Annotated in this window: 55 protein-coding genes (2 of these 55 cut by a window edge); 12 read left to right on the top strand and 43 right to left on the bottom strand. The window is 35.1% G+C overall.

Annotation, left to right across the window (positions count from 1 at the left end; genetic code table 11):
• Window positions 1–279, bottom strand: the start of a protein-coding gene (locus tag NSS71_RS06235) for an ABC transporter ATP-binding protein (protein WP_047943450.1). The gene continues 597 nt to the left of window position 1, outside the view; only the first 279 of its 876 coding nucleotides appear in the window; the start codon lies at window positions 277–279; the stop codon falls past the left edge of the window.
• 5 nt (window positions 280–284) lie between these two features.
• Window positions 285–656 (bottom strand): GntR family transcriptional regulator, encoded by a 372-nt coding sequence (locus NSS71_RS06230; RefSeq protein ID WP_047943449.1) that lies wholly within the window; start codon window positions 654–656, stop codon window positions 285–287.
• Between the two features lie 167 nt (window positions 657–823).
• Between NSS71_RS06230 and NSS71_RS06225 the strand changes: the two genes are divergently transcribed.
• Window positions 824–1,051 (top strand): DUF2533 family protein, encoded by a 228-nt coding sequence (locus NSS71_RS06225; protein ID WP_235844489.1) that lies wholly within the window; start codon window positions 824–826, stop codon window positions 1,049–1,051.
• Window positions 1,052–1,111: 60 nt separating this feature from the next.
• Here the strand turns inward: NSS71_RS06225 and lepB are convergent, their stop codons facing one another.
• The 3 genes from lepB to NSS71_RS06210 form a co-directional block, all read right to left on the bottom strand.
• The gene (lepB, locus tag NSS71_RS06220; RefSeq protein ID WP_328282909.1) at window positions 1,112–1,591 is read right to left on the bottom strand and encodes a signal peptidase I; all 480 of its coding nucleotides are present in this window, start codon (window positions 1,589–1,591) and stop codon (window positions 1,112–1,114) included.
• An 86-nt stretch (window positions 1,592–1,677) separates the two neighbouring features.
• Window positions 1,678–2,202 carry a GNAT family N-acetyltransferase gene (locus NSS71_RS06215; RefSeq protein ID WP_047943447.1) on the bottom strand — a complete coding sequence of 175 codons (525 nt, stop codon included), beginning with the start codon at window positions 2,200–2,202 and terminating at the stop codon, window positions 1,678–1,680.
• A 100-nt stretch (window positions 2,203–2,302) separates the two neighbouring features.
• Window positions 2,303–3,202, bottom strand: coding sequence for a DUF4349 domain-containing protein (locus NSS71_RS06210; RefSeq protein ID WP_047943446.1), 900 nt, complete (start codon window positions 3,200–3,202; stop codon window positions 2,303–2,305).
• A 258-nt stretch (window positions 3,203–3,460) separates the two neighbouring features.
• Between NSS71_RS06210 and NSS71_RS06205 the strand changes: the two genes are divergently transcribed.
• On the top strand, window positions 3,461–3,979 hold the full coding sequence (locus NSS71_RS06205; RefSeq protein ID WP_047943471.1) for a ribonuclease H-like YkuK family protein: 519 nt from the start codon (window positions 3,461–3,463) through the stop codon (window positions 3,977–3,979).
• A gap of 46 nt (window positions 3,980–4,025) precedes the next feature.
• Here the strand turns inward: NSS71_RS06205 and NSS71_RS06200 are convergent, their stop codons facing one another.
• From NSS71_RS06200 to gltB, 8 genes are all read right to left on the bottom strand, one after another.
• Window positions 4,026–4,799, bottom strand: a complete 774-nt coding sequence (locus NSS71_RS06200; RefSeq protein ID WP_047943445.1) for a TerC family protein — start codon at window positions 4,797–4,799, stop codon at window positions 4,026–4,028.
• Window positions 4,800–4,902: 103 nt separating this feature from the next.
• The gene (locus NSS71_RS06195) at window positions 4,903–5,646 is read right to left on the bottom strand and encodes an SDR family NAD(P)-dependent oxidoreductase (protein WP_047943444.1); all 744 of its coding nucleotides are present in this window, start codon (window positions 5,644–5,646) and stop codon (window positions 4,903–4,905) included.
• Window positions 5,647–5,706: 60 nt separating this feature from the next.
• On the bottom strand, window positions 5,707–6,144 hold the full coding sequence (locus tag NSS71_RS06190; RefSeq protein WP_047943443.1) for a peptidylprolyl isomerase: 438 nt from the start codon (window positions 6,142–6,144) through the stop codon (window positions 5,707–5,709).
• A gap of 83 nt (window positions 6,145–6,227) precedes the next feature.
• Window positions 6,228–6,887 carry a peptidylprolyl isomerase gene (locus NSS71_RS06185; protein WP_061798825.1) on the bottom strand — a complete coding sequence of 220 codons (660 nt, stop codon included), beginning with the start codon at window positions 6,885–6,887 and terminating at the stop codon, window positions 6,228–6,230.
• A 125-nt stretch (window positions 6,888–7,012) separates the two neighbouring features.
• Complete coding sequence (locus NSS71_RS06180; protein ID WP_095320087.1) at window positions 7,013–9,199, bottom strand: AAA domain-containing protein; 2,187 nt, start codon at window positions 9,197–9,199, stop codon at window positions 7,013–7,015.
• A gap of 88 nt (window positions 9,200–9,287) precedes the next feature.
• Complete coding sequence (locus NSS71_RS06175) at window positions 9,288–9,833, bottom strand: HD domain-containing protein (RefSeq protein WP_047943440.1); 546 nt, start codon at window positions 9,831–9,833, stop codon at window positions 9,288–9,290.
• Between the two features lie 340 nt (window positions 9,834–10,173).
• On the bottom strand, window positions 10,174–11,667 hold the full coding sequence (gltD, locus tag NSS71_RS06170; RefSeq protein WP_341151366.1) for a glutamate synthase small subunit: 1,494 nt from the start codon (window positions 11,665–11,667) through the stop codon (window positions 10,174–10,176).
• Between the two features lie 15 nt (window positions 11,668–11,682).
• The gene (gene gltB / locus NSS71_RS06165) at window positions 11,683–16,236 is read right to left on the bottom strand and encodes a glutamate synthase large subunit (RefSeq protein WP_144547208.1); all 4,554 of its coding nucleotides are present in this window, start codon (window positions 16,234–16,236) and stop codon (window positions 11,683–11,685) included.
• Window positions 16,237–16,375: 139 nt separating this feature from the next.
• On the opposite strand from gltB, the gene NSS71_RS06160 reads away from it, so the two are divergent.
• Window positions 16,376–17,278, top strand: a complete 903-nt coding sequence (locus tag NSS71_RS06160) for a LysR family transcriptional regulator (protein WP_047943437.1) — start codon at window positions 16,376–16,378, stop codon at window positions 17,276–17,278.
• Window positions 17,279–17,342: 64 nt separating this feature from the next.
• Here the strand turns inward: NSS71_RS06160 and pepF are convergent, their stop codons facing one another.
• Both pepF and NSS71_RS06150 read right to left on the bottom strand, forming a co-directional pair.
• Window positions 17,343–19,133, bottom strand: a complete 1,791-nt coding sequence (gene pepF, locus NSS71_RS06155) for an oligoendopeptidase F (RefSeq protein ID WP_047943436.1) — start codon at window positions 19,131–19,133, stop codon at window positions 17,343–17,345.
• 600 nt (window positions 19,134–19,733) lie between these two features.
• The gene (locus NSS71_RS06150; protein WP_047943435.1) at window positions 19,734–19,937 is read right to left on the bottom strand and encodes an IDEAL domain-containing protein; all 204 of its coding nucleotides are present in this window, start codon (window positions 19,935–19,937) and stop codon (window positions 19,734–19,736) included.
• A gap of 274 nt (window positions 19,938–20,211) precedes the next feature.
• On the opposite strand from NSS71_RS06150, the gene NSS71_RS06145 reads away from it, so the two are divergent.
• Entirely contained in the window at window positions 20,212–21,039 is an 828-nt protein-coding gene (locus NSS71_RS06145; RefSeq protein WP_047943434.1) for a Cof-type HAD-IIB family hydrolase, read from the top strand.
• 104 nt (window positions 21,040–21,143) lie between these two features.
• Here NSS71_RS06145 and NSS71_RS06140 read toward each other — a convergent pair whose 3' ends face one another.
• The 3 genes from NSS71_RS06140 to NSS71_RS06130 all read right to left on the bottom strand — a co-directional run bounded on the left by NSS71_RS06140 (window position 21,144) and on the right by NSS71_RS06130 (window position 22,789).
• Entirely contained in the window at window positions 21,144–21,383 is a 240-nt protein-coding gene (locus tag NSS71_RS06140) for a hypothetical protein (protein WP_047943433.1), read from the bottom strand.
• 33 nt (window positions 21,384–21,416) lie between these two features.
• The gene (locus NSS71_RS06135) at window positions 21,417–22,490 is read right to left on the bottom strand and encodes a branched-chain amino acid aminotransferase (RefSeq protein WP_047943432.1); all 1,074 of its coding nucleotides are present in this window, start codon (window positions 22,488–22,490) and stop codon (window positions 21,417–21,419) included.
• Between the two features lie 167 nt (window positions 22,491–22,657).
• Window positions 22,658–22,789, bottom strand: a complete 132-nt coding sequence (locus NSS71_RS06130; protein WP_268874827.1) for a hypothetical protein — start codon at window positions 22,787–22,789, stop codon at window positions 22,658–22,660.
• 287 nt (window positions 22,790–23,076) lie between these two features.
• Between NSS71_RS06130 and NSS71_RS06125 the strand changes: the two genes are divergently transcribed.
• On the top strand, window positions 23,077–24,219 hold the full coding sequence (locus tag NSS71_RS06125; RefSeq protein WP_047943431.1) for a CAP domain-containing protein: 1,143 nt from the start codon (window positions 23,077–23,079) through the stop codon (window positions 24,217–24,219).
• 57 nt (window positions 24,220–24,276) lie between these two features.
• On the opposite strand, the gene NSS71_RS06120 is transcribed toward NSS71_RS06125, so the two are convergent.
• The 11 genes from NSS71_RS06120 to NSS71_RS06070 form a co-directional block, all read right to left on the bottom strand.
• Window positions 24,277–25,188: an AEC family transporter gene (locus NSS71_RS06120; protein ID WP_047943430.1), complete on the bottom strand. Its 912-nt coding sequence runs from the start codon at window positions 25,186–25,188 to the stop codon at window positions 24,277–24,279.
• A 153-nt stretch (window positions 25,189–25,341) separates the two neighbouring features.
• On the bottom strand, window positions 25,342–26,604 hold the full coding sequence (locus NSS71_RS06115; protein ID WP_047943429.1) for an L-lactate MFS transporter: 1,263 nt from the start codon (window positions 26,602–26,604) through the stop codon (window positions 25,342–25,344).
• 53 nt (window positions 26,605–26,657) lie between these two features.
• Window positions 26,658–27,839: a formate-dependent phosphoribosylglycinamide formyltransferase gene (purT, locus tag NSS71_RS06110; RefSeq protein ID WP_047943428.1), complete on the bottom strand. Its 1,182-nt coding sequence runs from the start codon at window positions 27,837–27,839 to the stop codon at window positions 26,658–26,660.
• 568 nt (window positions 27,840–28,407) lie between these two features.
• Complete coding sequence (locus NSS71_RS06105) at window positions 28,408–29,724, bottom strand: allantoinase (protein ID WP_047943427.1); 1,317 nt, start codon at window positions 29,722–29,724, stop codon at window positions 28,408–28,410.
• Between the two features lie 4 nt (window positions 29,725–29,728).
• Window positions 29,729–30,070 carry a hydroxyisourate hydrolase gene (uraH, locus tag NSS71_RS06100; RefSeq protein WP_047943426.1) on the bottom strand — a complete coding sequence of 114 codons (342 nt, stop codon included), beginning with the start codon at window positions 30,068–30,070 and terminating at the stop codon, window positions 29,729–29,731.
• Window positions 30,071–30,073: 3 nt separating this feature from the next.
• The gene (uraD, locus tag NSS71_RS06095; protein ID WP_047943425.1) at window positions 30,074–30,592 is read right to left on the bottom strand and encodes a 2-oxo-4-hydroxy-4-carboxy-5-ureidoimidazoline decarboxylase; all 519 of its coding nucleotides are present in this window, start codon (window positions 30,590–30,592) and stop codon (window positions 30,074–30,076) included.
• The gene (locus NSS71_RS06090; protein WP_047943424.1) at window positions 30,570–31,085 is read right to left on the bottom strand and encodes a (2Fe-2S)-binding protein; all 516 of its coding nucleotides are present in this window, start codon (window positions 31,083–31,085) and stop codon (window positions 30,570–30,572) included. Before NSS71_RS06090 ends, uraD begins: the two co-directional genes overlap by 23 nt.
• A gap of 10 nt (window positions 31,086–31,095) precedes the next feature.
• A complete protein-coding gene (gene pucD, locus NSS71_RS06085) occupies window positions 31,096–33,381 on the bottom strand; it encodes a xanthine dehydrogenase subunit D (protein ID WP_047943423.1) in 2,286 nt (761 codons plus the stop codon).
• A gap of 24 nt (window positions 33,382–33,405) precedes the next feature.
• Window positions 33,406–34,263 (bottom strand): FAD binding domain-containing protein, encoded by an 858-nt coding sequence (locus NSS71_RS06080; RefSeq protein WP_047943422.1) that lies wholly within the window; start codon window positions 34,261–34,263, stop codon window positions 33,406–33,408.
• A gap of 1 nt (window position 34,264) precedes the next feature.
• Window positions 34,265–34,876, bottom strand: coding sequence for a nucleotidyltransferase family protein (locus tag NSS71_RS06075; RefSeq protein WP_047943421.1), 612 nt, complete (start codon window positions 34,874–34,876; stop codon window positions 34,265–34,267).
• Window positions 34,873–35,853: an XdhC family protein gene (locus tag NSS71_RS06070; protein ID WP_047943420.1), complete on the bottom strand. Its 981-nt coding sequence runs from the start codon at window positions 35,851–35,853 to the stop codon at window positions 34,873–34,875. The genes NSS71_RS06075 and NSS71_RS06070 overlap by 4 nt, the downstream gene beginning before the upstream one ends.
• A 377-nt stretch (window positions 35,854–36,230) precedes the next feature.
• On the opposite strand from NSS71_RS06070, the gene NSS71_RS06065 reads away from it, so the two are divergent.
• The gene (locus NSS71_RS06065; RefSeq protein ID WP_235973392.1) at window positions 36,231–36,425 is read left to right on the top strand and encodes a helix-turn-helix domain-containing protein; all 195 of its coding nucleotides are present in this window, start codon (window positions 36,231–36,233) and stop codon (window positions 36,423–36,425) included.
• A gap of 144 nt (window positions 36,426–36,569) precedes the next feature.
• Entirely contained in the window at window positions 36,570–37,313 is a 744-nt protein-coding gene (locus NSS71_RS06060; protein WP_047943418.1) for a hypothetical protein, read from the top strand.
• A 120-nt stretch (window positions 37,314–37,433) separates the two neighbouring features.
• On the opposite strand, the gene NSS71_RS06055 is transcribed toward NSS71_RS06060, so the two are convergent.
• The 3 genes from NSS71_RS06055 to NSS71_RS06045 form a co-directional block, all read right to left on the bottom strand.
• The gene (locus NSS71_RS06055; RefSeq protein ID WP_047943417.1) at window positions 37,434–38,165 is read right to left on the bottom strand and encodes a 3D domain-containing protein; all 732 of its coding nucleotides are present in this window, start codon (window positions 38,163–38,165) and stop codon (window positions 37,434–37,436) included.
• Window positions 38,166–38,347: 182 nt separating this feature from the next.
• On the bottom strand, window positions 38,348–40,480 hold the full coding sequence (locus NSS71_RS06050; RefSeq protein ID WP_235844490.1) for a PAS domain S-box protein: 2,133 nt from the start codon (window positions 40,478–40,480) through the stop codon (window positions 38,348–38,350).
• 267 nt (window positions 40,481–40,747) lie between these two features.
• Complete coding sequence (locus NSS71_RS06045) at window positions 40,748–40,933, bottom strand: cold-inducible protein YdjO-related protein (protein ID WP_047943415.1); 186 nt, start codon at window positions 40,931–40,933, stop codon at window positions 40,748–40,750.
• Window positions 40,934–41,171: 238 nt separating this feature from the next.
• On the opposite strand from NSS71_RS06045, the gene NSS71_RS06040 reads away from it, so the two are divergent.
• Window positions 41,172–42,350, top strand: coding sequence for an alanyl-tRNA editing protein (locus NSS71_RS06040; RefSeq protein ID WP_047943414.1), 1,179 nt, complete (start codon window positions 41,172–41,174; stop codon window positions 42,348–42,350).
• Window positions 42,351–42,407: 57 nt separating this feature from the next.
• Here the strand turns inward: NSS71_RS06040 and recQ are convergent, their stop codons facing one another.
• From recQ to NSS71_RS06020, 4 genes are all read right to left on the bottom strand, one after another.
• Window positions 42,408–44,564: a DNA helicase RecQ gene (recQ, locus tag NSS71_RS06035; RefSeq protein WP_047943413.1), complete on the bottom strand. Its 2,157-nt coding sequence runs from the start codon at window positions 44,562–44,564 to the stop codon at window positions 42,408–42,410.
• 246 nt (window positions 44,565–44,810) lie between these two features.
• Window positions 44,811–44,972, bottom strand: a complete 162-nt coding sequence (locus NSS71_RS25680) for a YjcZ family sporulation protein (protein WP_082138379.1) — start codon at window positions 44,970–44,972, stop codon at window positions 44,811–44,813.
• Between the two features lie 37 nt (window positions 44,973–45,009).
• A complete protein-coding gene (locus tag NSS71_RS06025) occupies window positions 45,010–45,111 on the bottom strand; it encodes a YjcZ family sporulation protein (protein ID WP_082138378.1) in 102 nt (33 codons plus the stop codon).
• A 139-nt stretch (window positions 45,112–45,250) separates the two neighbouring features.
• Entirely contained in the window at window positions 45,251–45,541 is a 291-nt protein-coding gene (locus tag NSS71_RS06020) for a hypothetical protein (RefSeq protein ID WP_047943412.1), read from the bottom strand.
• 271 nt (window positions 45,542–45,812) lie between these two features.
• Here NSS71_RS06020 and NSS71_RS06015 point away from each other — a divergent pair, with 271 nt between their 5' ends.
• Window positions 45,813–46,541 carry a ZIP family metal transporter gene (locus NSS71_RS06015; RefSeq protein WP_047943411.1) on the top strand — a complete coding sequence of 243 codons (729 nt, stop codon included), beginning with the start codon at window positions 45,813–45,815 and terminating at the stop codon, window positions 46,539–46,541.
• Between the two features lie 56 nt (window positions 46,542–46,597).
• Here NSS71_RS06015 and NSS71_RS06010 read toward each other — a convergent pair whose 3' ends face one another.
• The gene (locus NSS71_RS06010) at window positions 46,598–47,425 is read right to left on the bottom strand and encodes a formate/nitrite transporter family protein (RefSeq protein WP_047943410.1); all 828 of its coding nucleotides are present in this window, start codon (window positions 47,423–47,425) and stop codon (window positions 46,598–46,600) included.
• A 168-nt stretch (window positions 47,426–47,593) separates the two neighbouring features.
• The gene (locus NSS71_RS06005) at window positions 47,594–47,728 is read right to left on the bottom strand and encodes a hypothetical protein (protein WP_268874828.1); all 135 of its coding nucleotides are present in this window, start codon (window positions 47,726–47,728) and stop codon (window positions 47,594–47,596) included.
• 435 nt (window positions 47,729–48,163) lie between these two features.
• Between NSS71_RS06005 and NSS71_RS06000 the strand changes: the two genes are divergently transcribed.
• Entirely contained in the window at window positions 48,164–49,783 is a 1,620-nt protein-coding gene (locus tag NSS71_RS06000) for an ABC-F family ATP-binding cassette domain-containing protein (protein ID WP_047943409.1), read from the top strand.
• A gap of 24 nt (window positions 49,784–49,807) precedes the next feature.
• Here the strand turns inward: NSS71_RS06000 and NSS71_RS05995 are convergent, their stop codons facing one another.
• Together NSS71_RS05995 and NSS71_RS05990 are read right to left on the bottom strand one after the other, a co-directional pair.
• The gene (locus tag NSS71_RS05995) at window positions 49,808–50,959 is read right to left on the bottom strand and encodes a D-alanyl-D-alanine carboxypeptidase family protein (protein ID WP_341151365.1); all 1,152 of its coding nucleotides are present in this window, start codon (window positions 50,957–50,959) and stop codon (window positions 49,808–49,810) included.
• 158 nt (window positions 50,960–51,117) lie between these two features.
• Window positions 51,118–52,071, bottom strand: a complete 954-nt coding sequence (locus NSS71_RS05990; protein ID WP_053215737.1) for a lysylphosphatidylglycerol synthase domain-containing protein — start codon at window positions 52,069–52,071, stop codon at window positions 51,118–51,120.
• A gap of 482 nt (window positions 52,072–52,553) precedes the next feature.
• Here NSS71_RS05990 and pflB point away from each other — a divergent pair, with 482 nt between their 5' ends.
• Both pflB and pflA read left to right on the top strand, forming a co-directional pair.
• The gene (gene pflB / locus NSS71_RS05985; RefSeq protein WP_047943407.1) at window positions 52,554–54,797 is read left to right on the top strand and encodes a formate C-acetyltransferase; all 2,244 of its coding nucleotides are present in this window, start codon (window positions 52,554–52,556) and stop codon (window positions 54,795–54,797) included.
• 100 nt (window positions 54,798–54,897) lie between these two features.
• Window positions 54,898–55,629 (top strand): pyruvate formate-lyase-activating protein, encoded by a 732-nt coding sequence (gene pflA, locus NSS71_RS05980; protein ID WP_341151364.1) that lies wholly within the window; start codon window positions 54,898–54,900, stop codon window positions 55,627–55,629.
• Window positions 55,630–55,703: 74 nt separating this feature from the next.
• Here the strand turns inward: pflA and NSS71_RS05975 are convergent, their stop codons facing one another.
• From NSS71_RS05975 to NSS71_RS05965, 3 genes are all read right to left on the bottom strand, one after another.
• Window positions 55,704–55,886 carry a hypothetical protein gene (locus NSS71_RS05975; RefSeq protein ID WP_047943405.1) on the bottom strand — a complete coding sequence of 61 codons (183 nt, stop codon included), beginning with the start codon at window positions 55,884–55,886 and terminating at the stop codon, window positions 55,704–55,706.
• A 184-nt stretch (window positions 55,887–56,070) separates the two neighbouring features.
• Entirely contained in the window at window positions 56,071–56,895 is an 825-nt protein-coding gene (nadE, locus tag NSS71_RS05970; protein WP_047943404.1) for an ammonia-dependent NAD(+) synthetase, read from the bottom strand.
• A gap of 12 nt (window positions 56,896–56,907) precedes the next feature.
• A protein-coding gene (locus NSS71_RS05965; RefSeq protein ID WP_144547203.1) for a nicotinate phosphoribosyltransferase crosses the window boundary here: on the bottom strand, window positions 56,908–57,671 show its 3' portion. It continues 697 nt past the right edge of the window; 764 of the gene's 1,461 nt are visible here — the last part of the coding sequence; the start codon falls outside the window, past its right edge; it ends in the stop codon at window positions 56,908–56,910.

Raw genomic sequence — 57,671 nt, 5'->3', positions numbered from 1 at the left:
TATTGTTAACTCTTCATAAAAGTGATTGTCATCATAAACAAAGCCAATTCTCTCTTTAATTTTCATACTATGTTTTTCATTGTCTAAACCAAAGACTTTTATCATGCCGCTATCTTTTTTGATTAAATTCATGATTAGTTTGATTGTTGTGCTTTTTCCAGCCCCATTTGGACCAATAAACCCCATTATAAATCCTTTTTTTAAGGTAATATTAATCGTATCTAAAGAAAAACCTTGTCGGTTCTTGGATACATTGATAAGTTCTAATGTGTTTTCCACTGTGCTCATCCTTTATAAATAATTTTTAATATTTCTTGTAATTCTTCTAATGTTAACCCAATTAGTTTAGCTGTGCTGCTGGCTTCTGTTAAATGTTCTTCGATTGTTTTCAACTTGTTTTCACGAAGTATTTCTTTGTTTATTGCTGCAACATATGACCCTTTTCCAGCGACTGTAACAATAAAACCGTCTTTTTCAAGTTCATCATAGGCTCTTTTGGTTGTAATAACGCTAATTTTCAGTTCTTTTGCAAGACTTCTAATAGAAGGAAGAGATTGTGTTTCTTTTAGTTCACCTGCTACTATTTGCTCTTTTATTTGCTTTACTATTTGCAAATAAATAGGTTCCTCAGAGGAATTGGAGATAAAAATATTCATTAGAAACACCTTTCAACTGTTATATCTGTATATAGTCAGTATATACAGATATAACAGTAGTGTCAACCCTCATAATTAGACAAGTTTTTAGTCTATCATAATAATATTATGTAAACAAATTATTTCTTCTATTTTTAGCATTTAGTATCTAAGATAATATACAAAACATGCAGGAACTACATGGGGAAAAAGTAAATTCACGCGTGAATCAATTTAAACAATTAGACCAACGTCGCGAGTCTTTTATTGAAGAGGCAATTATACTTTGCAAAACTGGAGAGTCTTTTTCAGTTAAACAAATAAATGAAGTTACAGAGCGAATAAACGAATTAGCAAGACATGGTGTCATTCAATTAGCGAAAATGTTACATAAGCAATGGTATGTGAATTTGTAAATCGTAATAAAAAAACAGTTCTGGACGTGAGCTCATATCCAAGACTGTTTTTTTTATTAATTAATAATTTTCCATAACAGGATAAAATCGAAAAACAGCTTTCCCGACAACAGCATCCTCTGATATACAACCAAGCTGTCTACTATCCATACTATTTTGCCTATTATCCCCTAATACAAATAGATGCCCTTTAGGTACTGTAACTTTAAGATTTTCCGTCAATCTCTGATTAGGAAGTAAATGCTTCTTTTTCTCTTGAAGATATGGTTCGTCATATTTTTCGCCATTAATATAAAGTGTATCATCATAAATTTCAATCGTATCATCAGGTAAGCCGATTACTCTTTTTATATAATCTTCTTTTTCTATTGGTGAATGAAAGACGATGGTATCAAAATGCTTGATTTGGCCAACTTTAGAGACAATCACTCTATCTTGATTTTCATATGTTGGCTGCATGGATTGTCCTATTACCTTAACAGGGGCAAAAATAAAGTTACGGCAAATAAACACAAATATTAATGCGCTAATAAGTGCAATAATCCACGACTTTAGCTCTCTTTGAAAAGCTGATTTCTTATTAATATTGCTTCCCTCTTTTCTCTTTAAAAAATAGTTGGTTCTATTTAGGTCACCATTTTATACATTAAAATATCATCTATATATTCATTTTCTGACAGTTTGATTTCTTTTATTTTGCGACCTTCTTCTATAAATCCCATACAAGTATATAAAGAAATAGCCCTAGTATTTGTTGAGAAAACACCTAAGCTAACTTTTTCAATCAGCGGATTTTCTTTTGCCCAAGCTAGTAGTGCTTTCATAAGTAATTTTCCTATTCCTTTACTTCTATACTTTTTACTTATCATCATCCCAAATGACCCTGTGTGATTAAGTCTTTGTCTATTTTTTGTTTGAAAGACAATAAAGCCAATTACTTTATTGGTTTCTTCCGCAATTAGGATAGTTTCTCTCTCATTATGCAATATTTTAGCGACCCATGCCTGCTGCTCTTCCAGTGTTTGATTATACTCTTCGATAGTAGTTATCAGATAATCTTCTTCGGCAATCACAGATTGCTGAATAGCAAAAATTGCTTCTGCATCTTCCAGTTTCGCATGGCGGATAAGATATTGATCTGCTGATTTCAATTTCTTTAGCCACTCCTTAATAAATATGAATGTGATGATATTAATAGATTAAACTCCCACTGAAGGAATTTAATTCCATTATAGCATAGCCACGATAAAATTACTCTGACCTGTTTTTCTTTTTTCTATATATAATCCAAGCTATTACAATAACTACAACTGGAATTAAAATTGGTGATAATCCAACAATCATCACGATGACACTTGAAAGGAAGGAAATTAACCCGTTAATCGTGCTCACGAATTGACTTTTTGCTTTTTCCCATGTATTTAAAGACTCTTTATCTTGAATAGAACCCACTTTTACTAACTCTTCTTCCAGTTGAATCGTGACAGTCGAATAGTCTACGTTATTTTTTAAGTATTTCATTCTCCCTAATATTTGTTCTTTTTCTGCCTGCACAGTTGCAAGATCATTTGATATTTTAAGAAGGTCTTCCGTTTTTTCTGCTTGTTCCATTAAAGCTAATAGCCTTTTTTCCACTGCTTCCTTAGCTTTTAGCCGGGATTCCAAATCAACATATTCTTCAGTCACATCGTTACCAGTGATACTCTTCTCTGTAACTTTAATGCTTTTCTTTTCGATATCGTTTAAGTAGGTTTGGAAATGTTTTTGAGGAATTTTTACGATAATAGTCCCATTTATATAATCTGTGCCACTATCATAAATGGACGATTCCACTACATACCCGCCTAGCTCGGCTGCTTTTGACTGGATATGCTTCTCTACGTTGTGATAGTCTTTCACCTTTAAGGATAGATTCCCATTATAAATAACTAATCGGTCATTATTACTAATTGCTTGACCGCTATTTTCTTTTACCGTTTTACTATCTGTTGCGGGTATTTCTCCTATTTCATTCTGGGCATCGATGACATTGGAATCAGCCTTTTCATAATCTCTGCTATCCGCTGCTTTATCTTCGGAATTTTGTGAGCAGCCAGTTAATAATAATAGAAATAATAACGACCAATTTAATATAATTAGAAATTTTTTCATTTTTTTCCTCCTGCGTTTTGTTAATGATTAGACGGATAAGAAGAAATTAAGTTTCAGTTTAGTTCCATTTTTTTATTATAAAACTCATTATTAAGTTCATCTAAAAAAAGACCATTTTTTACACCAATTCAGTATTTTTTGTATACGATAATACAAATTTAGTTACAGGGATAAATCCATTTGATTATCATACAATGTTATAAAAGTGGTGGAAATAACGTTTATACGGAGGGATTCTTTGTGGAGTTAGACAGGCATATGGAAATGACTTTTCAAAACTTACAAGAGAAAAATATGACCTTTGATATCGTTTTTCAGCGTATCCTTGCTTTTATGTCTAGAAGTCCTTCGGGAAATTATCAATTAATGATTGGTACAGATTCACAAGTGCATACCAAACATACGAAGTTTATTACTGGAATAGTCATTATGAATAAAGGAAAAGGTGCTTGGGCCTGTATTAGAAAAGTGATCATACCAAGGAAGATTTTAAGACTTCATGAGAAAATCTCCTATGAGACAACACTAACAGAAGAGGTAGTTAGTCTGTTCACAGAGGATAGGAAAAACCAATTAATTGATGTTGTCCTCCCTTTTGTTTATCAAGGAGCAACTTTCTCGATAGAGGGACATATAGATATTGGAGCAGGCAGAAGAAATAAAACAAGTGAATTTGTCAATGAAATGGTAGCAAGAATGGAGTCAATAGGTATCGAACCAAAAATTAAGCCTGATTCATTTGTTGCTTCATCCTATGCTAATAAGTATACGAAATAATTAAATAAAAAAAAACCTGTCCACAAACGGAACAGGTAAAATACATTTATTTTTCTTTTGAAGAAGCAACTTCTTCAGAAACCTTTTTATTTTTGTTAATAAAATGAATGATAAATGTGATAATAAACGCAGCAATTAGAATCCCAAAAAATACATAGTGATCTAATTCATATCCAAAAATGCTAGCAAACATCTTTACCGCGATTATCCCAATTAATACAAAGGCGGTATTCTCTAATTCTGGAACTTTTTCAATGAGAACTAAGAATAATTTGGCAACAGTTCTCATCATTAAAATACCGAGCATTCCACCAATCAGTAGAATCCAGATTTCATTTGAAACAGCCAAAGATGCTAATATGCTGTCAACCGAAAAGGCTAAATCCATTAATTCTACGGAGATAACAGTTGCCCAGAATACTCCGAACAATCTTATTGTCCAACTGTCTTTCTTCATCGCTGAGGAATCTTCATCTTCCTCACCAAGCCAGAAATGCTTAATTACAATCCATGCTAAGTATGCTGCTCCAACTACTTTTATCCAGGTAAAATGGATTAAGTAAACACCAATTCCAATAAAGAAGAAACGGAAAAAATAGGCTCCGAATAAACCATATGTCAATGCTTTTTTTTGTTTATCTGGCGGTAAATGTTTTACCATTACTGCTAATACGAGCGCATTATCTGCTGATAATAAGCCTTCTAAAATGACTAACGATCCGATTAATCCCCATGATACTGGATCTGTTAATACTTCTGCCCACATCTTCCAATCAAAAAATGAAGCATAGGTTGATAATATCTGATGTAAAACGTCCACTTAATGAGCCTCCATTATTATATGTAATCATATGGAAGCTATTATACTCCTATCATTTTCAGATAGCAACTGTAATAAAGCAAAGAAGAAAAAATACCTTCTATTATTCTTCATAAATCATTTTTACTGTCATACCACCGTCTACCATAAGATTCGTTCCTGTAATAAAATCATTTTGCGGATTTGTGAGGAAAAGGCATGCTCTCGCAATATCCTCAGGTTTACCTACTCTTTTTGATAGATGCTGTTCATGATCGCTTTCTCGCAGATTTTCATAATCTTTCGTTTCGATCCAGCCTGGTGATATGCTGTTAACTGTTATATGTGCATCAGCTAAACTATTTGCCAAAGCATGAGTAATAGCCATAATTCCACCTTTGCTAGCACTATAGCTTTCTGTATTAGGTTCCGACATATAGGCTCTGCTAGATGACATGTTAATAATCGACCCTTTTGCGCCTTGAGTTCGCATGATTTTTGCGACTTCTCTTGAACAAAGAAACACGCTGCGGAGATTCGTATTTATCACATCATCCCATTCTTCTATCGTTAAATCGTAAAATGATTTAAAAATGCCTTTACCGGCGTTATTAATTAAGATATCAATCTTTCCAAATTTCGCTTGTGTTGTCTCAACCATTTGAATGATATCTGCTTCGTTTCGAACATCGGTTTTTATAAAAATTGCTCTCTCTTTTTGCTCTATAGAATCAAGTACATGTTTTCCTTGCTCTTCATCTATATCAGCTAGGATAACATAGGCATCTTCTTGCAAATAAGCTTTTGCAATTGCTTTGCCAATACCATTACTAGCGCCAGTTACAATGACAACTTTATCTTTGTACATTCTAATCACCAACCATTCATATAAAAAAGCAAGCCAATTTCTCAGCCTGCCTTGTTGTATTTATTCTTCAGTGATTTCCACTTTTTCCATAACATCGCCATTTTTCATTGCTTTTACAGCAGCAATACCGGACGTAACTTGTCCAAATACTGTATGAACACCATCTAAATGCGGTTGTGGCTCATGTACGATAAAGAATTGGCTTCCGCCTGTATCACGGCCAGCGTGTGCCATAGAAAGAGCTCCTTCCACATGTTTGTGAGGGTTTCCTTCTGTTTCACATTTGATTGTGTATCCAGGTCCTCCTGTTCCATTTCCATTTGGATCGCCGCCTTGGCTGACGAAACCAGGAATTACACGGTGGAATGTTAAACCGTTATAGAAACCTTTTTTAATTAGTTCCACAAAGTTAGCTACTGTTCCAGGAGCTTCGTTTGGATATAATTCGAATTCAATTTTTTCACCATTTTGCATTAATATGTATCCTTTAGTTGCCATGATCAACATCTCCTTATTTCAAAATCAGCTTTTATCATATCATCTTTTCGGAAAGAAAGAAAATATTACGTTCCTTTTATCCATTATTCTTTTAATTTCTTTGGTTCTTCATAATCGATACCTTTTGTATCTACAGTAATTTGTTTCATTTTTATCTCTTCTACTGGTTTATCATTCTTATCTCTTTTTGAAGAGACTATTTTATCGACGACATCCATGCCTTCTATCACTTTCCCGAACGGGGCGTATTCTCCATCCAAATGAGGGGCGTCTGCAACCATAATGAAGAATTGTGACCCAGCAGAATCAGGCAGTTGAGATCTTGCCATGCTAATTACGCCTCTTTCGTGCTTTAAGTCATTTTCAAACCCATTCTCTGAAAATTCCCCTTTGATCGAATAGCCAGGACCGCCTGTTCCATTTCCATTGGGGTCACCGCCTTGGATCATAAAATCAGGAATAATTCGATGGAAAATTAATCCATCGTAAAAGCCTTTATTTACTAATGATACGAAATTATTGACTGTATTAGGGGCTTTATCGGGATAAAGTTCTAATGTAATAGTCGAATTATCTTCCATCGTAATCGTTACAATAGGATAGTCGTCTGGTGAAATCACTTTTGCTTGTGTTGTATTTTCTTCTTTTGATGGCTCACTTTTCGTTGTGCCACAGCCTGACAGTAGTAAAAGAAGGACTAAACTCAAGAAAAATACTATACCACCTGTTTGTTTTCTACTCAAATAACATCATCTCCTCTGTATGGATTCTTTCCTATTTTAACGAAAACGTTTTTGTTTGTACAATGAATAACTGATAATAGCTAAAGAAAGAGCATTATCCCAAATCTCCGGATAATGCTTTTTATTCATGATATATATTTTAATAGATAACTAGCTAAAGAAGGAGAATGTATACGCACTGCTAGTGAAGGAGGAGTACTCCCATTCACTAATTCGGACGGTAAGCCAAACCAAATAACTTTTTCATCAATAATAATGAAAGGAAACGGTATATCAGGAGCTGAACCAATACTCCTTCTATTGAGAAGTTGTTTCCATTGTTGTTTTAATATCTCCTTCTGTTTTGGAAAAGAGGCTATTATTGTATGGTTGGAACGCTTGATATCTTTTTCTAGTAATTCTACTCTTTGTGCGTGCGTCCAGTATAGTTTTGGATTCTTCTTTTGAATCCACTCGCCAATTTGTTGGTTGGTTACCACTTTATTGAATGCTTCTTGATGGTTGACAAGCTGTCGAATCGTTTTCTTCCTATCTATTTTTGTTTTTATATAATTTCTGTTTGCTATATGAATAAATTTCCCTTTTGCCCTGCTGATCGCCACATTTATTAACCGTTCGCTTTCTTTGCCGGTTAAAAGGATTCCAGGCTTCAAAAATGCCTCTCCTTCTACACTATCAAAGATGATTATATCTCTTTCGCTTCCTTGAAAACGATGGACTGTAGCGATAATAAGCCGTTTTTCTATGATGGCTTCTGGGAAAAATTCTGATGCCATTGCTTCCATTATTTCCGCCTGTGCTCGATATGGAGTAACGTAGCCGATACTCGTTGTTCCTTTTTCATTTAAAGCTTCATTTATAACTTGCAGAGCTAATAATAGATGGATATAATTCATACGTGATTTCGAAGCTCTCTCAAATGTGGCATATGCGCCAAATTGACTCGAATCTAATAAAATATTCGCCTCTCCTTGGAAAGGTAGTTTTTCTGCGATTGCTTTTCTGTTTCTTTCCACCTTCTTATGATCGCCTACCAGAGAATGATATATATATTTATTGGTAAATTGAGAGATGCTTGGATGCATCCTTCTTTGTTCGTTTAATAACAAAAGCTGAGGATGAAGCGATGAACTATGAACCGTTTCGGCAACGCCTGTCGCGTGGAATACGTCTTCTTTTAACCATTTATCTACTAAAGCATGACGGCTAGTTGCGATAGGAGGTAACTGTTTAAAATCTCCACAAATAATGATTCTTTTTGCTAGTGATGCAGAAAAAGCGACTTGTGGAATATATGCCATGCTCGCCTCATCTACTATTACTAAATCGTATTCATCTTCATAAATGGCTGGATCTGTGGCAGCTTTTACTATTGTCGTGCCAACAATTTTTGCTTTTTGTACAAATTGCAGTTCCCTTTTTCTGATTTTTTCCATCACATTTGCTAATTTCTCTTCCATCTCTAATAACTGAGCAGAATCTCTTGTTGTAAACGAATAAGAAAGGTCTTGTTTAAGTTTTAGTTTTTCTTCAAAAAAATACTGTTTTTGCTTGGCAAGATCCATATCCTTTTTATCTAATAAGGAACTTGTTGTAATTTTTTCTTGTTCAAGTGATGCATTATTGCTATTTCCCCCATAGCGAAGGATATCCCCTATTTTAAATCGGTCCTTTTCTTTAATCGTTGTCGTTATTTCCGTGAGTAGAACATCTACAGCCTGGTTACTTTGTGCTAAGAGTAAAATCCTCTTACCTTTCCAATAACGTTGTAGAGCAACTCTAGCTAATGTGTATGTTTTTCCTGTTCCAGGCGGCCCCCACACAAAGGAGACGGGGTTATATTTGCATCTTAAAGAGAGCTCATGAACATGATTTTTCAGTTGCTCACTTGGGTGCTTTGTTTCTTCACTAGGTTGCATTAATTTAACGATTCTACTAAGCTTACGTTTATTTTTTTTAATAGTATCAAAACGGATTTGCAGCTGTTCTAATAGCTCCCAAGGATCATGGGATAAATATGCTTCTGAGACATCCTCACCAATCGCCTTTTCCAAAATAATAAGAAGGCTCTTGCCATCTGCCGATAATACTCTCCCCCTTACAGCCTGACTCCCCCAGTGAATCATTACATTTGATCCAATTGGAACCTTTAGATTGCTGATGCTTTCAAAATAATACGTAAAGTCATTTTCTGTGTTTAGGCGAATTCCATTATATAAAGCAACTTTCGATTGCCCGTATTTTTTTAAATGATTGATCTCGATTTGTAGTGCTTGCTGCCATTGTTTAATGGTAGTGATAATGTTTGTCATTTTCTCCTTTAATTCCTTTTCTAAAAAAGTCGATTTTTCTATTATAGCATTTAAAAGAAAAGAAGAATAGAAACAGGGAAATCCAGTTCTATCCTTCTAGTTCTTTGCTATTCTTCGTTTGCTGTTCTATATATTCATCAATTTTTGCATCTAATCGTTCTAAACTCTTTATTGCCCTTTCCTTCGTTATCGTACGATAGTGATGATGTCCCCCAGGCTCCTCGTCCTTTTCATCAGCTAGTTTAACAATTTTTTGTAAGGGGGTTAAAATCACGGAACCACCAGGAATGAAACTATCTGTATGGAAAAGAACGGCTAAAGCTATTTCTTTTGCTTTAATTGGATTTTCTCCTAAGCGGATTAATAATTTATGTGCTCTTTCCGCCCCTTTTATTGGATGAATGTCATTTTGTCTATATAATTTATAATCCCATTTTCCATCTTTATACCACGTATAGTGTCCCATGTCATGTAAAAATCCGGCTTTAGCTGCATTATCGACATCGACACTTGATTCTTTTGCCATTTCAAAAGCATGATAAGCAACTGCCAGAGCATGAGCTAAACCTGAGCGTGTAATATATTTTTGTGCAATATGATGATTATATATATCGAGAAGTTTAACGTCTCTCATCTCCGACACTCCCTTTCTTTATAAACAATCACACTCTATATTGAGAGAGCATTTGATAAACTTTATTTGCTTTATCCTACCCTTATTAAGCCTTTTAAAAAAGTATTTTTCCTATTATATTATATTTTTTGTAAAATGATAATAAAAAACACTTGTAATAGCTAAATGGCTTAGATTATAAGTCGGTTATGAATTATTTTATTGAAATTTTTGTTTTGAATTTTTATAATATTTTGAATGCGTAAAATTTTCTTCTTTTGTAAAAGAGATTTTATAGGTTAGATATTAGCGTATATAGAAAAAAAGATGTGATACTCGCTAATCACATCTTTTTTCTCGTTTATGCATTTACAGTAGGTAAAATGGAGGCGCCCATTAAGTATTCGTCAACTTTTCTAGCAACTTCTCTGCCTTCGTTAATTGCCCATACGATCAAGCTTTGCCCTCTGCGTGCATCACCAGCCGCAAATACACCTTCCAAATTCGTTGTAAAATCGCCATATACCGCCGCAACTTTACGACTTGTAGTTTCCAGTCCGAAATGTTTCAGTACTGGTTGTTCAGGACCTTCAAAGCCGATCGCAATAAATACTAACTGTGCTGGCCAAACTTTTTCCGTACCAGGAATTTCTTTGAAAATAAACGTTCCATCTGCTTGCTTTATTTTTTCCATGGAAACAGTATGAAGCTCTTTTAGCTTTCCGTCGCTATCTTTTACCATTCTTTTTGTTTGAATTCCATATTGTCTTGGATCTTCACCAAACTTTTGTTCAGCTTCTTCGTAAGCATATTCTAATGTGAATACATTAGGCGCTGCCGGCCACATATTTTCACTTGAGCGCATTATCCCAAGCTTTGGATGCTTCCCAAATTGAACTACACTTTTACAGTTCTGACGTAATGCAGTTGCTACACAATCTGCTCCTGTATCGCCGCCGCCGATAACGATGACATCTTTTCCTGCTGCATCGATGAAGTTTTTATCTTGAAAATTGGAATCTAGTAGACTTTTGGTAACACCTGTTAGATAGTCCATTGCAAAATGAACACCCTCTGCATCTCTGCCTTCCATAACTAAATCTCTTTGTTTCTGGGCACCAGTACATAGAATAACAGCATCATACTGTTCTCTTAATTCTGAAGCTGTTATATCTTTCCCTACTTCGGTATTGGTAATAAAATCAATCCCTTCTTGTGTAAGTAGTTTCACTCTTCTTTCCACATCTTTTTTGTCAATTTTCATATTGGGTATCCCATACATTAATAATCCGCCTGGTCTATCTGCACGTTCAAACACAGTTACAGAATGGCCTGCTTGATTTAACTGATCTGCACTAGCTAGCCCTGCTGGTCCTGAACCAATAATGGCTACTTTTTTTCCTGTTCTCTTCGCAGGTATCCGCGGTTGGATCCAACCCTGTTCAAATCCCTTATCAATAATAGTGCGTTCAATATTTTTAATCGCAACAGCTGGATCTGAAATCGCTACAGTACAGGAACCTTCGCAAGGAGCTGGACAAGCACTTCCAGTGAATTCTGGGAAATTATTTGTTTTCAATAAACGATCTAATGCCTCTTTCCATCTTCCTCTATAAACTAAATCGTTCCATTCAGGGATTAAGTTATGGATTGGACAGCCGGATGTACTTCCCGCAATTTCCATCCCGATATGACAGAATGGTGTTGCACAGTCCATACATCTCGCCCCTTGTCTTTGTAGTACTTCATCAGAGAAAGGAGCAGAATACTTTTTGAAATCTTTTAGACGGGAAAGCGGATTTCTTTCTTCCGCTTCCTCCCGATTATATTCGATAAATCCAGTTGCTTTTCCCATTCTGTTCTCTCCTTTCTACTGCACTAATACGGTAATTTTATTTGCTTGTTTTTTTTTGTCTTGATTGGAATTATTCGCAAAAGCTTCCATTGCGGCATCTTCTTCTGATAAGCCATTTTCAAGTCCCTTTTGAATATTGGCAATCATTCGCTTATAATCTTTCGGTATAACTTTGACAAACCGTTGAACGAATTTATCCCAATTAACAAGTACCTGTTGACCTGCTAAACTACCTGTTAATTCAATATGCTTTTCAATAAGTCCTTTTATTCTCTCTATTTCTGCTCGTTCTTCTAATTGTTCAAAGATTATCATTTCCTTATTACACATTGCTTTAAATTGCTCTGCATCTTTCGGTAAAACATAGGCAACTCCACCTGACATACCTGCAGCAAAGTTCTTCCCTACTTCCCCTAAAATAACAACTTCTCCTCCAGTCATGTATTCTAAGCCATGATCACCAATACCTTCAACTACAACACTTGCACCACTGTTACGAACTGCAAATCTTTCTCCCGCTTTTCCGTTAATAAACGCTTCGCCGCTTGTCGCACCGTAAAATGCTACGTTTCCGATGATAACATTCTCATTCGCAACAATTGAATTGTCTGCGGGTACCTTTGCCACAATTCTACCTCCAGAGAGTCCCTTGCCAATATAATCATTTGCATCACCTGTTAAATACAGGCTCATGCCTTTGGGAATAAAAGCACCGAAGCTTTGACCTGCTGAACCTGTGAAATGTAAATTGATTGTATTGTCAGGAAGTCCTTCTTCGCCATATAGTTTCGATATTTCGCTACCAACAATTGTACCAGTTACACGATTAGTATTTTGGATACTAAAATGCAAATGCAGCGCTTCTTTATTAATAATAGCTTTTTGAACTGCTGGAAGTATTTTTTGAATATCTAAACTTTCATCAATTTTATGATTTTGTGGTGTTTCAAACGTTCTTGGTCCATCGACTTGATATAATAGTTTCGATAAGTTTAAATCTTTTGCTTTCCAATGCGATTGCGCCTGTTTACTTACTTTTAGCACATCTGTTCTTCCAACCATTTCTTCTACTGTGCGGAATCCTAATTGTGCCATTAGTTCACGTACTTCCTCTGCAACAAAACGCATGAAATTGACAATATGATCTGGATCTCCAGCAAATTTATAGCGCAATTCTGGATTTTGGGTGGCGATACCCACTGGACATGTATCCAAATGACAAGCTCGCATCATCACACATCCCATTACAATAAGAGGAGCTGTAGCAAAGCCAAATTCCTCGGCTCCCATAAGAGCTGCAAGTACAACATCTTTTCCTGTCATCAGCTTACCATCTGTTTCTAAAACGACACGATTTCGTAAACCATTTAGCATCAGGGTCTGATGTGCCTCTGCTAAGCCTAATTCCCATGGCAGACCTGTGTGTTTAATACTTGTTTTTGGAGAAGCACCTGTACCTCCATCATATCCACTTACAACTATTACATCAGCAGCCCCCTTTGCAACACCAGCAGCGATGGTACCAATTCCGCCTTTTGAAACTAATTTTACTGAAATTCGCGCATCTCTATTGGCGTTTTTCAGGTCGTGAATGAGTTGTGCTAAATCCTCAATAGAATAAATATCATGATGCGGCGGTGGGGAAATTAATCCAACGCCTGGTGTAGAACCGCGAACTTCGGCAACCCATGGATATACTTTATTCCCTGGCAATTGACCTCCTTCACCCGGCTTTGCTCCTTGAGCCATTTTAATTTGTAATTCTTTCGCGTTTATTAAATAATGGCTCTTAACTCCAAAACGTCCAGAAGCTATCTGCTTAATATTACTTCTTCTGTTATCGCCATTTTCATCTATCATATATCGAGAAGGATCTTCTCCGCCTTCACCACTATTACTGCTGGCACCTAATCTGTTCATGGCAATCGCTAATGTTTCATGTGCTTCTTTACTTAAAGAACCGAAGGACATTGCACCTGTCTTAAATCGTTTTACGATAGATTCTACTGATTCCACTTCCTTAATATCGATAGGCTGTCGTGCTGAATCAAATGCAAATAAATTTCGTAAAAAACTCATGCTTTCTTCATTTGCAGCCTCAGAAAACTGTTTAAATAAGGAATAATCGCCTTTACGGCATGCCCATTGTAAGGTGTGGATTGTTTTCGGATTAAAAGCATGATGTTCTCCGCCTTTTCTCCATTGAAACTCACTTCCAGAATCTAATGTGTCGTCCATCCCATCTTGATAACCTAATTCATGTCTTTTCGTTGCTTCTTCAGCAATAATCTCTAAACCAATACCGCCAAGCTGTGAAACAGTTCCAGTAAAATAACGGTCGATAACTTCTTCGCCGATACCGACAGCTTCAAAAATTTGTGCGCCTCGGTAGCTTTGGACAGTAGAAATACCCATTTTAGACATTACTTTTACAACACCTTCTGTAATGACTGTATTATATCTTGCTACTGCTTCTTCATAGGAAAGGGTCAGCACCCCATCTTTGATTGCTTGATTGTAGGTTGCGTATACTAAATAGGGATTAATTGCATCAGCTCCAAAACCTATTAAACTTGCAAAATGATGAACTTCCCTTACTTCACCAGACTCTACGATAATACTTGCTTTCGTCCGCAGACCTTTCTTAATTAAATCCTGATGTAAAGCACTGACAGCTAATAAAACGGGAATCGCTTTATCTTCTCGTTTCATTGCACGGTCAGAAAGAATAAGTAAGGACACACCTTGTGCAATTGCTTCTTCTGCCTTTTGCACGAGCTGATTTAAACTGCTTTCTAAATCATCTGTAAACAAACTATCTAGTGTTCGTGCTGTAAATTCAGTAAATGTATGAGATCGTAATTGTTCTACATCACTATTTGATAATATTGGTGTTTTCAATTGGATTCTATGACAATTACTTGCATCAGGATGTAACAAATCACCTTCAGCACCTAACCAAGTTAAAGTTGATGTAACCAAATGTTCCCGAATAGCATCAATTGGAGGGTTAGTTACTTGTGCAAATAGTTGTTTAAAATAATTAAATAAAGATTGCGGCTTATTAGACAAGACAGCAAGCGGCGTATCATTTCCCATCGATCCAATCGGGTCTTTGCCCTCCAACACAACTGGAAGCAGATTTTTTTGGACATCTTCATACGTATAGCCAAATGCTTTCTGCCTTGCAAGTAAATCGGGAAAGTCTTCTGCTTTTTCTTCTGCATTCTCCTCTAGTCGAATAACTTCATCTAACCACTCATCATAAGGATGTGCCGAAGCAATAGTATTTTTTAATTCTTCGTCTGAAACAATACGGCCTTCTTCAAGATCAATTAATAGCATTTTCCCAGGACTTAAACGCTCTTTATAGAGAATATTCTCTTCTTCGACTGGAACAACTCCCACTTCTGAAGAAAAAACAATATAATTATCTTTCGTTACATAATATCTTGCTGGACGCAAACCATTACGATCCAATATAGCACCAATTTGTTTACCGTCCGTAAAGGTGATTGCCATTGGGCCATCCCATGGCTCCATTAAGCTACTATGATATTCATAAAAATCTCTTTTCGCCTTTGAAATATGGGGATTCTCAGTCCAAGGCTCTGGGATCATCATCATAGCTGCATGAGCAGGTGTGCGTCCAGATAAGATAAAGAATTCAAGTGCATTATCGAATACAGAAGAATCACTACCATTTGCATCTAATATCGGCAGTACCTTTTGCAAATCCTCTCCAAAAACTTCTGATACAAATTGCTGCTCTCTTGCTTTCATCCAGTTGAAATTTCCTCGTAATGTATTAATTTCTCCGTTATGAATTAAGTAACGGTTTGGATGTGCTCTTTCCCAGCTAGGAAAAGTATTTGTGCTAAAGCGGGAATGAACAATAGCAAATGCGGATACAAAAGCCGGATCCTGCACATCTAAATAAAAGCTTTCGACTTGGTCTGATGTGAGAAGTCCTTTATAAACAATGGTGCTAGATGACAAACTTGCGAAATAAAATTCTTTTTCTTCTGCTCTTCCCCAATTTTCAGCAAGTTTACGGATAATATATAATTTTCGCTCAAAAACTAATTTATCTTTGTTTTCTATGCTTGATTGAATGAATACTTGACGGACAATCGGACAACTTTCTTGTGCGACTTTTCCGATTTTTCTGAAATCTGTCGGTACAGTTCTCCAGCCAATAAGTTCTTGACCCATTTCTTTAATATATTCGTTAATTTTTGCTTCGATTATTTCTCTGTGAGGATCATCTTTGGAAAAAAAGATCATTCCTACCGCGTATTTACCGCTTTCGGGAAGATTGAATTCCTTAAGTTCTTTTCGAAAAAAGGTATCAGGTATTTGAACCATTAATCCAGCTCCGTCTCCTGTTAAAGGATCGCTTCCTTGTCCGCCGCGATGATCCAATTTACAAAGCATACTTAAACCTTTTTTCACAATGTCATGCGTCGCTTCCCCTTTTATATGAGCGTACAGTCCGATTCCACATGCATCATGTTCAAATTCCGGTCTATATAAGCCCTGTGCCTTTTCCATTTGGTTGTACGTCATTTCAACCACCCCTGTCAGATTTTCTAACAAATTTTTTTATTCAGATAATTTAATTATACTATACAAATTCATATGTACAATATATCATTTAGATAGAACTAATCTAAAAAAGAGATTATTATAAAGAAGGTCGGTAAAAATGGAACTTAGACAACTAAAATACTTTATTGAAGTAGCAGAAAGAGAGCATGTCTCAGAGGCTGCTGAACATCTTCATGTTGCCCAATCTGCTGTTAGTCGTCAAATTGCAAATTTAGAGGATGAATTAGGTGTTCAATTATTTGAACGAGAAGGAAGGAATGTCAAACTAACTCCGATTGGAAAGATTTTTTTAACTCACTCCCAATCAATCTTGAAATCAGTCGATCGAGCTGTAGAGCAAGTTAATGCCTATTTGGATCCTGAAAGAGGGTCGATTAAAATCGGCTTTCCAACTAGTCTTGCAAGCCACTTATTGCCGACTGTTATATCAGCATTTAAAGAAAAGCATCCAAATGTGAGGTTTCAATTACGGCAAGGATCTTATTACTTTTTAACCGAAGGCGTAAAAAATAGAGATATAGATTTAGCATTCTTAGGACCTGTACCAACAGATGACTTCTTATTAACAGGCAATATTTTATTTACAGAGAGAATCTTCGCATTATTACCAAGTAATCATATTTTGAGTGAAAGAAAATCACTTCGATTACGAGATCTGCGAAATGACGAATTTGTTTTATTTCCAGAAGGATATATATTGCAAAAAATTGCGATTGATGCATGTAAACAAGAAGGTTTTTTACCTAATATAAATGCTGAGGGTGAAGACTTAGATGCAATCAAAGGGTTAGTTTCCGCAGGAATGGGTGTAACTCTTCTTCCAGAGAGTACATTTTATGATACTGTTCCTAAATTTACAGTGAAGGTTCCTATTGAGGATCCAATTATTAGCCGGACAGTTGGTATCATCGTACCAAGTAATCGGGAATTGCCACCCTCTGTACAAACATTTCGCCGATTTATCATCGACTTTTTCACGATTCTAGAAAAATATCAGTAACTAAGAAGCAATAAGGGCCACACCTTTGCAAAAGGTAATGGCTTCTTATTGTTTTGTGAAAACTTTATTTTTTTAATACTTCCTTCACTAAGGAATGAAAAATCGTTAATGCATGATTAATTGGTTCAGGACTGGTCAAATCGACACCGGTTTTCTTCAGAAGTTCAAGAGGATAATCAGAACTTCCACTTTTTAAAAAGTCTAAGTAGTTCTCTGCATCTTCTTTCTTTCCTTCTAAAAGTTTATCGGCAATATTAATTGCAGAAGCAAAGCCAGTCGCATATTTATATACATAAAATGGACGGTAGAAATGCGGAATTCTTGCCCATCCATATTTCACTTGTTCGTCTATTACTAAAGAACTGCCATTGTATGCTTTAAATAGTTCTTCATAGGTTTGATTGAAAAAGTCCAAAGACAGTGGCAATCCTTTTTCCGCTTGTTCATGAACCGCTTTTTCAAACTCACTAAACATAACTTGTGTAAAGAAGGTTCCTTTAAAACTATCAATAAAATGATGTAATAAATGCTCGCGTTTTGTTTCATCATCTTCTATTTTTAACAAATGGCGAATTAATAAGACCTCATTAACAGTAGATGCTACTTCTGCAACAAAAATACTATATCCTGCACTTATTTGCGGCTGATGCTTACTACTAAAATAAGAGTGCATGCCATGTCCGCATTCATGAGCTAAGGTGAATAAACTATCTAAATCATCTCTATGGTTCAGTAAAATATACGGATGAACGCTATATAAGCCTAAATTATAAGCACCTGAACGTTTACCAGGCGTTTCACGTACATCAATGTATCGTTTTTCTTTAAAGGTTTTTAGCACACTTAAATATTCTTCACCAAGAGGCTTCAGCGCCTCCAGCATAATCTGAAAAGCATCATCATAGCTGATCTCTTCTTTAGCTGCCTCTCCAACTAATGGAACGCTTAAATCATAAGCATGAAGCTCATTAAGCCGCAGTCGTTTCTTACGAAAATTCATATAATCATCCATATAAGGTAAATTTTTTCTCGTCGTACTAATTAAATTATGGTAAACCTCAACAGGTACTTGGTCACCAAATAAGCTTTTTTCTAAGGCAGAAGGATAATTTCGAAGTTTTGCTGTTTTTACATTGTTTTTAACGGCGGCGCTAAAGGTCGCTGCTATTGTGTTTTTAAGACCGATATATGGCTTATAATACGCCAAATAAGCTTCTTTTCTAACATCTCGGTCCTCATCTTCTATTCTTTTTGCGTACATTCCTCTTGTTAATTCAATCTTTTCTCCATTATCTGTTGTTACTTCCCCGAAGGTTATATCTGCATTATTTATCATACCGAACACATTACTAGGAACAGATAGCGATTCTCCCAGTTCAGATAGTACCTCTTCTTTCTCCTTGCTTAATACATGTTTTTTATAGCGGAAAGATTCCAAGAGATCTTTTTCAAAATATGCTAAGCCATCTTCTTCTTGTATGTAAGTTTTCAATTCCTTTTCATCTAAGGATAATAAATATGGCATAAAAAAGGCAGTGGCACTACTATATTTTTGGCCGACTATACGAGCTTTTTCAATAAGACTTTGAGCATGTGTATTCCGCGTGTCTAAGTCTAAAAGAAGCATGGCGTATGCGTAGACTTTTCTATATATATAACTAACTTCCTCGGATAATGTTAGATACGCTAATAATGTTGTTCCATTCGTAATTTTTCCATTGAATTCTGAAAGAGCCGCTATTTTTTCTTTTACCGCATCTAAATCCTTTTCCCACTCAGCCTCTGTTTTGTATATATCAAGTAAATTCCATTTTTCACAATCAGCAACTTCTTCTCTTGTTTTATATGTTTGCATAAACTTCCTCCCATTCTTTCTGTTTCTATTTTACCCTTATTTATAAAAGTCTTATCATTTCTTTTAAAATAGAAGAGATTTTATGTATATGCAATAATGATACATAGCAGAAGGCTTTTATGTAAAGCAGAAAAGACTAATACGACCCTTTGATCAATCTCTAATTTAGCTTTGCGCTAATTAATAAGCACCATTGGCTTTTTTTTACAGTTTCAACAGCAATGCTAATTTCAGCACACAAAGATTCCGTATGCTAAAATTAGACAATAAAACTACTATTCTTTAAAAAAGCTTGTCAGTATCATCTATATGTGTTATATTTATCAAGCGATGAGCTATATTGAATAAGTCAATAAACGTTATTGCGCTATGTGGAGCGTAGTTTATTGCCTCAATACGTAGGACACATTTTATGTGTCCCTTACACTGCTGATAAACCTATGTTTATCAGCAGTTTTTATATGGTTAAACGATAAGTTGATAGAACGAAAATAGCTATCCTTTTTCAGGAAAAGACCTCGCTGCATCTCTTCTCAGAAATATAGCGAGGTTTTCTCCTCTAGGATAGCGGTTATGATTATATTGTTTATTTTATAGTAGTTATTTTGCAGTTAATTGATTTAATTCTTCTGTTAAACGATAAAATAATTCTTTGTCACCAGCAATTAATGTTTCATCGATTTGTCTTTTTAGTGTAGCTTTTCGAAAGTCATAAAGGGCCTTTTCCAATACCATTTCTGCAAATAAAGAATCCACAACATTTCCTACAGACTGTTTTGGTGCATTTAATAAATATTTTTCCATTTGAATCAACCCCTTGTTCTTTTTTATAGTATAGCAGTAATATTCTGATAATTCAAATACTTTTTCAAGGTAATTTAACCCATTTAAGATGTTTTTGTTTAACCCCTAACTATTAACTTTATTAACTTTATTTATTTACTTCCCACTAAAGAAATTTATAAACATAAAAAGGAACAATTCAAGGTTTTGTTTCGCTATCTTATCATCAATTTGATATTGGCTATTTCTCTATTTTCATGTATTCTGTAAAGAGGTTATGAAAGGGGAAATACAGATGAGCTATAAAATGATCGTATTAGATATGGATGATACTTTATTAACAGATGACCATATTATTTCAGAAGCAACCAAAACTGCTTTAATGCTTGCACAAGAAAAAGGTGTAAAAGTAGTTCTCGCTTCTGGAAGACCAACATATGCAATGCTGGACGCGGCAAAAGAATTAAGACTTGCGGAATATGGCAGTTTTATTCTTTCATTCAACGGAGCAAAAATAACTAACTGTCAAACAAACGAAGAAGTATTCAGCAGTACACTTTCTCCCGAAACAGTTCATCAGCTATTTGATTTGAGCCAGAGAGAAAACATTTGGATTCATACTTATATGAATGACGAAATTATTACGCAAGAAAATAATCCTTTTACTGAAATCGAAGGAAAACTTACAGGCTTGCCGATAAAAACAGTTGCGGATTTCAAGCAGACCGTTTCGACTCCTGTTGTAAAAGTATTAATGGTGAAAGAAGAAAATTATCTTAAAGAGGTAGAAGCAAGGCTGCAAAAAGAATTAGCTAATGATTTAAGTGTCATGCGCTCTAAGCCATACTTCCTTGAATTTACTGAATTAGGTGTTACTAAAGGGACAAGCTTAGCGATACTTATTGAAAAACTTGGTATCTCTAGAGAAGAAGTGATTGCAATAGGTGATAGTTATAACGATGTTGCCATGATTGAATTTGCTGGCCTTGGAGTTGCTATGGGAAATGCGCCAGATGATGTGAAGCAGCTTGCAGATTACGTAACTGATACAAATAACAACGATGGTATAGCAAAGGTGATTGATACGTTTATTTTAGAGCCCTTGATTACGAAATCTGTTTAATAATTTATTTTATTCGCATTATAATAAAGATAAAGCTTCGATTATAAATCGAAGCTTTATCTCTTTTAAGTTTTCCGTTATTATTCCTTTAAAAATTTACTGGTTCATTCTTCTTCATCCGGCTCATTAAACACCTTGATTGTTTTAAAAGCTAAATTCACTTTAAAATGAAGATTCCAATTACTACGAAGGATTTCAATCTCATGGTCTTGAACAGAAACACATAAGACAACGTCCCCATCCCAATCCATTAAAACATATTCATTTTGATTAGAGAAAAGTTTATAATCTTTATGTGCTATTAAATTCCATCCAAAATTTAGCGTGTGGCTTTTATTCACCATTAAGATACTCCTTTATTTTCCTCGCAAAAGGAATTATTTCACTTCAACAGCCCATCCAAATGGATCTTCTTGTCTTCCATTTTGAATATCTGTAATTGTATTATATAATTTGGATGCTAACTCCCCTGTTTCTCCATTATTTAAAATGATTTTTTCCTCGTTCCAGAAGAACTCACCAATCGGAGAGATAACAGCAGCTGTTCCTGTACCAAATGCTTCTTCTAATTGCCCATTTTTATGTGCTTCAAAGATTTCAGCAATAGTTATTTTTCTTTCTGTTACAGGAATATTCCAATATTGCAGCAACTCCATAACACTGCTTCTGGTTACCCCTTCTAGTATGCTTCCATTTAATTCAGGGGTATATACTTCCCCATTAATTTTAAAGAAAACATTCATAGCTCCAACTTCTTCAATATATTTCTTTTCTACGCCATCTAACCAAAGAACTTGGGAATATCCTCTTTCATTTGCAATTTGTTGTGCTTTTAAGCTTGCTGCATAGTTTCCAGCTGTTTTAGCAGATCCTGTACCACCTGCAACTGCACGAACATATTCATTTTCCACAAAGATTTTAACCGGTTTAACTCCCTCTTTATAATACGAACCAACAGGAGATAAAATGATCATAAATTTATAGCTAATTGATGCAGCAACTCCTAAGAAGGGCTGTGTGGAAATGATAAATGGTCTTATGTATAAAGAAGTACCTTCCCCTTTTGGAATCCACTCTCTATCAATATTAATTAATTGTGTTAAAGCATTTAGGGCAAACTCTTCATCTATTTCTGGAATACAAAGTCTGTCATTTGATTTATTTAAACGCTCCATATTTTTCTTCGGTCTGAATAAAAGCACTTTACCTTCTTCTGTTAAGTATGCCTTCATGCCTTCGAAAACTGCTTGGCCATAGTGGAAAACAACAGAAGCAGGATCTAAAGTAATTGGTTGATAGGGCAAAATTTGAGCATCATGCCATCCTTTGTCTACTGTATAATCCATCATAAACATATGATCTGTAAATACTTTACCAAATACTAATGTAGAAGGATCTGGTTTCGGCTTTTTTTCTTTTGCTAAAGTCACAGTGATTGTTTGATCTGTCACGTTTCCATTCTCCTCATCTTAAATATTATTTCTATTTATTATAACGCAAACTTACTATAGTGAAAGTAATTTTGATAAAAAGATGTGAAATTTTTTCCTAATAATTATTTACAGCACAAAAAAACAACCAATATCTACAAAATTATTTGTAAATTTGATTGCAATGTTTAATTCCAATGTTTTGTGTCTTCTAAAAGTTCATCAATTTCTATGTCGATTAAATTCCATGTAGATATTTCCTGCTCTAAATCGGCTGTGTTTGTTAAAATCTCATCAATGTCGGTTCTAATTAAATGCATAGTGCCTCCTTTAAAACCGTCTTAAATCTGTCTAGAGTGCTTATAAGTAAAATTTTCCAAATAGAAACGGCTATATTCATTATAACAGTTTATAGCGTTAACATATAATAAAGATGCTTTACAAATTGATTACACAGTCTAGACAAACCAATTAGGACGTAATGGCATGGTATAATAATTAAATAGGATAAAAAGTGAAAAACAATCTATCTCAATATACCCAGATAAAATAGTTTTAAACCTAATTTTTTTGGTTATAATTAGAAGACTATTGGAGGTTACTATCAATGATTAGACTATTAAAATGGGTTATTACCATTCTCCTTATATATGGAGCATATAATTTTTATTTTAAAGACAATGGACATAATGCTGAAGAAAGCAAACCTTCTAGTTCCATGGAAAATCGCATAAATCAAGATTCGATCACTTCCTTTTTCCAATCCTTTACTGATGAGTTTGAAAACATAAAATCCTTTTTTAAAAATGCAGAGGATATATTACCTGACTGGAATATTGAAGGAAATACTGAAGATACTGAAGAAATTGATAAACCAGAATTAGTTACACCGCAAGACCATCCTTTTTCGATTCATAATATATCTCTCGGCGATGATAAAAAGTCGGTTGAAAAGTCACTGGGACCACCAAAACGGGAAACAATCAATGAATACGGCATCTCTTGGTATGCCTATCATCAAAATTATCACAATTTTGTTATGGTAGGCTATGATGAACATAATCAAGTAGAAGCCTTATATACCAATCAAGATTTAATTGCTTCAACAAATGGGATTAAAAAAGGAACAAAGAAAGAAGTTGTCTTAAAAACATTAGGAAAACCGTTAACAGAGATAAGAAAAGGACTTGTTTTTTATAAAATGGCAGAGGACAGAGATTACGAAGTATTCAGACTTGATGACTCATATGTAACAGTATTCTTTGATAAACATGAAAATAACAGCGTTACTGCTCTACAAATTGTCAGCTCTTCTTTGGAAGAAAATCGCAAGGATTTTTATGTGGAAGGAAACGAGAACTTAAAAGAAGGCTTTGAATATCAATTATTTGATTTAACCAATGCCAGTCGTGTCAATAACCATTTAAAACCGCTGACTTGGGATGAGGCAGTTCGTGATACAGCTCGAAAACATAGTTTGGATATGGCAGAAAATAATTATTTCAGCCACACTAATCTGGAGGGTGAATCTCCATTTGATCGCATGCTGAACGAAGGCATCCGTTACACTATAGCCGGGGAGAATTTGGCTTATGGCCAAAACAGCAGTATATTTGCTCACGAAGGCTTAATGAATTCAATGGGCCATCGGGAAAATATCCTGCAAAAAGATTTCGCCTCACTCGGCGTTGGGGTTGCCTTTAACAATAAATCCCAACCATATTATACCGAAAACTTCGTGACAGAATAAAAAATGAGGCTGGAAAATTGATTCCAGCCTCGTTTTTATGATTAGTAAACTTTATAATTACACAATTAAATTACCAATCATCCAAATTAAGAAAAAACTAATAACTATCGATAAATTAGCAGCAGTTCCAACAAAACGTTGGTTATATTTAAACTCCACACTATACGGTAAAACGCTTGATGCCATTGGCAAGATTAAGCAGATTAAAATGGTATAACGAAACATATCTTCTGCTGGCCATAAAAAATATGCTAGCACGCCTAAAAAAAGACCTGTCCCGTACCGTATTCCGAGTACCCTTCCAATCCCTTTCCAGTGATTCTTTTCAAAAGAAAAGTTCAAATAAATACCGAGAAGCAATAAAGAGAGTGGCATATTCGCCTTCGATATTGTAGATGTCACATCAATTATCTGATGGGGTATCTCGAAACCTACAATACTAATGAAGAAAATAAATACATAGGTCATCAGCGGGATAGACCGTCCCAGCTTCCCTACCACTTGCTTCGCTGAAAGTACGGACCCTTCTTGTGAATAATAGCTACCAATTAAATAACTAATTCCGAAAGTAACAATGGCATTTCCGATATCGAACATACCAAAATATTTTATCCCTTCAGCCCCCCATATACCTTGCACCAAAGGATATGCAAAGATACCAATGTTAAATCCAGGAATCAGCATGCCTAACATGCCTTTTTGCTTATTCGCTTCATTTCGGAAAAGAAATAGTCCAATTATGGAAATAAGAACACCATAGAATAAACCAAGAAATACCAATATTAACAAAGATTTTTCAATTATAACATTATGTAAGGTGGTGATGATTAAACAAGGTAAAGTAATATTGAAAATGATCCTTGCAAGACCTTCGCCATCTTTTTCTTTAATAATATTTCTTTGTTTAAAGAAATATCCAATGCCAATAATAATCACGGAATACAAAAACTGCGTATTAAAATTTTCCATTCTCTAAATTCCCCTACCTAAGCTACAAATTTCCAATGAACCTACTATACTACTTATCCGTATACTTGGAAAGACTAAGATATAGAAAAAAGACTTATTACGTTTGAGAAGATTTAAGATGTAACAAACGTGATAAGTCCTATTTAAATACTATTAGAAGCTATTACTTTCTGTCGCCGATCTATTCATTTCTTCTAATCTACGAATATCTATACGAATAAGCAAGGAAACTGCCAGAGATATAATAAACATACAAGAGAAAACAAGCAATGTTCCTTGATAGCTTCCTGTTGTATCGCGAATCCATGATACAATGCTAGGTCCAGCAACACCTGCAGCAGACCAAGCTGTAAGAATATAACCATGAATTGCCCCTAACTGTTTTGTACCGAATATATCTCCAATATAAGCTGGGATTGACGCGAATCCACCGCCATAGCAAGACATAATAATAAATACAATAATGGAAAAGGCAATATAATGATGTAAATGTGGTAATGCAAAGAATGCTACTACTTGGATAGCAAAAAATAAAGTATATACATTGGGTCTGCCAATATAGTCAGAAATTGCAGCCCAGGCAATTCTTCCAATTCCATTAAATACACCCATAATCCCAACTAGTGTTGCTGCACCTGCAACTGACATGCCGGCCAATTCCTGCCCCATGGGCGAAGCAACAGCAAGAATAGCAATCCCACAAGTAATGTTAATAAATAACATAATCCACAACGCCCAAAATCGTTTCGTTTTTACGGCTTCATTTGCTGTTAATTGTGATAAATCTTTCTTCCCTTTTCCATTTCCAGCTTCAACTGATTGCTGAAAACCTTTTGGCATAAATCCTTTTGGCGGTGCTTCTAAATATTGTGCTGAAACAAATATGATAACAAAATAAACAGCTGCAAGAATATAAAATGTATTAGCTATACCAGCTGTATTAATTAAATAATTCATAACTGGACTGCTGATCATCGCAGCAAAACCGAATCCCATAATCGCTAATCCAGTTGCCAAGCCTCTGCGATCCGGGAACCACTTAACCAATGTTGAAACAGGAGTAATATAACCGACTCCTAATCCAATCCCCCCAAATATTCCATAGGTAATGTAAAGAAGCGGTAAAGATTCGATGCTTATTGCAAAACCAGCACCAGCCATCCCCAAACCGAACATACAAGCGGACAACATACCAGAAGTTCGCGGTCCGTATTTTTCAACAAAATGCCCTAAAAAGGCAGCAGATAATCCTAAAAATAAAATAGCAATACTAAAAGTCCAGGAAATGCTCGTTAATGTCCAATTAAACTGTGACTCAAGCGGCTTTGTAAACACACTCCATGCGTATACAGATCCGATTGAAATATGAATACCGACTGCAGATAAAGCAATAAGCCAACGATTTTTTGTTTTCATTGTAAGACCCCTATTGTGTTTATTTATAAATTATCACTAATTGCATTTTCTAATTAGCTAGAATAGGTGATGGAAAGTGGCGCAACAGCTTTTCTTACCCCTTCTAACGCTAATTCAACCGTTTCATTTGTATGCAATATTACTGCCATTCTTCGCCCCTCTGTCGTCTTTGGTTTTCCAAAAATGCGTATTTGAGTATTTTCAAATGATAACGTTTCTTCTATCCCCTGAATTAAGTAGTCGTTACTTTCTTCAGTTGCTTTTAATGTTTTACTAGCACCTGGGCTATGCAGCTTCACTCCTGTAACTGGATATCCTAGAATGGCTCTAACATGTAAAGCAAATTCAGATAAGTCTTGAGTAATCATTGTTACCATTCCAGTATCATGAGGGCGAGGTGAGACTTCACTAAAATAAACTCCATTTTCTGTTAAAAATAACTCCACACCAAAAATTCCATAACCACCCAGACTATCTGTAATTTTCTTAGCAATCATTTCTGCCTCATTTAATTGCTCAGCAGACATGAAATGCGGCTGCCATGATTCTATATAATCTCCGTCTTTTTGGGTATGTCCAATTGGGGGACAAAAGATTGTGCCATTAACTGAACGAACGGTTAAAAGTGTAATCTCTGATTCAAATGCAATAAACTCTTCTACTATGACTCTTGTTTTCTTCCCTCTTCCTCCATCAACAGCTTCTTTCCAGCAAGATTCTATTCCATCTATGCTTCGGCAAATACTTTGACCTTTCCCAGAAGAGCTCATGACTGGCTTTATTACACACGGAAAGCCTATATTCTGTACAGCATCTTTCAATTCCGAAATGTTATTGGCAAAGGCATATTTTGCTGTCGGTATGTTCAACGTTTCACTTGCTAATCTTCTAATACCTTCGCGATCCATCGTTAAATAGGTGGCCTTAGCAGTTGGAACTACCGAATACCCCTCTTCTTCCAGCTCCACTAGCGCACTAGTAGCAATCGCCTCAATTTCAGGAACAATAAGATCCGGTTTTTCTTTTTCAATTATTGCTTTTAATTGATTACCGTCAATCATATCTATTGTATATGAGCGGTGGGCAGCATGACTAGCTGGTGCATGATCATAACGATCGACTGCGATTGTTTCTAGTCCCAGCCGCTGCGCTTCGATAATCACCTCTTTACCCAATTCTCCTGAACCTAATAACATAATCTTTCTTGCTTGTGAAGTATTTGGTGCTCCTAACACGATTGCCAATCCCCCTAAACAATTAATTATTCCTTTATTCTGCATAATATCGTAAAAAGCTCTTCTATTCAAGTCTTTTTTTCTCTATTTCCGAACGTTTATTAAGTTAGATTATTAATAATTCGTATTTTGTTGTGGTTACGGAAAAATTAATTGTCGATAAGGGAAGGTGCATTTAAGGAAGATGAACGCTGCTTTTTGTGAAAGAGATGATATAAGTGGTTTTCATTCTCCAGATGAACGTCACTTTTTATGGAAAAGATGGCATAAGTGGTTTTCATTCAACAAATGAACGCCACTTTTTATGGAAAAGATGGCATAAGTGGTTTTCATTCAACAAATGAACGTCACTTTTTATGGAAAAGATGGCATAAGTGGTTTTCATTCAACAAATGAACGCCACTTTTTGCGGAAAAGATGATATAAGTGGTTTTCATCGGCCAAATAAATACTTTCTATACAAAAGGAAACAAAACAATCCATGATTAGAGGTTTTTCCTCCTCAATCATGGTTAATTACAGACACTGAATTCTCCTGTATTCTCATAAATAAATTGTGAAAGTCTTGCTATCTATTAAGAGTTGAATAAACTATTTCTCCTTTGCAAATAGTTGCTTTCACTTTCCCCCTAAACGTTTTGCCTATATAAGGGCTTATTTTATGCTTATAATACAGATCTTCCTTTTGGAGTGTATAGGTTTCATTTAAATCAACAATAGCTATATCTGCATCACTTCCATTTGTGATACTTCCTTTTTGTGGATAGAGCCCGAAACGTTTAGCTGGGTTTGTACTTGTTATTTTTGCGATAATCGGAAGAGAAATTCCTCGTTTCCAATAGCCTTCTTCTAATAAAACAGACAGTGTCGTTTGACAGCCGGCAATCCCACCCCATGCTTCTAATAAATTGCCATTTTTCATGGATGGAAGCGATGGTGAATGATCTGATCCAATCATATCAATTTCCTCTCGTTTGATTGCTTCCCACAAGTCATCTACTTCGTTATCAGAGCGTAGCGGTGGAGCGCATTTTGCGACGGCTCCTAATTCTTCTAAGTCATCGATTGTTAATGATAAATAATGAGGACATGTTTCAACGCTTATGTCCAGCCCCCGCCGCTTTGCGACAATTATTGGTTCCAATACTTTAGAACTTGTGATGTGAACGATGTGCACCTTACATCTAGTGGCTTCGGCATATGCAATGATCCGCTGAACAGCCTCCACTTCCGAAAAGATAGGTCTTGCATTGGAAAAAGCAAGGCCTATATTAGTCTGTTGATGGATGATTTCCTTGCTTAAAAACTCTGTAATCGTATCACTTTCTGCATGAACGGCTAAGATACTATGTAAAGCTGCGATTTTTTTCATCGCTTGATATAAAGTGCGGTCATCAGCGCTTTGAAAATCTTCTATCCCGCTATTCGACATAAATGCTTTAAAACCAATGACACCACATTTTACTAATTTTTCAATCTCATTATAATTACCAGGAACAATTCCTCCCCATAAACGGTAATCAATAACTGATTTTTTCTTAGCTAGCCTTTCTTTTTGCTGGAAACCATATTCTGTTATTGTAGGTGGATGACTATTAAGAGGCATATCAAAAAATAACGTTCCTCCACCAGCAGCTAAGCTTTTGCTGCCTGATTCAAGCCCTTCCCAGTCACTTCTTCCCGGCTCGTTAAAATGGACATGTGAATCGATAACCCCTGGAAATAGATATAGACCATCCGCATTGTAAGTTTTTGTAGCATTATTTCCATTAATGCCTGAACCAACTATCGCTATTTTTCCATTCTTCACTCCAACATCTGCTTTATAGACTGTTTCCTCATTTACAAGGAATCCATTTTGAATGATTAAATCTAAATCCTCCAAGTCATCAGCTCCCCCGATAGGTTTGATATCCCCAGCCAGATAATAATAAAGGGATATGATAATGCAGTTGGGTTTCATCTGTATAAAAACGAATAGGAATCGTCGTAAAAAATGGGTGTTGTTCTTTTGAATGACCAAAATACTCTTGTATATAAAATACTAATTCAAATTCTCCTGTCTCTATTTTTTCTAATAGGATAGTGTCGACTCTGCCGTCTTGATTGGTTATTCCGCTTTCTAAAAAAATTCTTTCTGAATCTTGCAATCTCCAAAGCTCAACTTTGATCCCTTTTCCTGGTTTCCCATTGGATAAATCTAATACATGAGTTGTTATGCCCGTTTTCATAGTCTATGCACCTTGTCCTTCTGTTTCTAATTCGACTATTTCCTCTAATCGGTATTTCGATATGGCAAATATCTCGATTAATGCAGTTTGAAATTCCTCTTCCTTTGTGTGGTTGATGCGTTCTTTCATGGACTGATAAATGGAATCCTTTGTATGACCTTTGACAGCTAAGATAAACGGAAAGCCGAATTTTTCAGAATAGGCTTTATTTAAGGCTGCAAATTGCATGAATTCTTGCTGCGATAATTGATTCAAGCCAGCACCCTTTTGTTCCTTACTCGAAGAGGAAGTCATTTGTAACTTCGCGCCTAAATCTGGATGTGCTCGGATTAAATCAAGCTGATCTTCAATTGGTGCTTCTGTTACTGCCTGTACCATTAGTTGATAGAGGGTATTTAAGCTTGGAAAAGGGTGATATTTCCATGTTTTATTGGCAATCCACGGACTATGCTCAAACACCCAGCCGATCTTTTCAATGAATTCCTGTCGATTCATTTGATTAATTTCTGCTATCGTATACATTTATTGATCCCTGCCCTTCCCTTTTATTAGTTAACAACGCAACAGCTCTTAAAATTCCTTCATATCCTGTACAGCGACAAAGGTTTCCAGATAATGCAGCCAGTACTTCCTCTCTAGAGGGCTGTTCGTTTTCATCTAGTAAACTTTTTAATGCCATTACCATTCCAGGAGTACAGTAACCACACTGTAATGCGCCTGCCTCTAAAAATGCTTCTTGAATAGGATGAAGGTTTTTCTCTGCTAAGCTTTCGATCGTTAAGATTTCAGCATTTTCCAATTGATATGCCATTACTAAACAGGAATTCACCAGCTTTCCGTTCATAATGACTGAGCAGGCACCACACCTGCCAGCCTCACAAGCTATTTTCGTCCCAGTAAGAGATAAAACATCCCGAAGGATATCAACAAGGCGAAATGTTGGAGGAAGACTTAGCGTTAAAGATTCTCCATTTACCTTAAAAGTGGTTTTTTCCATAATTTTTTTTGTATCCATATGCCCCCTCCTATTCTCGTAAACCTTGTCGTTCCAGTGCTTGCAATAGTATATCCGCTTTCACTGGGAGTTGATTAAGCCATATTCCTGCAGCGTCATGAATGGCGGAAATGATAGCTGGAGCAACAGCAACTGTGCCAATTTCGCCAACCCCTCTTGGCCCATAGTCATCTCCAGGGACTAATTCTTCTATTGCAGTAACAGTTGTCTCTATCGGGATGTCTAATATCGTTGGGATAAGATACGTATCAAAATTTTCATTCATATAGCGGCCATTTTCCATAACTGCATCCTCCATAATCGTAAATCCTAACCCCATATTAGCTCCCCCTTCAATTTGCCCTAAATATCCCATTGGGTTCACTACAGGTCCAGCTGAAATAACATGATCCATCCTAGTTACTGCTACGCTTCCAGATAACAAATCTATTTCGACCTCGGCTGCTACACCGGCAAAAGTATATAAAAAATGACCACCATCAATAGAGTTTGGGGTAGTAGGAAAGTGGTAGCTTACTGAAACAGTTGGCAGCTCTTCACATGATTCTGCTAACTGTTTATATGGAAGAATAAGCGCTGGTTCCTCGTTCTCTTCTGCGTTTTTCCAAATGCCATTTTTACCAAGAAATAAGCTTTCTTTCGGACATTTAGTTTGTTTTTCTGCCAATGTAAGTAGTTTTTCGCTAAATGGACCTTTTAATTTATTGATACCAAGCCACACCATATTTGTTGCTCGTGAGGCAGTAGAAGAGCCAGAGTGGGGAACTTTAGCCGTATCGCCAATAGTAATTTCGATATCACTAGGTTCGCAAAGAAAGGTATCTGCCATAATCATATCAATGGTTGGAATTAATCCTTGCCCACATTCTTCAAATCCAAAAGATACCTCTATTTTCCCAGCACTGTTTAAAGCCAGTCGGGCACCAGAAGCATCTGCTCTTCCATATCCCAATCCCCCTCCATGCATGGTAATACTATATCCCCTTCCTTTTATTTTCTTATCTCCATTCATAGGATTTGTGACCAAGTCCTTTTGAAGAATTGCTGACTTGGTAATTTCAGTAAGGACAGCATAAGCGCCATTTGTTGGAACAATAGGCTGGTCCACCGGACCAAAATCTTCTGTCTTACGTAAATTAGTGAAGCGTAATTTGGTTGAATCTATTCTGGCTTTTTCTGCTAATCTTTCAATTTGCGTTTCTAATGCAAAGGTGATTTGATTGCCGCCAAATCCTCTGAATTCACCGGCAACACCGTTATTTGTATAAACAGAGTAGCCTTTAACATCTATATTTTCGATTATATATGGTCCAGCACTATGCTCTACAGCAAAGTCAAGTACTGCAGGTCCTAAAGTAGCATATGCACCAGTATCTGCAGTAATCTTTACTTGGTGGGCGATTATTTTTCCAGATACGTCAGCACCTGTCTTCATATAGATTTTCATTGGATGTCTTTTTAAACCGGCCTTAATCGATATTCTTCTTGATTGATGTATTTTCACTGGCCGCTGTGTTTTTAATGCCAGCAAGCTGATATATGGTTGAACATTTAATTCGTCCTTCCCTCCAAAGGAGCCTCCAATCGGGCTAGAAATAATCCGGATTTTTTCCAGTGGGAGTGCTAAAATTCGAGAAAGCTGCAGCTGATCTTTAAAACCATGCTGGGTTGGTGCATAAATGGTAATGCCTCCTGCTTCATCTGGTACAGCTACACCCCCTTCCGTTTCCATATAAGCATGCATTTGTCTTGGTGTCTGATACGTTCCTTCTATGATCCATTCGCACTTATTAAAGGCTTCTTCTATATTACTTTCTCCCTTCTTAAAAGCAGCCTGATGAAGGAGATTTCCTTCTTTATGCAGCCTGATTGCAGTGTCTTTTAAGGCTTCATCTGGATCTGTGATTATCTGCAATGGCTGATATTTTACTTTAATTAAAGAAATGGCTTGTTGTGCAATTTCCTTTGTTCTAGCCGCAACAGCGGCAATTGCGTCGCCTACATATCTGACTTTCTCTTCACAAAAGACCGGCTGATCCTGTATAACAATCCCAAAGCCATTTAAGCCTGGTACATCCTTATAAGTGATAACAGCAAAAACCCCAGCAAGCTCTTCTGCTTCTTTAGTATCGATTGATTCAATTTCTGCATGAGGATATTCACTTCTAAGAACGGTTCCATAAAGCATATTAGGAAACGTTAAGTCAGTTAAATACTTAAGTTTTCCAGTCACCTTAGGCACACCGTCTCTTCTTATTTTCCAACGACTACCAGCGCTTTCGTTATCAAGGATCATCTAAACAACTCCCTTCTTTTTCTATTAAAGTAATTCTTTCATATTAGCAATTATTACGTTTGCTGCGACTTTTTTGCGATACGCTTCTGTTATAAAGGGATCTGTATAAGATAGGAAGTCTTCCTGAATGACTTTAGAGATTCGGGACCAATCAATAGGACTCTGCGAGCGGGTAATCTCCCTTTCTGTGCTTGTAAGACGAGTCGGAATGTGACTGCCTCCGCCAATCGCAATTTTTATGGTCTTTATATTTTTTTCTTCAAATTCTAGATACCCTGCAATCGATATAATTGCAGCTGTAAAACTGGCCCGTCTACCAATCTTTCTAAAAAAAGAATATGTTTCTAGCTTTCGTGCTGCTATTGGTATGAGTACTTTTGTTAACAATTCGGATGATGGCCGCTTTTTTGATGCCAGCCAATCCTTTAATGTGATTAAGTAGGTCTCCTTGCCATTAAAAAAAGTTAATAGTGCCTCCAAAACTAATAAAGCAGGAATGCTATCACCAATTTTGCTGCATATATTTCCGCCAATTGTTCCTCTGTTACGAATTGCAGGAGCCGCTATTTTCTCACAGGCCTCTACTATAAGCGGAGCCTTTTCTTGCATTAATACGCTGGTTAAACATTCAGAAATAGACATGCCTGCACCAATCTGCAAAAAGAATTGGCCATCTAGTTCTACTTCTGAGATTCCTTTTAACTCCATTAATTTTTCTGTACTAATAAGGTGGTTTGGTTTGTCCTGACCTGCTTCCCAATTTACTTGAAGGATTGTTCCACCGGAGATAAAGGCATAATTTGATTCATTCCATTTATTAATAGCAGATAAGGTGGTAGGTATTTCCACAGTAGTCGGATAATTGAGAGTTGAAACATGCATGTTATTCCCTCCTTTTCAGCACTTTTTCATAATCATTTTTTGTATCAATATCAATAAAATATTCTTCTTCAGAAAATTCAATCTTTTCCCCATGCATAATGCCATCTTGCAATAATTTTCTAGCTCCTATATCTCCTTCTAAGTAGTTTATATCTGATATCGCGCTCGGATGGAATAAAATCGGCGGATTGTAAACCCCCTTATGCATGCTTGCTACATATTTATATGGAGGAAGTAATGGAGTAGTCACGATTTTATCTATCATTTCATGGGTAATAAAAGGCTGATCTGCTAAACATACAAGAATCTTTTCTGCCTGTTGCTCGATAGCTGCTTTAAAACCTTTTTTTAAAGAATATGATTGCCCTAGAGACGCTTCGTCACAAGTAATTACTTTCCCTTTTTTTCCATTCAAAAAGAGTTTATTAGCAGGTGTTATCCAGTTTAAGTGATCGCCTGGTTGAACGATAACAAAAACATAATCAACAAATGGCGAGGTAAGCAACACAGATAATCCATGATTACCAACTGTTTCATTCCGAAGAGGAAGGGACAGTTTATGTTCTCCCATCCTCTTGCTATTCCCCGCAGCTAAATATAAGGCTGTAATCATCCTATTTTACCTACAAGAGAATTCTTTTCATTTTTAATTTTAATTAATTGTGCTGTTATACTAATGGCGATTTCTTCTGGGCTTTCTGAATGAATAGATATTCCGACTGGATAGTGGATCCAATCTGGCTTTATTTTTTCTGCCAATAATTTTTCCGACCTCTTTTTGGAGCCTAATAACCCAAAGAATTTTACCCTTCGTTCCAAAAGTAAATGTACAAATTCTTGATCTTTACTAAAGCTGTGTGTCATCAATAGTACATAATCATCTTCTGAGGGTTTTATTGCGGCCAGCACCTGAGTCGGAGAACCTATTTGATATTCTTTTGCGTCTGGGAAATTATCTGCTGAACAAATAGCTTCTCGCCAATCAGATAAGATGACATAAAACCCGGCTTTGCTAGCAAAAGAGACAACTGGTTTGACATCTGGTCCTGCTCCATAGATAATTAATCTTGGTTGAGGAGAGAGAGCTTGGGTAAATATATACTTATTGTCAGTATCCAAAAAAGAAGTAGATGCAACATTTGTTTCTGTTTTTGTTTGTGGGCTGACCGTATTAACAAGGAAATTATCTAATTTATGAAAACTCTTAATAAGTTTGACACTTTCTCCTTTTTGCATATGTGATTTTAATTGCTGAAAAACTTTGCTTGTTGCCGGCGTGACCGGTTCAACCATAATATAAATTTTCCCATCACATCCAATGCCTTGCCCCCATGTCAAATCATCTTCTGAACGCAGATCGTATTCCATTAAAAAAGCTTTAGCTTTTTGCTGCATTTCGATTCTTGCGAGTAAATCCTGCTCTACACATCCGCCTGTTAATAATCCCTTTTCTTTTCCGGCATCCGTGATGAACATCATAGTTCCTTCTTTCCGGTAGGCTGTTCCTTCCACCTTCACAATTGTCGCTAAATAACTGTTTTTTTCTGTTGCAATAACCGCATCAATAACAGCATAATGATCGGAAGACACGCTAACTCCCCCATTCCAATCAAATTTTTAGTCGAATCGAAAATCATTGTTACTTTTTATAACATTAGATGTTATTACATCATATTAATTCCTTCCTTTTTATATGTCATTGGACTAATTAAATAATAATCTAAGTGGTAATTAGATAGATTGAACAAATTATCTAAAAATTAAAAAAATGAATATTATAATTCAAAATATTTGTATTCGTTTTTTACTAGCATAATATATTTACATTTTCTTGATTATCAACTATAATGCTCATATCTTGGATTAAAAAATTCTTCTTTTCGTCTTTCTTATTTATTCTTTTATTTAATTAAATGAGGTGGACTATGAATAAAGAAATTATTAAATTTATTAGGAAAAATTATGAAATGACACAGAGAGATTTTGCCCGTGTTTTAAATTGCAGCTTTGCATTAATTGCTTTAGTGGAAGTCGGAAAGCGAAGAGTTAGTAAAGATTTAGAAAATAAGATTAGACAAACGTTTAACATTGACGATCAAGATATCGCCTCCATTACATCCATAATATCAGAAATAAGTAAAGGAATTCCTCCGTTTATGTAGTTTCTAGAAGAAAATAGCAAGAACATACAGATCCCTTGTGTTATGCTTTATGTAGATACTTTCTATTTTCTTCTATTTAAAATTATCCTCTGCACCCTTTTTTCTCTTTCCCAATAGAATAAAGAAGGAGAAAGGAGGGGGAAAATGCCTACAAAGGAACACCACAGCAACTCTTCAAAAGTTTATCTTCCCAAACTTTCTGCTGAAAGTTTAAATAATCAATCCCATTTCCAACACAATTATTTACAGGAATATCTATTTAAACAGCACAAACAAAATGAGCAATTAATGACATTATGGTATAAATTTCAGGAAGATTTGATTGAGAAACAGAAGAAGCATCTTCAGCATTTTAACGAAATCGATTCAAAATTAGAACTTAATGATTCAGCTACAAAGGAGCTTTTAACTAAAATTACTGATTTAGATAATGAAACATCCACAATAGAAGCACAACTTGACACTCTTATCTTGCTAGCAGAAGAGCAAAAAGAATTAACAAGGGAAGAATCTCTGCGGCAAACAGCTCTATTTGACCAGTTAACCTTTCAAGAGAAAGATATTTCGATGATTTCTAATAAAATGGAAGAATTTAATCAGCTTGCTGCAGACGTGAAAACAAAAATCACGGAAACTGAAACCAACTATCAACATATTGCAGAAAAGTTGGATTTACACGAAATATTTCAGCAAACCTTATTAGAAAGCATGAAAGAAACAACTGGGAGTGTCAATAAAATCAGTCGGCAGCTCGACCATCTTAAAGAAGTTATCTTTGAAAGAGTACATTATTTAGCGGAAAAAATAGAAAACAATATTAAAAGCATCTCGCAGCCAATTCAGCGATTCTTCGTTTCTTCTGAAAAAGATGAGACGATAAAAAAATAAAATATCAATTTTTTTATACACAAATAAAAAACCTAAACAATTATACGAAGTTGCTAGTAAAAACATTCGTATAATCGTCTAGGTATATTTTTTTTGCTGGAATACTTTCAAGCGTTTAACTTAATCAAGGATTTTTACAGAAACTTGTTTTCTTCCCCACTCTAATGCTTTCGCTTGAGATGGAACAAATACATCAATTTTCTTCCCTTTAATCGCTCCGCCTGTGTCTCCGGCAATTGCAGTACCATATCCTTCCACATAGACCTTAGAGCCTAGAGGAATTACGTTAGGATCAACTGAAATAACCTTTTTATCTGGATTATCCTTTAAATTAATTCCGGTTGCTGTAACACCAGAGCATCCTTCACAATTTGCTGTATATGCTGTCGCGGTTACTGTGATTTCTTTTGCTGCTGAATTTGTACTTTCAACCTTTACTGTATTATCTGCTTTAACTGCTTTGTTTAGTGGCTTTGATTCTGGTGCGTTTTGTTCAGAACCTTCTTTGGAAACAATCAATACGTCATCCTTATGTATTGTATCACTATTCAGCTTATTCCATTCCTTTAGCTGATCTACAGTTGTATTATATTTTTGAGATATCTTCCATAGATTATCTCCCGCTTTTACTGTGTATTTCTTTACATCTTCAATAGTAAGTGTATCACCCGCCTTAATGATATCACTATCTAAATCATTCCATCTTTTTATATCATCAACACTTACCTTTTTTTCTTGTGAAATAGACCAAAGAGTATCTCCTTTTTCTACTTTCATTTCTTCTGCACCTACAAACGGAGCAGCTGTAGTTAGTATTGATGCACAAGTTAGAATAGAAAAGATTTTTTTCATTTTTATACCTCCTAGAATAGCTCCAGTTGAGCTAACAGGTATAATCTTAACATGAAAAACGCCAAAAAAAAGAACAGGCAGTTGTTAATTCGATTACGTATATGACAATCCAATAACAAACACAATACGAATCGTCAGAATAATCTATAAACTAATACCTGTTTTCTTTTCAAACATAGTTTTTAATGAACGGAAGGCAAGGTTATGTGGAAGCTTGTACCTTTATTTATTTCACTGTCTACATATACTTTCCCATTTAAATTCTCAATTATTTTGAAACTGACCATTAATCCAAGTCCATTGCCTTCTTTTTTTGTTGTAAAGAATGGTTCACCTATTTTTTTTAATTGCTCTTTTGACATACCGATTCCGCTGTCTTTGATTATAATCGAAATATCTTCCTTTCCTTTTTTTACGCTTATATCAATAGAGCCCCCGTCAGGCATAGCTTCGACCGCGTTTTTTATAAAATTCAAGAAAACCTGTTTTAATTTATTCTCGTCACATTCTACAAAAGGATTCGGCTCTTCGTAAAATCGATTCAATTGAATTTTATTTTTTCGCAACTGATAATCTAAAATAGAAAGAACATTATCGATAATAGGTAGTAGCGGTTTTTTCTCTAACACAGAAACAGTCGGCTTAGAAAGAAGCATGAATTCCTCTACAATAGAGTTTACTCTTTCAATCTCATCTAAAATAATCTCAAAGTATTCCTGTCGATCTTTCTCGGTTTCATCCATACTCAAAAATTCCGCATATCCTTTTATAGAAGTTAATGGGTTGCGGATCTCATGAGCAACACCAGCTGCTAATTGACCAATCGCTGCTAATTTATCTTGTCGATGAAGAACTTCTTCTGTGCGTTTCTTTTCCGTAATATCATTTCTTATAGCTAAATACTGATAAGGCTTATTATTTTTATCTAAAAAAGGGACAATAGTTGTATCGACCCAATAATAAGAGCCATCTTTCCTTTTATTTCGGATTTCCCCCTTCCAGATTTCCCCTTTTTCAATTGTTTGCCAAACATTTCGGAAAAAATCTTTTGAGTGATAGCCAGAATTTACAATACGATGCGTTTTTCCGATTAATTCCTGCCTACTATATCCGGATATCTCACAAAATTTAGAATTAACATTTGTAATAATCCCTCTTTTATCTGTAAAAGCAATAATACTTGATTGTTCTAATGCATAGGTAATGTCACTTACTTCACGTACAGACTCTTCCAGTTGATGCTGAACCATTTTTTGCTCTGTAATGTCCCGTCTGATTGCAACATACTGATAAGGTGCCCCCTCCTTATTTAAAAAAGGGACTATTACGGTATCAACCCAATATAGCGTACCATCCTTTGCTTTATTGAGTATCTCCCCTTTCCATATCTCCCCTCTTTTAATCGTGTTCCATAATTTTCGAAAAAACTCAGGCGAATGATGACCCGAATTCAAAATACGATGATTTTGTCCTAACAGTTCCTCACGACTATACTTCGAGACTTCCACGAATTTATCGTTTACATATGTAATCATTCCATTATCATCAGTAAAAGCCACGATTGCAGACTCATCAAGTGCAAGCTGCATATCTCTTACATTGATTGCTCCTACATCCATTCGTTCTCGAATTAAGGTACTAGTTCCAATTAATCCGCCTAACACTAATACAGAGACAAATAACGCAATGTAAATAATGAAGCTGCTTTGATAGGAATCTCTCACAACGGACACTTCTGGTGCGCTTACATCACTTAAGAGAATAAAATGACTAATCATACATACTCCCGTCATTAATAAACTACATACAGGCCGTACCCATTTTTTTAAAGTGGCAGAAATTGTAACAGGATAAAATGATAACCATATTGAAATAAAAAATACTATAAATAACAATAAAAAACTGATAAATAATTGCGGAATTTGATAATATACTGTACTGCCGATTGAATAAAAACCAATGATGGATATTGATAATAAAGAAAGACTAAAAAAGAAAGCAGATACATAGATTCTTCTTTTCTTTTTTTCCTTATCTAATAGCGCATAAAATGCCATACCACTAAAACATATGCCAACTACCATTGATAAGATAGTGATAGGGATATTATAATTAGCAGTTGCATACACATTTTTAATCATCATATCAATAAAACTTAAAATCCAAAAACCAAAGCCTATCGTAAATGTGCTTGCTAAAAACAAAAATCTACTATTTTTCTCTCCATTTTTCACTAATTGAAATAAATCAAACGAAGAATAGCATGCCATATATACGATTAGGATACTAATAAAAATTAATATGGAGTTATACAAACAAAAAATCCTCCTAATCTATTTTTTGCATTCTATTTGATTGTAAATCAAATAAAACAGATAAGAAAGCATTTTTGTATAAATCATACACTAAACGGCCACATAATCATTCGTTCTTTGGAGAGATTGAATAGCGGGATATGGAGGGACATGAATATTCTCTGAAGAAAGTCGAAGAGTTTTCCAAATAAGGAGATGGGATAGGAAATCTCCACGACTAAGCCCAACAATATTAAGTAAATTTATAAAGCTGTCGTGTTTTACGAGTTAATTACTGATTTGAGGAAGCTCTCTCATTTCTGCAGTTGTCTGATCTCCACATAGAGGACAAAGTAGATCATCTGTAGCATAATCCTTTCTCATCCACCCGTTACACGAATTACATGCATATACTTCCATACTCATTAACACTTCTTCTGGTTTTTCTTCCGCGCCTTTTCGATTAAAAAACATATGAACAAGCCCCCTTTTTAAATTATTATGGCCAGCACCGCCAGTAATTATGTGTGTAAACCAAAACATTTAAAGAAATTAAACACCTATTACTTTTTCCAAGCCATAATGGGAATTAGCGCATTGACCATTAATAATCTATAATGCTAAAGAAACTGAGCAAATATTTTTTTCAAATCTGTAACTAAGTGTAATTGTTATGGTATTATGATGAAAAATGAACGCGAAGGAGCAAAAAATGTCTACAAAATTGTTTTATTCAACTCCATATGAAACAAAATGGACAACCGCAATAAAGAAAGTTATCGAAACGAATGATCAAATTTATGTACTTTTAAAAGAAACAGCTTTTTATCCAGAAGGCGGAGGGCAGCCAGCAGATACTGGATTCATTGATGGGATTCGTGTCCTAGATGTACAGATGAAAGATAATCAAATTTATCATCTTATGGAAAGAAAACCAGAAAATAAACTGGTATCATGTGAATTAGATTGGGATAGACGGTATGATCATATGCAGCAGCACACTGCTCAGCACATGTTATCAGCTGTTTTGGAAGAATTATTTCAAATTACTACAGTTAGCTTTCATTTAGGAAAAGAGTACACAACAATTGATATAGATACAGCTGATCTAACAAAAGAACAAATAACTCAACTAGAAAACTCCTGTAATTCCTATATCATGAAAAACTTAGAAATCAAAACACATATTATCACTCATGAACAAGTGAGCAAATTTCCTTTAAGAAAGCGGCCGAAAGTAACTGGCGATATAAGAATCGTAGAAATCGATGATTGGGATTTTTCTGCATGTGCTGGAACACATGTAGGCAGAACCGGAGAACTAGGCGTCTTTAAAATATTTAAAACTGAAAAACATCGTGGTCAAACTAGGGTTTTCTTTTTAAGTGGGTGGAGAGCCATTCGTGACTATCAAACAGCACAATCTATATTAGATAACTTAGGAACGTTTTTTAAAACAAACAAACTGCAGCTTGAAGATCGTGTAAATAAACTGGAATTAGAGAAAAAGGGATTAACTAAAGAATTAGAAACACTAAAGAGAGAAAATATAGCGTTTTTAGCAGAACAAATGCTTTCGACACAAATGGAAAAAGTAATCTTCCTTTCATTTGCAGACAAAACAATCAAAGATTTATCTATTCTTGCCAAATACCTCTTGCAAAAATCTAGCTGCATTATTCTCCTTAGTTCGGAAATAGATAAAAAAATACTATTACAGCATAATGGTGATTATCCTTTTCATTGCGGCAAGTTTCTTAAGGAAACAATCCAAGGATATGAAGGGAAAGGCGGGGGAAATGAACTTCAGGCACAAGGGACGTTCCCTACCGTTCCACAATTAAATGCCTGCCTAAAGGAAATAAGAGAAAGATTAGTAGAGAGTATGTAAAAAACAAAAACCGTCCCTAAGATAATGGCTCTGCCAATAAATCGAGGACGGTTTTTGTTAATTTCGTATTTGTTGGTTTCTTTTTTCTAGCATGATCGCCACTTTAATCATAAAATAACTAATCTCGTCTGGAAGTTCTTCTTTAATGGGCTTTAATTTATCCTTGCCCACTTTTTGAATTGCTTCCCCTATTTTCGTTTTGTCTTCTGGCTTTAGAAATTTTGTCCAATCAATCTCTATTTCTTCTTCTCCACAGCGAAGCAGATGGTTTTCTACCGTTTGAACATTTAATTGTCTTTCTTTTGCGATTTCCTTAATGGATAATCCGCTTTCCCATAACTCCAATGTATGGAGATGAGAGTTCTCCACATATTTTTTCGCTTTTTTGTCTATTTCCGTATTTATTTCGGAAGAATGAATCTCTTTCCTGTCAGCTGAATATGCCTCTTCTATTTGAAATGCTAAAATATGTTCAATGATTACATCTCCATATTTTTGCAGCTTATGGTCTCCTATTCCTTTTATCTCTCGGAAATCTTCATGCGATGTAGGCATAACCATCGAGATATTTCGCAGTGTTTGGTCGGAAAATACCACAAATGGAGGCACATTTTCTTCCTCTGCCAATTGTTTGCGAATCCCCCTTAAATAATCAAATAGTGCGTTATTTTCACTAACTTTTATTGTCTCTATTTGTTCTTTCCGGACCACTCTAATTTTTCCTAAAAGAACTTCTTTTCCTTTGTTGGAAACCTTTAATATTGGCATCGTTCCTGTACTAACATCTATATATTGTTCAGAAATAAGAAACTCAATAAAATCACTGATTTCTTTAGCTGATTGCTCTTTCATAAGGCCATATGTTTTGATTTTATTTAATTGAAACTCCATTAATTTTTTGTTTTTTGAACCTGTTAATACTTGGGCAACCATTGTTTTCCCGAATCTTTCCCCCATTCTTATCATGCACGACAGTACTTTTTGTGCTTCCACGGTAACATCGATTACCGTCCTTTCATCTGTACAGTTCGAACATTGTCCACATTTCTCCGTATGTTCTTCACCAAAATAATGCAAAATATATTCTTGAAGACAATCTTCAGTATGACAAAAATTTATCATGGATTGTAATTTATCGAGATCTTGCTTCTGTTTATCTGGATCGTTTATTGTCTGATCAATGAGAAAACGCTGAATCCGAATATCTTGTGCTGAATATAACAATATGCACTTACTCTGTAGACCATCACGTCCTGCTCTTCCCGCTTCTTGGTAATAACCCTCCATGTTTTTCGGAAGCTGATAATGAATGACATACCTAATATTACTTTTATCAATCCCCATACCAAATGCATTTGTGGCAATCATAATGGAAACATCATCTTTTATAAATGCTTGCTGTTCAGTCTCTCTTTGCCCATCGTTCATACCGCCATGATATTTCGCAACTGAATAGCCTTTTTTTGCTAATCTTTCATGCAGTTTTTCCACCTCTTGTCTAGTCGCTGCATAAATAATCCCAGATTCCTCTTTATTTTTCTTTAAAAAGGATTCAAGAAACTTCCCTTTATCTTGCCCTTTAATAATGGAAAAAGATAAATTATCACGAGCAAATCCTGTCTTAATTGTATTTTCCCTTGGAATATTTAATAAAAGACAAATATCTTCATGCACTTTAGGTGTAGCCGTTGCTGTTAACGCAGCGACAAGAGGTCTTTCCGCTAATTTATTAATGAGAAAGCCAATCTTTGCATAGCTTGGACGAAAATCGTGACCCCATTGTGAAATACAATGAGCTTCATCTACTGCAATAAAAGAAATAGAAACTTCTTTTAATAATTCCGTAAAATAATCTGCTTCAAGACGTTCTGGTGCAATATAAAGTAATTTATAATGACCGTTTTTTATTTCACAGATCCTTTCCTGTACTTCTTCATTATGTAACGTACTATTAATGTAAGTCGCTGGAATTCCAACTTCTGTTAGTGCATCTACTTGATCTTTCATTAAAGAAATTAATGGGGATATAACTATCGTCAGTCCTGGAAAAATCATCGCGGGCACCTGATAGCAAATTGATTTTCCGCCGCCAGTCGGCATAATTCCTGCAACATTTTCCCCATTTAATAATAGACGAATAATATCTTCTTGTCCTTTTCTAAAATGGTCATATCCAAAGTACTCTTTTAAAATACTACGTGCTTTATCCATCATTACCTAAATCTCCCCACTTTTATCCGAACATATTCTTAAAATATTGTAACACTAATCGGATGAATTTTGAACGTAGCATTGTCATTACAAGTGCCTGTCCAATTAGATGCGTAATAACACTTTATTAGCACAGCAATAAGTAACTTGCTAATTCTCATATAGAGGTATTAGCAAGTTATCAATTATGCTAAGCTACACTCTGCTAACAACATGAACCGAAAGCAGAGGATCAGCCTTTAATTAAATTTATAGCCAAGCTGCTCCTACGATGATTAATAAAATGAAAAGTACTACGATTAAGACAAACCCACTGCCAAATCCAAATCCTCCGCAAGGAGCTACTGGTGCAGCAACCGGGGCCGCATAACCGCATCCACAATTATCGTATCCAAATCCTCCGTAACCCATTTTATAAAACACTCCTTTTTTTCTATCTTTATTCCTATCAGAAGCCGACGTAACAAGAACCTACAATTATTAATAAAATGAATAGCACTACTAGTAGAGCAAAACCTCCACCAAAACCAGCTGTATGGCCACCACTCATTTATTCCACCTCCCTCATACACATAAGCATCATATGAGTCTAGAGTTTGTCCTGTTTGGGCGTTTGAAGAAAAAGCTGAAAATTTATTAAAGTATGTAGACAGATTCCTTTCAGAAAGAAATCTGCCTTTAATAATTGTTTAAAAGAAAGGAATAAAGGCCAATGCTGCGATTAACCCTAAAGATACTCCTATTGCGGCTGCACCAAATCCCCAGCCCCAACCCCAGCCCCAGCCGGGTCTATTACCACGTCTATAACCATATCCGAATCCACCATGGTTTCTCCGATTTCCCCCTATTGGTCGAATATACACTTTATTAGGAGTGACTCTTTCGATGATTCCAGTATGAACCTCACCACTATGGGTACGGATTCTTACACATCTTCCAACACCTTTTGAACACTGATTATAAAAATTCTTAGCAGACATTTATCACACCTCCAACCATTCATCCCTATTATCCTATGTACAAGTCTAAAAAAAGAATGGACAACTATCATAAGAGAAGAGCGGATATTTTGACTGATTATTTCATTAAGATTAAATCAGAAAAAAAATCCTTCCTTTACGATTTACCTGAGCTAGAACAGATCGAGAAATTGCATATTCCAAAATAGAAATACCAATAATTTAAAATAACTTCTAAATGTGTAGATTTTAAAATAATTGGGTAGGAATAAGAAAAAAAAGGAGATTTCATATGTTAGTTGCAGCAATGTGGGGGGCAGTAGCAAGTCTTTCCTTACTCGCGGGATCTATCGCCGCTTTGTTTTTATCGATACCTAAAAGGATTATTGCTTATTTTATGGCTTTGGGTACTGGTATATTAATAGGGGCCTCTTCTTTCGAGCTTTTAATCAAATCCGTACATACAAGTGGAATCGCAGCAACTGCTATTACTTTTTTAACTGGAGCGGGTTTATTTACCTTAATTGAAATATTTCTCTATAAAAAAGGCGGGTCCAATCGAAAACGATCACATAAAAATCCAGAAGGACATTCGGGACTAGCTATTTATATTGGCACTCTGATGGATGCAATACCAGAATCAATGATTATAGGATTAAGTCTATTAATAACACAGAAGGTGGACATGCTCTTCTTAATTGCCATTTTCATCAGTAATTTTCCTGAGTCCCTATCTTCAACGGTGGGTCTAAAAAAAGACAACTATTCAAACAAGAAAATTTTATTTTTATGGAGCAGTGTCATCCTTATTTCCGCAATAAGCAGCTCAGTGGGATATTTATTTTTAGAAAATGCATCAGCAGTAATGCTTTCTGGGCTTCAGTCATTTGGTGCTGGTGGATTAATTGCAATGGTTTGCTCCACTATGCTTCCCGAAGCTTTTGAGCAAGGAGGACCAACAATTGGTTTTGTTGCATGTATGGGATTAATCTTCTCACTATGCATGAGTCATCTAGGATAGAAACTGAAACTGTCGAAATAAGATTTCGACAGTTTTCTGGTCACTAAAAATGGTTGTTACTTTGCTAATGACTTAGGTGTAGTAACACGTAAAGAGGATTCATTCGTTTTTCTTTTTTTCTTAGGAAAAATATAGAGGTTTAATGCGCCAACAAAGAATGCTCCGCCAACGATATTACCGATTGTAACAGGTATTAAGTTATGTAAAGCATTAGCCAATGTGATTGTCTCTGGATGTGGTACGATGAGTGCAATGGAGAAAAGCGCCATATTAGCAACACTATGCTCATAACCAGAAATCATAAAGGCGAAGACAATTAATAATGTTGCAATTATTTTTCCGACATCCCCCTTCACATTCATAGGTATCCAAATTGCCAAACAAACCAACCAGTTACAAAGGATGCCTCGAACAAACAATTCAACTGTTGTTGCACTCATTTTTGAATTAGCAACATCCATAAGCCAAGTTGTTTTAGGAACTAAGCTAAACAAGCCTGAGTAATAGATTAGCAAAGCAAAAAATAATGCTCCAACTAAGTTGCCAAAATACGTACTAACCCAATTATAAATAGTATCTTTCCAACTAGTTGCTCCTGACAAAGTACTCATTGCAAAAGCCATTGTATTTCCTGTAAATAATTCCCCGCCGCCATACGAAATAAGGACTAGCGCCAACCCGAAAAATAAACTAGTCATCATGTACGTAGCAGGAGAATGAATATCGAAAAATGGTTGTGCTAAACGATAACACAGCATTAAAGCAAAACCAATATATATTCCTGCTAAAATGGCTTTTACAAAATAGCGAAAGAAAGAATCGTCGAGTGTTTCTTTCTTCTTCAATGCATAATTAATTGCCTTATCAACTGGGTGAATTTCCATTGCAATACCTTCCTTTCTGTATAACATTATTATACAAAAGGAAAAGTTAATTACTTTGTGAAAAAATGAACAATTTTTAACAATTAGGTAAATGAGAAAATATCGTCTCCTCATTTACAAAAATAAATTTATAATATGTACTATTCAAATAGAAATAAGCTTATAAACTCACTGTGTCGTAGTCGATAATTTACTATTCTGTTGAATTGCTACTGAAAACTGCGATCTTGGCTTTGTAAAGCTAATTTTTATACCAGATTTTTTCATTTTATTAACTAAATCAACTAGCTGTTTTTTAGCCATCCTATACGACTCCTTTATTTCTTAATAATTTTAGTGTACTAGAAATTTATGAAAAAAATATGAACAAATCATAAATAATTTTAGACGATCGATTATTAATTTAGAAACATATTAAAACACTTTCATCTCTACTTCTTAATAAATTCTCTTTATTAGTAGAAAACCCTTTAATTTATGATATTTTTTTACCCTTTGTTTCTATTATCGTAAACATTTTTTCATTTTTCTATCGGGCATTTTTCATATTTTTGATTCTTTTAAGCATAAATGTATTCATTAAAACTAGCTTATCTTTCTATAGATAATTATTTATTTTGGAATAGGGAAACTTTCATCAAAAAAAGTCTTCCAAAGAAAGATTTATTTAAAATAATTCGCGCTCTGATAGTAAAAATGATATAATTTTAAGGATATTGGAGTTTGGAGGATTTTTAAATGATAACAGTAACGAATGTAGGTCTTCGATATGGTGATCGCAAATTATTTGAAGATGTTAATATTAAATTTACACCAGGTAATTGCTACGGTCTAATCGGAGCAAACGGTGCAGGAAAATCTACTTTCCTAAAAATACTATCCGGAGAAATAGAAGCTCAATCAGGCAATGTTTCTTTAGGACCTGGAGAAAGACTTGCTGTTTTAAAGCAGAATCACTTTGAATATGAGGAACATGAAGTATTAAAAGTGGTAATAATGGGTCATGCAAGATTATATGAAGTAATGCAAGAGAAAGATGCTATTTACATGAAAGAAAATTTCACAGATGAAGATGGCATGAAAGCCGCAGAGCTTGAAGGAGAATTCGCCGAATTAAACGGATGGGAAGCAGAATCTGAAGCAGCGATTCTTTTAAAAGGATTAGGCATTGGTGAGGAGCTTCATTATAAAACAATGGCGGAATTAAACGGTTCCGATAAAGTGAAAGTGTTATTAGCGCAAGCACTTTTCGGTGAACCTGATGTTCTTTTACTAGATGAGCCTACTAACCATCTGGATATTAACGCAATTAAGTGGCTGGAGGAATTTTTAATTAACTTTGACAATACTGTCATCGTTGTGTCCCATGACAGACATTTCTTAAACAAGGTTTGTACACATATCGCAGACTTAGACTATAGCAGAATCCAAATCTATGTGGGTAACTATGATTTTTGGTATGAATCCAGTCAATTAGCTTCTAGAATGGCAAATGATGCAAACAAAAAGAAAGAAGAAAAAATAAAGGAGCTTCAAAACTTTATTGCTCGCTTTAGCGCAAATGCTTCTAAGTCGAAACAGGCTACTTCCCGAAAGAAATTACTTGATAAAATTTCGTTAGATGACATTAAACCTTCATCACGAAAATATCCATATGTTGCATTTACTCCTGAACGTGAAATTGGTAATGACTTATTAAGAGTCGAAAACCTAACAAAAACCATTGATGGAGTTAAAATTCTTGATAATGTAAGCTTTATTATGAATAAAGATGATAAAATTGCCCTTGTTGGTCCAAATGAAATTGCTAAGACTACCCTATTTCGTATTTTAGCGGGCGAAATGGAGCCAGATAGCGGCACTTACAAATGGGGAGTTACTACTTCTCAAAGTTATTTCCCAGCCGAAAACTCGGAGTATTTTAAAAACGATGACGAAACTCTAGTAGACTGGCTTCGTCAATATTCTCCAAATGATCAAACAGAAAGCTTCTTAAGAGGATTTTTAGGTCGCATGTTATTTTCTGGAGAAGAAGTATTGAAAAAACCTAGCGTTTTATCAGGTGGAGAAAAAGTTCGTTGTATGTTATCTAAAATGATGCTGAGTGGCGCAAATGTTCTACTTTTAGATGAACCTACTAACCATTTAGATTTAGAATCCATCACAGCTTTAAATAATGGATTAATCAACTTTAAAGGTTCATTAATTTTCACTTCTCATGACCATCAGTTTGTATCAACAATTGCTAATCGTATTCTTGAGATTACACCGCAAGGACTTGTTGATAAGCAAATGAATTACGATGAATATTTAGAAGATGAAGCATTACAAAAAAATATTGCAAATATGTACAAATAAAAAAACCGGGATTCCCCGGTTTTTTTAACGTTTAATTGCCTTTTTTCTCATCACATAGATCAAATAAATGGCGAACGGAATAATGAAGACTATTCCTGGAAAAGAAGATTTTTTCTCATCTCTTCCAGCTTCATTCGGAATATTTTTTTTAAATGTTTCCTCTGCGGGCTTAGTTTTTGCTAATTGTACTGATTGAACAATATCGCCGTTATCATTTTCTATCAGGAAAATACCGGTTGAGCTAACCTCTTCCTTCCCTTTTGTGCGTGGAACTGTTATGTTAACTTCCTCTGATGTTTCATAAGTGTTCCCATTAGCAAAAAATGATTTTCCTGCTGGAAGTATCTTATGCGTATATTGGTTAAAGCCATAATCCATTAGTGCTTCCGTATCATTATATACATCCTGCTTATATGTTCCTTTTAAAACGATAGCAATTAAACCTAACTCCCCATTCTCTGCGGTAGTAGCCAAAGTTTGTTTCGATTCGTCTACATAGCCAGTTTTTCCGCCAGTCACTTTGTCATATGGCCGACTCCCGTTTACCATTTGATGATGGCTTACTAATGTAGTATCCCAAGACAAACCATCCCACTTTAATTCATCTGTACCAAATATTTCTCTAAATGTTTCATTTTTCATGGCGTACTGGGTGATTAATGCTAAATCGTTTGCAGTTGTGTAATGATCTTTATCAAATAAACCATTTGGATTTTTGAAATGGGTGGAATGAACATTTACTTTTTCCTTTAAATACTTATTTATACTTGTTTCAAAATCACTAACCGTACCATCTAGATATTCAGCGATAGCTATTGCGGCATCATTTCCAGAGTTAATTAACATTCCATCAAGTAAATGTCTCAGTGTTACTTGCTCACCTTTTTCTAAATAAACTTTTGTCCCTTCCGTTGAATACGCATTCTCACTTACCGTCACAATATCATCTAATTTTCCATTTTCAATCGCATAAATAGCAGTCGCTATTTTTGTTAAACTGGCCGGATACATTTTTTTATACCCATTCTTTTCATATAATACTGCTCCAGTATCACTATCTAATAAGAAAGCTGCCTCACTTATTAATTCAGGTTCCCTATTATCTTCAGCATTACTTATAGCAGGAAAGCAAAATAATAGTAATACGAAACAAAATACAATGCTCGTTTCTTTCATTTTCCCTCACCTATTATTTTCTATGTTTTAAATACCATGACTATTGTACCAAATAATTGAGAATAATAAAGGTCAATCGGGATTTTGTCACAAAAATGAAACGCTTTTGTATTTTTTTTATCATTATACAAGTATACCTTTATTGCTAAACATATAGATTATTCACTTGATAAGCCCTTTAGATAGGCTGCCGCATTTTTCTTTATATTTTTTACAATTTCTAATAAGAATAGAAAAGCTGCCAATAAAAATGGTAAAAGATAATATCCAACCCTATATAAAAAAAGGACTATTAACATTTGTTCTGATTCAATCCCTAAAGATTCTATTCCCCATAAGAATACTAATTCAAAAGAACCCATCCCTCCAGGTATCATACTGATTATTCCAGTACACGCAGCAACTAAGAAAAGCAAGAAAAAATCCCCAATAGATACTGGCAATGCTATTATTTTGGCAATAAAATATAAATATGCAAATAAAAATATCCATTCTAATAGAGAAACAATGATTAAACCAACTATCTGATTTTTGTTAAAAACAAAGTTATGCTGTTTTGCTTTCTGATAACTTACTAGCAGCACTGGAAAGATTAATCCCACTACTATAATAGCTGCAAATATCCAAATATGATCTTCCATTAAATTCAGTCTTTTACTATAAAGAATAGCAATCCAAGACAATAAGCTAATCCCAGATAAATAAAATATTGTTACAATAGCAATCCCTTTAAACAGTTTTTTTCGGTCTGTTTCATATCGTTTATAAAAGAAATTTCGTAAGGCAATACCTATTAAACCACCAAAACCAATTAAATTTGAAAAAGAATTACTAATAAACGAGTATTTACTTACTTTTACAATAGGAACAGGCTTCTTTAAATGTCTTACAAGAAAAAAATCATAAAAAAACATGGGAAGAATCGCAACGAATCCCCCTATTGCAATGTAAAACAAACTATGAAAGGGTATAGTCTGTAAATATTCATATAATTGGTTTATATCTGCTGATACAATCATGTTTTTAATTTCTCTTAAAACGATGATAAATATAACAATCGGCAGTAATATCTTCACTATATTAATTAAGATTTCTTTTTTTCTGATTGACATATTTACCACCTCATACATTTCTTTTGCTTATGTTAATTCTAGTAATAGAGACCTAAAATTAATCTTACCTTATATATGGAAGAAAAGAAACGGAACTTTCTTCAAAAAATTTTTATTTAAATAGCTTTTTTACTATCCAATAGTATGGTCAAAATGAATATCAATATTCTATTGCATGGAAAACTTCTCCACTTCCTTTCTCTATGCTCCATGATGAAAACTCCCCCTATTGTATAACAGTATAATAAAAACAACATAAATATATATAACAGATGTAAAGTTTTTTCTTAGCCTTTTTCTTCTATCTCTTTAAAGTAACTTCTAGGAACCATTGATATTATTGAAGTTCACATATAAGACACAGAATATTCGCGAGATGTACACATTTATTGTGATTGTTCTCACATATTATCTGTTATAGTTAAAACAGAAAGAAAAAAGCTTTCTGTTATATATTTTTATTAAATCATGAGGTGATTATAATGGAAAAAGTTGAAACAACTACTTATTGGGAAGGCTTTAAAAATGGATCATGGCAGAAAGAAGTAAATGTTCGTGATTTCATCCTGAAAAACTTTAAACCATATTATGGAGATTCTGCTTTCTTAGCAGGTCCTACATTAGAAACAACACAATTATGGGAACAAGTAATGGAATTAAGTAAATTAGAAAGAGAACGAGGCGGCGTTTACGATTTAGATACTGACATCGTGTCTACCATTACTTCTCACGGTCCTGGGTACTTAGATAAATCAAAAGAAAAAATTGTCGGAGTACAAACAGATGAGCCTTTCAAACGTTCTTTCCAACCTAACGGTGGTATTAGAATGGCTGTTCAAGCTTGTGAATCATACGGCTATAAAGCGGATGAAGAATTAGTAAAATTCTTTACTGAACATCGTAAAACCCATAACGCAGGAGTTTTTGATGCATATACAGACGAAATGAGATTAGCTAGAAAAGCTGCCATCATTACAGGTCTTCCTGATGCTTATGGTCGCGGAAGAATTATTGGTGACTATCGTCGCGTTGCACTTTATGGTGTTGATTTCTTAATTAATGAAAAACAAAAAGATAAAAAAGCAACTAGTTCTGTTATGACAGAAGAAACAATTCGTTTAAGAGAAGAGCTTTCTGAACAAATTCGTGCTCTACATGAATTAAAAGAATTAGGTGCAAGCTATGGATTTGATTTATCAAGACCAGCAGCAAATGCCCAAGAAGCATTCCAATGGGTTTATCTTGCCTACCTTGCAGCAATAAAAGAACAAAATGGAGCTGCAATGAGCTTAGGCCGTGTATCTACCTTCTTAGATATTTATGTAGAAAGAGACTTAGAAAATGGTACATTAACAGAAAAAGAAGTACAAGAAATTGTGGATCACTTTATCATGAAGCTACGCCTTGTAAAATTTGCTCGTACACCTGACTATAATGAATTATTCAGCGGTGACCCTACTTGGGTAACAGAATCAATTGGTGGTATGGCTAATGACGGAAGACCTTTAGTAACAAAGAACTCATTCCGTTTCCTTCATACTTTAGATAACTTAGGACCTGCACCAGAGCCAAATTTAACTGTGCTATGGTCTACACAGTTACCAGATAATTTTAAGAAATTCTGTGCGCAAATGTCGATTCAAACAAGTGCGATCCAATATGAAAATGATGATATTATGAAACCTCAATGGGGCGATGATTACGGAATTGCATGTTGTGTTTCAGCAATGGAAATTGGTAAGCAGATGCAGTTCTTTGGAGCTCGTGCTAACCTTGCAAAATGTTTATTATACGCAATTAATGGTGGTAAAGATGAGAAGTTAAAAATTCAGGTTGGACCTAAATTTGAACCAATCACTTCTGAATACCTAGACTATAAAGAAGTTACCGAAAAATTTGATAATATGATGGAATGGTTAGCGGGCCTTTATATCAACACATTAAACGTTATCCATTATATGCATGACAAATATAGCTACGAAAGAATTGAAATGGCTCTTCATGATACAGAGATTCTTCGTACAATGGCTACAGGTATTGCCGGATTAAGCGTAGTTACTGACTCATTAAGTGCAATTAAACATGGAAAAGTTAAAGTTATTAGAGACGAAAACGGTCTTGCTGTAGATTTTGAAACGGAAGGAGATTTCCCGAAATATGGTAACAACGACGATGCGGTTGATAGTATTGCAGTTGAGATAGTTGAAAGCTTTATGAAAAAATTACGTAAGCATCAAACATATCGTAATTCTATGCATACTATGTCTATCTTAACCATCACTTCTAATGTTGTATATGGTAAGAAAACAGGTAATACTCCAGACGGACGTCGTGCAGGAGAACCTTTTGCTCCAGGAGCCAACCCTATGCATGGTCGTGACACAAAAGGAACTTTAGCATCCCTATCTTCTGTTGCTAAGTTACCTTACGATTATTCATTAGATGGTATTTCCAATACATTCTCTATTGTTCCAAAAGCTTTAGGCAAGGAAGATGATATTCGGGCAAATAACTTAGTATCTATTTTAGATGGGTATGCAACAAAAGCTGGGCACCACTTAAATGTTAACGTATTTAATAGAGAAACATTGTTAGATGCAATGGAACATCCAGAATTATATCCACAATTAACCATTCGTGTATCTGGATATGCAGTTAACTTTATCAAATTAACTCGTGAACAACAACAAGACGTTATTAGTCGTACCTTCCATGAGTCAATGTAATTCTTAAAGACTGGGCTGAGGGATTTTCTTGTTCCCTCTCCCCTTCTTCTTACAGTGCTACTATACTGGATTGCGGGTTTATTATAAGGAGGAAATAATCATGAACGGCAATATACATTCAATAGAAACATTTGGAACAGTAGATGGCCCAGGTATTCGCTATGTAGTATTTACACAAGGCTGCTTACTCCGCTGCCAATTTTGTCATAATGCTGACACTTGGGAAATTGGTACTGGAAAGCAAATGTCTGTTATGGACATTATCAATGATTTAAAAACATACCTTCCTTTTATCGAACCATCCGGTGGAGGTATTACTGTAAGTGGCGGGGAACCATTATTACAAATACCATTTTTAATAGAACTATTTAAAGAGTGTAAGAAACTTGGTATTCATACCACAATTGACTCTTCTGGTGGTTGTTATTCAAAAGCCCCTTCTTTCCAAACACAATTAGATGAGTTGATGCAATATACTGATTTAGTTTTGCTTGATTTAAAACATATTGACCGTAAAAAGCATATTAAATTGACTGGCATGGGAAATGATCATATTTTAGATTTTGCTGCCTATTTATCTAATAAGAAAGTCCCTATATGGGTTAGACATGTATTAGTACCCACAATTAATGATACAGAAGAAGATTTAACGAGATTAAGTGATTTCATTGCTACACTTGAAAATGTAGAAAAAATTGATATACTCCCTTATCATAAATTAGGTGTATATAAATGGGAGAATCTTGGATTAGAATATCCTTTAAAAGGCATCGAACCACCTACACAAGAATCAGTTGATTTTACGGCTGCTATTTTAAATAGAACAATGTAAAAGTTTTAAAAACAAAGATAAGAGGCATAAATTTACTATGTGATATCTATGCCTCTTACTAGCTATTATCCTATTTAAGCATCACGATTAGCGAATGGGGGATATGGCGGAAATGGAGGTCCTGGTGGTTTTGGTGGACTTGGCGGATAATGTGGACAACATGACTTCTTTTTGCAGCCGACAGATAATTCGGATTCAAAGGATATAGGGATATTTAATAGTGTAACTTCTACGTCTAAACCTAGAATTTTAAGCATTTTATCTCCCTCCTATATTTTTTTTCGTACAAAATTTTGTTAAACAACATTTACATATTTTGTACTTACATTATAGAGTATGTTCATTCCTGGTACATGTTTGTGCTGTGTCATTAATTTAAGAGAGAATATTGCCAATAAAAAGAGACCGAATAAACGATTATCGGTCTCTTCTTCTTTTCTACTATTCTTTCCACCATTCATCAAACATTGATGCAGGTACTTGTCTCTTATGCTCTGTCAATAAATAACGAGCTTCAATCTTTTCTGCAACAGCTTGTGTAACTTCTTTTCCTTCTAAATAATCATCTAATTCATCATAAGTGATACCAAGTTCGGTTTCATCAGCTTGTCCTGGTTTATTATCTAATAAATCGGCAGTTGGCACCTTCAGATATAGAGCCTCTTCTGCATTCAGCTCTTTTAATAATTGCTTTCCTTGTCTTTTTGATAATCCTGTTAACGGTAGAACATCTGCACCGCCATCTCCATACTTTGTAAAGAATCCTGTAACAGCTTCTGCAGCATGATCAGTACCTATCACTAGTAAATTTTCTTGTCCGCCAATTGCATATTGCGCAATCATCCGCATTCTAGCTTTTACATTCCCTTTATGGTAATCAGCTAATGGAGTTTCACTCATGTTATCATAAACAGTCTTCACGTCATCTACAGGAGTTTTAATATTAAATACATATTCCTTATCCGCTTTTATAAATTCCATTGCACGTTTTGCATCTACTTCATCTGCTTGAACTCCATATGGCAATCTTACCGCTACAAAAGTTGCGTTATAGCCTTCCGCTCGTAATTCTTCTACTGCTAATTGTGCCAGTCTTCCTGCTAATGATGAATCTTGTCCACCACTAATCCCTAAAACAAATCCTTTTGCTTTCGCTTTCTTAGCGTAATCCTTTAAAAATTGGACTCTTTTTTCAATTTCTTGTTTTGGATTAATTTCAGGTTGTACGTTTAAATCCTTCATAATTTTTTCTTGTAGCTGACGCATGCTTTTTCCTCCTCATTTGCGTTTTTGAATTGTTACTTTTACCTTTTCTATATGACTCATTTTATTTTCCCAGCATAAAGGGCTTAAATCTACAGGATATTCCTCAGGATTTAAGGAACGCTTATATTCATCCCAAAGTATTTCTAAACTTTGCTCTGAATACTTTTGAATGCTGACGATATCTGGGGTTGCATATATTAACTTACCATCCTTAAAAATATCTTGATGGATATCTACTGCATTAAAATTAGTCACGAATTTGCTGATATACGTGTGGGTTGGATGAAACATTTTTAAGCGTTCTTCGTTTTCAGGATGTTCGGATTCTAAACAGATATAATCCCCTTCAGATTTGCCATTTATATCATTTATAATTCGATATACCCTTTTTAATCCAGGAGTAGTCACTTTTTCTGGATTTCCGCTAATTTTAATCGTATCTTGCATATTGCCTTCTTTATCTTCAATAGAAACGAGCTTATATACGCCGCCAAGTGCTGGCTGATCATATGCTGTAATTAATTTGGTTCCAATTCCCCAAATATCTATTTTTGCGCCTTGTGCTTTTAAGTTAATAATCGTGTATTCATCTAGATCATTGCTTGCAACAATTTTAGTATCATAGAAGCCGGCTTCATCTAGCATTTTTCTTGCTTCTTTTGATAAATAAGCTAAATCACCGCTATCCAGTCGAATCCCTCGGAAATTTATGCTATCGCCTAATTCCTTTGCAACGCGAATAGCATTAGGAACTCCAGAACGCAAAGTATCATATG

The organism is Niallia sp. FSL W8-0951, from assembly GCF_038006525.1.
Taxonomy (GTDB): domain Bacteria; phylum Bacillota; class Bacilli; order Bacillales; family Cytobacillaceae; genus Niallia; species Niallia circulans.
This window is presented reverse-complemented; position numbering and strand designations above follow the sequence as displayed.

Coding starts and splice junctions, on each gene's coding strand:
- NSS71_RS06180 (WP_095320087.1), bottom strand. CDS start 9,199: ATGACAAACATTATCACTACCATTAAACAATGGCAGCAAGCACTACAA.
- pflB (WP_047943407.1), top strand. CDS start 52,554: ATGGAAAAAGTTGAAACAACTACTTATTGGGAAGGCTTTAAAAATGGA.
- NSS71_RS06020 (WP_047943412.1), bottom strand. CDS start 45,541: ATGTCTGCTAAGAATTTTTATAATCAGTGTTCAAAAGGTGTTGGAAGA.
- NSS71_RS06190 (WP_047943443.1), bottom strand. CDS start 6,144: ATGGCAACTAAAGGATACATATTAATGCAAAATGGTGAAAAAATTGAA.
- NSS71_RS06175 (WP_047943440.1), bottom strand. CDS start 9,833: ATGAGAGACGTTAAACTTCTCGATATATATAATCATCATATTGCACAA.
- NSS71_RS06160 (WP_047943437.1), top strand. CDS start 16,376: ATGGAACTTAGACAACTAAAATACTTTATTGAAGTAGCAGAAAGAGAG.
- NSS71_RS06130 (WP_268874827.1), bottom strand. CDS start 22,789: ATGCATTTAATTAGAACCGACATTGATGAGATTTTAACAAACACAGCC.
- NSS71_RS06040 (WP_047943414.1), top strand. CDS start 41,172: ATGTCTACAAAATTGTTTTATTCAACTCCATATGAAACAAAATGGACA.
- NSS71_RS06140 (WP_047943433.1), bottom strand. CDS start 21,383: ATGGTGAATAAAAGCCACACGCTAAATTTTGGATGGAATTTAATAGCA.
- NSS71_RS06210 (WP_047943446.1), bottom strand. CDS start 3,202: ATGAAAAAATTTCTAATTATATTAAATTGGTCGTTATTATTTCTATTA.
- NSS71_RS06015 (WP_047943411.1), top strand. CDS start 45,813: ATGTTAGTTGCAGCAATGTGGGGGGCAGTAGCAAGTCTTTCCTTACTC.
- recQ (WP_047943413.1), bottom strand. CDS start 44,564: ATGATGGATAAAGCACGTAGTATTTTAAAAGAGTACTTTGGATATGAC.
- NSS71_RS05990 (WP_053215737.1), bottom strand. CDS start 52,071: ATGTCAATCAGAAAAAAAGAAATCTTAATTAATATAGTGAAGATATTA.
- NSS71_RS06205 (WP_047943471.1), top strand. CDS start 3,461: ATGGAAATGACTTTTCAAAACTTACAAGAGAAAAATATGACCTTTGAT.
- gltB (WP_144547208.1), bottom strand. CDS start 16,236: ATGACGTACAACCAAATGGAAAAGGCACAGGGCTTATATAGACCGGAA.
- nadE (WP_047943404.1), bottom strand. CDS start 56,895: ATGCGTCAGCTACAAGAAAAAATTATGAAGGATTTAAACGTACAACCT.
- NSS71_RS06125 (WP_047943431.1), top strand. CDS start 23,077: ATGATTAGACTATTAAAATGGGTTATTACCATTCTCCTTATATATGGA.
- NSS71_RS06195 (WP_047943444.1), bottom strand. CDS start 5,646: ATGTACAAAGATAAAGTTGTCATTGTAACTGGCGCTAGTAATGGTATT.
- NSS71_RS06045 (WP_047943415.1), bottom strand. CDS start 40,933: ATGTTTTTTAATCGAAAAGGCGCGGAAGAAAAACCAGAAGAAGTGTTA.
- NSS71_RS06060 (WP_047943418.1), top strand. CDS start 36,570: ATGCCTACAAAGGAACACCACAGCAACTCTTCAAAAGTTTATCTTCCC.
- NSS71_RS06075 (WP_047943421.1), bottom strand. CDS start 34,876: ATGATTACAGCCTTATATTTAGCTGCGGGGAATAGCAAGAGGATGGGA.
- NSS71_RS06005 (WP_268874828.1), bottom strand. CDS start 47,728: ATGGCTAAAAAACAGCTAGTTGATTTAGTTAATAAAATGAAAAAATCT.
- NSS71_RS05975 (WP_047943405.1), bottom strand. CDS start 55,886: ATGCTTAAAATTCTAGGTTTAGACGTAGAAGTTACACTATTAAATATC.
- pucD (WP_047943423.1), bottom strand. CDS start 33,381: ATGATCCTTGATAACGAAAGCGCTGGTAGTCGTTGGAAAATAAGAAGA.
- pflA (WP_341151364.1), top strand. CDS start 54,898: ATGAACGGCAATATACATTCAATAGAAACATTTGGAACAGTAGATGGC.
- NSS71_RS06065 (WP_235973392.1), top strand. CDS start 36,231: ATGACACAGAGAGATTTTGCCCGTGTTTTAAATTGCAGCTTTGCATTA.
- NSS71_RS06115 (WP_047943429.1), bottom strand. CDS start 26,604: ATGAAAACAAAAAATCGTTGGCTTATTGCTTTATCTGCAGTCGGTATT.
- NSS71_RS06120 (WP_047943430.1), bottom strand. CDS start 25,188: ATGGAAAATTTTAATACGCAGTTTTTGTATTCCGTGATTATTATTGGC.
- NSS71_RS06025 (WP_082138378.1), bottom strand. CDS start 45,111: ATGAGTGGTGGCCATACAGCTGGTTTTGGTGGAGGTTTTGCTCTACTA.
- NSS71_RS06055 (WP_047943417.1), bottom strand. CDS start 38,165: ATGAAAAAAATCTTTTCTATTCTAACTTGTGCATCAATACTAACTACA.
- NSS71_RS06080 (WP_047943422.1), bottom strand. CDS start 34,263: ATGCATGTTTCAACTCTCAATTATCCGACTACTGTGGAAATACCTACC.
- gltD (WP_341151366.1), bottom strand. CDS start 11,667: ATGGGAAAAGCAACTGGATTTATCGAATATAATCGGGAGGAAGCGGAA.
- NSS71_RS25680 (WP_082138379.1), bottom strand. CDS start 44,972: ATGGGTTACGGAGGATTTGGATACGATAATTGTGGATGCGGTTATGCG.
- NSS71_RS06225 (WP_235844489.1), top strand. CDS start 824: ATGCAGGAACTACATGGGGAAAAAGTAAATTCACGCGTGAATCAATTT.
- uraH (WP_047943426.1), bottom strand. CDS start 30,070: ATGAAAACGGGCATAACAACTCATGTATTAGATTTATCCAATGGGAAA.
- NSS71_RS06090 (WP_047943424.1), bottom strand. CDS start 31,085: ATGGATACAAAAAAAATTATGGAAAAAACCACTTTTAAGGTAAATGGA.
- NSS71_RS06150 (WP_047943435.1), bottom strand. CDS start 19,937: ATGGAAAAATATTTATTAAATGCACCAAAACAGTCTGTAGGAAATGTT.
- NSS71_RS06230 (WP_047943449.1), bottom strand. CDS start 656: ATGAATATTTTTATCTCCAATTCCTCTGAGGAACCTATTTATTTGCAA.
- NSS71_RS06000 (WP_047943409.1), top strand. CDS start 48,164: ATGATAACAGTAACGAATGTAGGTCTTCGATATGGTGATCGCAAATTA.
- NSS71_RS06010 (WP_047943410.1), bottom strand. CDS start 47,425: ATGGAAATTCACCCAGTTGATAAGGCAATTAATTATGCATTGAAGAAG.
- pepF (WP_047943436.1), bottom strand. CDS start 19,133: ATGCAAACATATAAAACAAGAGAAGAAGTTGCTGATTGTGAAAAATGG.
- NSS71_RS06145 (WP_047943434.1), top strand. CDS start 20,212: ATGAGCTATAAAATGATCGTATTAGATATGGATGATACTTTATTAACA.
- uraD (WP_047943425.1), bottom strand. CDS start 30,592: ATGTATACGATAGCAGAAATTAATCAAATGAATCGACAGGAATTCATT.
- NSS71_RS05995 (WP_341151365.1), bottom strand. CDS start 50,959: ATGAAAGAAACGAGCATTGTATTTTGTTTCGTATTACTATTATTTTGC.